Here is a 57,671-nt window from a genome sequence, read left to right as displayed (position 1 = left end):
AATTTCATAATGAACACCACGGAATAATTGTGTATCAACTGTTACAACTAATTTCCCTTTTTCAACAGCCGTAATTTCTAAATCCTCTGGGCGGATAACAACATCAATTTTTTCATTTTTTTGCATGCCTTGGTCTACACATTCAAATTCTTTACCTGCAAAGCTAACACGAAAATCTTCAAGCATGATGCCATCCACGATATTGGATTCTCCAATAAAATCAGCTACGAAGCGGTTGATTGGCTCATCATAAATATCAACAGGTGTCCCAGATTGCTGAATTTCTCCATTTGATAAAACGAAAATCTCATCGCTCATTGCTAGTGCTTCCTCTTGGTCATGCGTGACGAAAACAAAAGTTTTACCTAGGCGCTGCTGCAATTCGCGCAGCTCGTACTGCATTTCTGTACGTAGCTTTAAATCAAGCGCTGATAAAGGCTCATCTAATAAAATAATTTCTGGGTCATTGACAATAGCGCGTGCGATGGCTACACGCTGACGCTGACCACCAGACATTTCAGAAATTTCACGGCTATTATAGCCAGCTAAGTTCACGAATTTTAGTGCCTCTTGTACGCGCTCCTTGATTTCAGCTTCCTTCACTTTTTTAATGCGCAAACCAAACGCGACATTTTCAAAAACATTTAAGTGTGGGAACAGTGCGTAATCCTGAAACACAGTATTTACTTGACGTTCATTAGCAGGCACACTATTAATTTTTTTGTCATGGAAGAAAACAGAACCCCCTGTTGGCTCAGTAAAGCCTGCAATAATTCGTAGAATCGTTGTTTTCCCACAGCCTGACGGACCAAGCAATGTGTAAAATTTTCCTTTTTCTAGCTCAAAATTAATATTTTTTAATACGACTGTCCCATCATCATAGGATTTCGTCACATTTTCAAAGCGAATAATTGTATTGTTGTCCATAACAAGCCTCCTAAACTATAAATAAGATTCAGTTGCAACGAGCAACAATTCTGTTGTCCCGTCATGCACATTAAAAATTTGGTGGTTTGACACAGCATCGTAGTATACAGAATGTCCTTCTGTTGCGATATAAGCCTCTTCACCAATGACAACACGAATGCGACCCTTTAATACGTAAATAAAAGTTTCTGCAAGAGATGGCTCAAAAGCTTTAAAAGCTCCACCTTTATGGATTTTTAAGAAAACAGGCTCCATTTCTTTATCATTCGATGTAGGAATTAGCCATTCGATTTCATATTGTTTTTCACTATCTGTAAAGCTAGTACGGTCTTCCTGTGTAAAAACAATATGCTTGTTTTGCCACTTCTCGTCATCGAAAAATTGCTTCGGCGTTGTCCCCAGCACTTCCAAAATGGAAAATAGTGTTTCGATGGAAGGGGAGTTTAAATCACGTTCGAGCTGGGAAATATAGCCCTTTGTTAAATCTGTTCGTTCACCGAGCTCTTCCTGAGTGAGCCCTTTTTTTAAGCGAAGTTCTTTTATTTTCATACCGATTTGCATTTCTTTGCCTCCTTATAAGTTTAGTAATTTTAAACTATTAGTTATGAAAGTTTACTTTTACAAAACTTTAAGTTTACAAAAACAAAGATAATTATACCGCTTTCCTTCTAAATTACAAGTCATTTCAGAAGTTTTTATCACGATTCAGCAGAAAACTCCCACCTCCACAGGTGTCAAGATGAATGCTTATCTTGCTTTTTATTTAGTGGGTGTTCAAACACTCGCTGAATCATGATAAAGCCACTGGTGGATGTCACAGATTTTGAGCAAGCTCGAAAAATCTGGACGCAATTACGCCGAGGCGTAATTGATAAAGAATTTAAGGTAAATTTTTCGGGTATTTACATATTGTAAAGTAGGAGGAGATAATAATGAAATTGAAAGATGCACTACCAGAATTTCACGGAGCAACAGGATGGCTAAATCGTAAAATAAGAAAAAGTGATTTGAAAAATATTACAATCGTTCATTTTTGGTCAGTTAGCTGTGCTTTGTGCAAGGAACTCTTACCAAAGCTTTATGCAGTAGCAAAAAATTATGAGGTTGATTTAGTAGCGGTTCATATGCCGAGACAACCAGAAGATGAAGAACTTGCAACAGTAAGGGAAGCCGTGCGTCAATATGAGATGAAGGAAGCTATTTTTTTAGACCATAACAAGCATTTGGCAGATATTTATAATCCTCGTTTCATACCGACATACTATGTATTTGACGAGCAGCAACAATTACGCCATATTCAAACGGCAGGCAGCATGCGCTTAATCGAAAATAAAATACAGCATTTGATGCGCATGAAAAGGCAGTAAACACTAGAAAAAATAAAGCAATATACGTTACACTGATGACAGCAGAGTGGAGGAGACAATGATGAAAAAAGAATTTGTTGTAATTGGATTAGGACGCTTTGGCGGAAGTATTGTAAGGGAATTAGTTTCGCTCGGCGCAAATGTTATGGCGATTGATTCGACGAGTGAGCGTGTTGATGAGTATGCTCAAATTGCTACACAGGCAGTTGTTGCTAATACAACCGATGAATCTGTTATTAAATCGCTCGGTTTATGGAATTTTGAGCATGTTATTGTGGCAATCGGTGAGGACATCCAAGCGAGTATTTTAACGACACTAATTTTAAAGGAGCATGGCGTTCCACAAATTACCGTAAAAGCCCAAAATGATTATCATGAAAAAGTATTAAGAAAAATTGGCGCAGACTTTGTCGTACATCCAGAGCGAGATATGGGAATACGTATCGCCAATAATATGATGTCAACGAGCGTACTTGACTATTTAGAGCTATCAGATGAATACTCTATTATGGAAATTAAAGCAAGTGACAAAATTGCAGGTCACAGCTTGATTGATTTGGATATTCGTGCACAGTACGGCATTAACATTGTAGGTATTAAAAGGGATGAAACGATTATTGTTTCACCCATGCCACAGGACCCCATTTTATTAGGGGATATTTTATTAATAATTGGGGCAGATGTCGACATTAACCGCTTTGTAAAGAAAGCACTGTAAAGGGAATTTACGGGCGTAGAATAAAAAACAATGTCAGTGACGCGTCCCAAATACCAGCTAATTGCCAGTATTTGGGACGCCCATATTGCCTTTATTCATAGCGTTTTTCACTGGACGAAGTGTGCTTTGTATTGTGCTTATGTCTTTCATCCTTTACTTGCTCATTTAACTCTTCGACAGGTATAGCATCCACCGTCTTCATATCCTCATGCATATCAAAAATACTTTCTTTCTCAGTATCCAACACATCCGGATTGTGCAAATGTCTTGTTTTAAATTGTTTATTATTTTTCACGCTACTATCACCTCATTCATATTTTTCACCGAAATAAGAAATATTAAACATAAACAAGAGGAGGGCGTTTAAAATGCTGTGCAGTTGATGGCATTTTGGACGCTAGTGATAGTGTTTTGACGCCCGTTAAAATGCTTTTTTGAAAACGAGAGAAATACTGATTTTAAAGGTGTTTTTTCTAAGTAAAAGGGCGTCCCCATAGCCATCAAGTTAAGAAAATAGGTTTATAAATTTGCAAAAAGCGCCCAGCATGTCGGCAATTGCACGGCATGTTGGGCGCCTCTCTTACACTTCCATAATAATCGGTAAAATCATTGGACGACGCTTTGTTTTTTCATATAAATATGGACCTAAAGCATCAGTTATTTCATTTTTGAGCTCAGCCCATTGGATTGATTTTTCTTGAATCACTTTTGTTAAATGCTGATTTAGCATTTTTTGTGCTTCATTAATCATTAAGCCCGATTCACGCATATAGACGAAGCCACGTGAAATAATATCAGGACCAGAAACCATTTTATGCTTTTCCATATCGACGCTTACGACAACAATAACAAGACCTTCCTCAGATAAAATGCGACGGTCACGTAAAACGATATTGCCAATATCACCAATGCCGTTGCCATCGATATAAACATCACCTGAAGGAATTCGGCCTGCGACATGTGCCTCATTTGCACTTAATGCTAAAACATCCCCATTTTCCATCACGAATGAGTTTTCGATTGGTACATCGCAATCCTCAGCAAGCTGTGTATGCATTTTCAGCATGCGATATTCACCGTGGATTGGCATAAAGAATTTTGGCTTCATTAAACGAAGCATCAGCTTTTGTTCTTCCTGCGAGCCATGTCCTGAAGTGTGAATATTATTAAGCGAGCCATGAATTACCTCCGCGCCTGCGCGGTAGAGCAAGTTAATAATTTTATTAACACTAATTTGATTTCCTGGAATTGGTGATGAAGAGAACACCACTGTATCACCAGGTTGGATTTGAATTTGACGGTGTGTACCATTAGCAATTCGTGATAAAGCAGCCATAGGTTCACCTTGTGAGCCAGTACATAAAATCAACACTTCATTGGCTGGTAGGCGATTAATACTTCCGGCATCGACAAATGTTTCCTTTGGCGCTGAAATATAGCCTAGGTCTCGACCGATTGAAATTGCATTATCCATCGAGCGTCCAAATACAGCGATTTTGCGACCATGTGCTACTGCTGCATCTGTAACTTGTTGTAGACGATGGATGTTTGATGCGAATGTTGCAAAAATAACACGGCCTTCAACTTTGCGGAATACATCATCAATGCTCTCACCAACTTTACGTTCAGACATCGTAAAGTTAGGTACTTCAGCATTTGTACTATCTGATAATAAGCAAAGTACTCCGTCACGCCCAATTTCAGCCATTTTTGTTAAGTTTGCTGGCTCACCAACAGGTGTAAAGTCAAATTTGAAATCTCCTGTATGGACGATGTTGCCAGGTGGTGTTTTTACAACGATTCCGTATGCATCTGGAATACTATGTGTTGTACGGAAAAAGCTAACCGATGTTTTTCGGAATTTGATAATATCTTCTTCCTTAATTTCAATCATCTTTGTTGTGCGCAATAAACCATGCTCTTCTAATTTATTTCGCAATAAACCTAGCGCTAATTTACCGCCATAAACCGGGACATTTAATTGACGCAGTAAGTATGGAATACCGCCAATGTGGTCTTCATGTCCATGTGTAATAAATAGTCCCTTAATTTTGTCTACATTCCGCACTAAATATGTGTAGTCTGGAATAACGTAATCAATTCCTAATAAATCATCTTCAGGAAATTTAATGCCTGCATCGATTAAAATAATTTCGTCTTGGAATTGAACGCCATATGTGTTTTTGCCGATTTCGCCCAGTCCGCCGAGCGCGAAAACAGCCGCTTGATCATTTTTAACAAATTTCATAAAGCTTATGCGTTCTCCAGACGGTAGTTTGGACTTGCTTGCTCATACTCTAAGTAATTGCCTTCTAAAAGCTGAACAAGTTCAATATTGTAGTTTCGTTCTTTTAAGTAGGCGCGTACTTCACGCTCTGAAGAAGCTTCTACATAAAGTGTTTTAGTGTTTTCGCGAACTGGAGTTTCGTGCTTGTTTTCTTGATAATAAACTTTGTAAATCATATTGACTCTCCTTTGAATTACGTACATTATTGTTGCATTTTTATATTCACCATTTACCTCTTACTATGCATTATTGAATGTCTGAAAAATTTGCATCGTAGGAATAAATGAATGTGAAATCACTTATCGCTTAGGTCAGCTCAAGTACAAAATCAATTACGCCTCGGCTAACTTTAGACCAGATTTTCAAGCTTGCTTATGGAAATGAATCTAAAACCATCACGACACGTCCCGATGGTTAATTGACCGCCTCTCCTTCAAAAATCTATGACATCCGCTAGAGGCTTCATCTTAATTCAACATGTGTTAGCTCATCTTAATAGAGGCAACATCATACAATTGTGGAATGAAGATAAATACATTTCCTTTATATTATCATGCGTTTCCTTTAAAATAAAGAAAAGCCCTTCAAAAGAAGGGCTTAAGCAATTGATTTTTTTCCGAGGACGCCATTTAACCGTTTCAATAATTTCTTTTTGAGCCGTTTTAGCATGGCACATCACTCCTTGTGATGATTATACAGAATTTTCAGGTATTTGTAAAGGAGAATGAATAGATAATGAAGAAGATTTTATTTTTTGATGTGGATGGAACACTTTATAATAGTGAGAAAAATTTACCCAGCTCAGCAAAGGAAGCTTTGTTGCAGGCACGTGCGAATGGCTATGAATTAGCAATTGCAACAGGGCGCGCACCTTTTATGATTGAGGAGCTGCTTGAAGAGCTTGCCATTGATACATACGTCACATTAAATGGGCAATATGTTGTTCATAAAGGAGAAGTTATTTTCTCAGACGGTCTTAGCAATGAGCTTTTGGAGAAAATCATTCAATTTAGCTCAGTACAAGGGCATCCTGTTGTTTTCATTGATGATAAGCAAATGGTTGCTTCAATGCCAGGGCATGAAGGCGTTCGAGGAAGCTTGGCAACATTGCACTGCCCTTATCCGCAAGTGGAGCCTGATTTTTATAAAAATAATCCAGTTTATCAAACATTACTTTTTATGGAGGAGCATGAAGAAGCGGCGTATGCTAAGGCGTTTCCTAATGTGCAATTTGTACGCTGGCATTCAGAAGTATGTGATATTTTACCACAGGGAGGCTCAAAAGCTCGAGGAATTCAAAAATTAGTTGAAAAAATAGGCTATACAATGGAAAATACAATCGCATTTGGCGATGGATTAAATGATATAGAAATGCTACAGGCTGCGGGAATTGGTGTTGCAATGGGCAACAGTCACCCAGAGGTAAAAAAAGTAGCGGATGTGCAAGCGCCGCACGTGGATGAGGATGGCTTATACAAAGCAATGAAGGAATTAGGGGTTATATAAAGCGGATTGCGAATAGAAAAGCACAAGCATTTATCTCGCATTAACGGGCAGTAAGACGCCCACTACAAGACTTAAGTAAAAGTCGGCTTAAGGATAAGTGGGAGATCAACTGCCCGTAAAAGCCCGATTGATTCAACTAACAACCAGTGGGGATGAGGAGAACCTCCACTGATTGAAGTTTCACTTTATAGGGGAGAAGAATTGATGATGAGGGGGAGTGAAGACATAAGTGGCAGATGAAAAAATATTAATAGTTGAAGATGATGAAGATATTATGGAAGTATTAGCTTTATCTATGAAAAGTGCTAATTACATAGTATTGCAGGCAATGACGTTTCAAGAAGCTTGGGACATTGCTGCACAACATCGACCAGATTTAATATTACTAGATATAAATTTACCCGACGGTAATGGCTTTCAATTAGCTGAAAAAATTCGAGAACTATCAGATGCTGTTATTATTTTTGTTACTGTGAATCATTTAATTGAGGAAAAACTGCTAGGCTTTGAGGTTGGGGCAGATGACTATGTAACAAAGCCTTTTATTCCAAAGGAGCTGGTAGCACGTGTGCAAGCGCATTTAAAAAGAAGAGGTGCTACAGCTAGTCAGCAAATTATGAGGTTTGGTCAGTTGGAGGCTCATATAGATGACAAGATGGTGTATAAGGCGGGGCAATTAGTCAATTTATTTACGAAGGAGAGACAACTGCTATTTTATTTAATAAAAAATGCAAATAAAGTACTGAGCGCAGAGCAATTAATTGATTACGCTTGGGGATTTGACGGTACAGCAGATGCAAAAACCTTATCTGTCCATATGAGTACATTACGCCGAAAAATTGAAGAAAATCCTTCGCAGCCGAAATATATCCAAACAGTGCGAGGCTTTGGTTATATTTTTAGCAATAAAGATGAAAAACAATGAGAAAAAGTCATTGCACACTAAAAAATAGTGTACAATGACTTTTGTATTTTTGCAGTAATGCTGAAAAATGAAATACACCGATAAGTATGAAGAAAATTCCCTAATACATCTGATAAAAAGCAAATAAAGCATGAAAATCGCAATTATATCAATAAATCTCGTAAATAAAATCAAAAATCCAACAAAATAATAATCAGCCAAAGAAGTAACGGCTAGCTGAAAAGCGGTGTAGCATGTGGGACATATCGCTTTTCAGCTAACCTTCTAATTTTTAGTTTCTCAATAACGGCAGCTTAAAGGTGAATGTTGAGCCGTTGTGTTCGGAGCTTGTTACGCTTATTTCGCCATGATGCTGTGTAATAATTTGTTGGCAGATCGCAAGACCGATACCATGTGAGTTTTTAATATTGGAATTTGATGCCCTGTAATAGCTATCAAAGACGAATGGGATGTCGCTTGCGGGTATGCCTATACCGCTATCTTTAATAGAGCAAATAAGATGTTCGTTATTTGTATAAATGGACAATTCGATGCCGCCTTCTTTCGTATATTTCATGGCATTTGACATAATGTTTTCGAATACTTGCTGTATGCGCGCGGTATCTACTAGTAGTTGTGCATGCTGTGAGCCGTAAAAATTAGCGCTGTAATGCAAGTCGAGCTGTTCAATTTCGTGCTCATAGCGCAGCTCAAATTGTTGGAAAAGCTCTTGCGCACTTATTTTGCTAAATTGATATTCGGCTCTGCCTGATTCTAAATTTGCTAAGTCAAATAAATCCTGAATTAAAGTGTTTAAAGAAAGTAGTCGTTCTTTGCCGCGAGTTAAATATTTTATTTTTTCTGCCTCATCGGTAATAACATCATCCAAAATGAGTTCAATATAGCCTAAAGAAGAAGTGATAGGTGAGCGCAGTTCATGCGAAATACTATGCAATAATTTCTTGCGCTCAAGCTCATTTTTTGCGAGCTGTTCATTTACCTTTTTCAGATGCTGATTTGTTTCATCTACTTGCCTCGTTCTTGCCTGTACGCGCTGTTCAAGCTCCTCGTATATTTGAGCATTTTCAATCGAAATGGCGATTTGCGTAGAAAGCATTTTTAACAAATCAAGATGCGTTGCATTAAAGGCATTCGTTGTTAATGTGTTTTCTAAATAGAGAATTGCGATAATTTCACTTTTATAGTGAATTGGTAAGCATAAAATAGATTTAGCTGTTGGCAATGAACGCAATAATGCGTTAGGTGCATTTGTGTTTTGAATAATATAAGGCTCTTCACTTTGAATAACATAGCGCACAATTGACTGCATATTTTCATGGAATTGCTCAATATGCTGCTGCTCATATGTGGCAAATAGTGTATGGTCTGCCTCAGCCTTTGCTAATACGATGAGCTCATCGGCACGTCTATGAATAAAATAGCCAACCGTTGCGCTTGCATGCTTGAGCAATGAGAACAAAATATTTTGCAATAGCCCCTCCATTTGGATATCTTTTGCAAATGATTGTGTTGTTTCTAGCACCGTCATCAATTCGAAATTGCTTCCTAAATGGTTGTGCTGTACTGTCATTGGTAGTGCGTGAACATCGTATAAAGCTTCCCAATGCTCTGCAACTGTTTCCGCCCCCCATTGACGGGCTGCATTGATTGCTTGAGCACTGTAATATTGAGCCGTCGTATTATCTTGTCTTGCTTGATAATAATTTGCTGCACGCTCGCAAGCAATGGCGCTATCCTGTATGAAATAACGCATTTTTGCAAGCTGGATAGCACGGTCATAATAGAGCACTGCCTTGTTATGCTCATTGTGAATACGACAGTTTTCTGCAAGCAGCAATACGTATAAGTGCTCGTAATGTTGAGGGGCGAATTTCATCCATTTTTTAAACTTTTGAATGCTTTCTTTAATTTCTATGCGATAACCTTTCTGCTCCTGCTGGCTACCTTTTTCTTGATGAAGCCAATCGAATTGCCATAATGCTCGATAAAAGTAATACAGTGTTGTAATTGGTAAATCGAGAATTTCCTTATGGATAGGATTTAATAATGATAATACCTTTGCCCCTTGTTGCTCATTATTTAATAAAAATGACATTTGTAGTCGAACGGAATAATGCATCATTTTAATAGCCGGTTGATCCTGTATTTGAAATGGGTAGGACCATTCGATAAAGTGATGGGGGTCGCGAAGTACATTCATCCATAAAGCCATTTCACCTAAAAAATCAATTGTTAAAGATGTTGCATGTAATGAAAATTCATCCTGCTGTCGCTTGATTTCCTGCTGTAACTCAGAAATTGATGTACCGCGAATAAGCTGTGCGACAACGATGAAGCAAGAAGCGGTTGTTGTAATTACATGTAGTCCTATTTCGTGACAATACTGTTGCGCTTTATTCATATAATAGATGCTTGTTTCATATGAATTTGTCCAATGACTAATAAATAAGCCGTATACATAATAGACATGTCCCTTTATATAAATGCTATCTTGATTGTCTGCTACTTCAATAGCGAGCTGGCCAAAGCGAATAGATTCCTTAATATTGCCAAAGCCTGAGTTTAAGAGCATTGCGTAATTAGCGAAAATAATGCCGCCTTTTAAACCAAGTCCATATTTTAATTGCAGGCGAAAAGCGCGCATTAATGCAATGCCTGTTAAATTAGAATCAACACGTACAGTGCTTGCAGCCATATTAATTAATATTTGAGTAATGATTTCTATTTCTTTATTTTCATCATTTGCAGCTACTAACAGGTCTTTATCTGTTTTCGTGCGTAGGGTAAATTGTAGTTTAATTAGTTCGTTTAATACTTGGAGCTTGTTAGGGCGCTCCGGCAATTCCATTTTTGCTTCAGCTAAGCCTTTTAAACCAGTAATAATACTCGTATGAGGGTCCTCTGATTCTATATGGAGCAACGTTTTTAAATTGTAAATGGCTAGCTTTTCAAGCAATGTTTTAGAATGGAGCAACGCCTCTGATAAATGTTTATTAGAAGAGTCAAGATGACCTAATAAACACTCACATTCCCCTAGATGAATATAAATATCCATTGTTTCTTTGCGCATAACTTGCCAGCAGTTTGAGGGAAGTAAATCTCTGCTAGTCATTAAAAAGTACAGCGCATTTTCTAATAGTCCAATTTTTTTAGCGTTGACGCCAAGATAATAATTCCAAATGGCGAGCTGATATTTTTCTTTATCGCTCAATAAGGAGCGACAATAATTAAAATGCTTAACCGCTTCATGCAACTCATGGCTATCTTGGGAATTGTCAATAAATGTTGTGAAAAGCTGACCAATTGAATAATGAAGCTGCGATTTTTTCTCCTCAGATAGTTTTTTATAAGCAGCTTGTTGAAAGCGATTATGAACAAATTGAAAAGTCAAAGTATGTGTCAAAAGGACTTCCTCTAATTCAAGCTGGCTTGCCCATTTAAAATCGGTATTTAAAGGGATAATAAATCCGTTTGCTATAAGTGTATCCAACTGTGTTAACAGTGCTTGGTTGGTGAAATCGACCAGTTGTCGTAATATATGATAATCAAATTTAGTCCCCAAGCAGGCTGCAATTTGTAGAACATGCAAAGTGTCTTTTTGCAAATTAACAAGTTTGTTTTCAAGAAACAGTAGTAACTCTGAGTTCAGTGCAGCTTGATTAAATTTCTGTATATCAAAATGCCATTGCTTAGATTCGAAATCTAAATAAATTGTGTTGTCTTGTTGTAGAGAACGAAAAGCTTCTTTAATAAATAATGGATTACCATTTGTTAAATTATATAGATGCTTAACGATTTCGGCTGTAGTCGTCTGATGCATATGGATTGATTCATTAAGCCAAAGCATAACATCATCTTTTTCCAGTTCTTTTAGCTCGATATGTTTGTAAAAGGGAAGCGCATCTTTTAGCTGTTGTTCCTCAGGTTCATTTTTTTCATGACTACGCAATGTTGTAATCATCATTAAAAAGCCTTCACGATGTTGTTCATAAATATCGATTAATGCTTTTAATGTATTTTTATCTGCCCAGTGTAAATCGTCAATTAATAAAACAATAGGTCTTTTCTGTAGGGCAAAGCTTTGTAAAATCTTTTTAATATTGTTGAATAAATGAGCCTGTAATTGTTTGCTATCCTCGTAATAGATATCTTGAATACTGCCCTTCTCGTAAAACCAGCGAAGCTCTGGAAAAAGCACTGCAAGGTCTGTCGTTACATGCAATTGCTGCTTTTCAAAATGCTGACGCCAAATTTTAACGGATATCTCACCCTCCATATATACTTGCTTTAATAAGTCGCGCAATGGGTGGATAACGTAAGTAAAATCATTATCTAATTGCAATTGATTATATTTTGTTTCAATAAAATAGCCTTTCACTGTAGCTACCTTGTCTTTTAATCCATAAACAAGTTGAGATTTCCCTACACCTGCTTCACCAGAAATAAGCGCGAATTTTTTATCCCCCTTTATTACTTGCTGAAATAAGTTGGCAAGGGCTGCCGCGTGCTGCTCACGACCGTAAAGCTTATTCGTTAGCGTAGGTGATAATGTAATGTCTTCAGCACCTAAAACGAAATTGTCTAATGTTTCACCTGTCGAAAGTGCTTTTTGGACAGTAAGTAAATCTTCCCTTAAACCAACTGCACTTTGATAGCGAGCGCTCGGATTTTTTTCGAGTAGCTTTTCGATAATTCGCCAAATAACGAAAGTGTTTTTATGCTGTGTAGTGAATAATGGTGCAGGCTTTTTCGTTAAAATATTGTAAATAATATCGTGTGCATTCTCACCGATAAAAGGTGGAGCACCACTTAATAGTTGGTAAAAGATAGCGCCAAGTGCGTATAAATCTGCTCGATAATCAATAGCGATATTTAATCTACCTGTTTGTTCAGGTGCATAATAATGAAGCTGTTGCAAATGCGGCTGTGTGTTGTCCATTACAATTGTAGCGCGGAAATTATATTTTGTACTTGTTTCACTGCTCAGCAACTTAAGCTTCAAGGAATCAGGCTGAATTAAAAGATGATATGGACTAAGCGCTAAAAATAGAATTTGATTTTGATGCAGACTTATGCAAATATTACTAAGCTCAATTGCAATTTGTAAAAACTGAGATACAGTCATATTTTTGAAATTAATTAAAGGAATACCGTCGAAATCTTCATAAATAAGTCCGTAGCGTTGATCGATATAATCAACGGCAATTGGTTTCAAGAGCCATGGGTTTGTATCATTAGAAAATAGCGAGAATTCATAATTTAGACGAGCGCGATATTCAGCGGCATTTTGATGAATGCTTTTCACGAGCATTCTATTATGAAATTTATCTATATACATTCGCTGTAAGTGCCAACCTTGATTAGTTTGTAAAATAATATGATTTTTCAATGTCCAACACCTCAATTCATATGCTTTGTATTTATTATAAAAGATGGAGGTTAAAATTAGGTTAAACTAAAAAAAATACATGCAACCAAAGTGCAAATATACTTTGAGTGCATGTATTTCGATTAATTTCTTTCAACCCTATAGGTGGTAAATAAACGCATTAGGCCTATTGCAGCAAGTATTCAAGCATTTGCTGATAAAAAAGAAACTATAAGAACATCCTCTCCTGCAAGAACGACTACTGTGTTGGTCAGACTTGCGGCAGGTGTCACAAACTTTTTCGAGCAAGCACGAAAAAAGCTAGACTAAAGTTAGCAGAGGCACGATTGATGAATTATTCTCTAATAAATGGCGTAGCATCTGGTATTTCTGCGAATGGATTTTGCTCGTTAATGCGGTCAAAAAACATGATGCCATTTAGGTGGTCTAGCTCATGCTGGAATGCGATAGCAGGTAAACCTTTTAAGCGCATTTTTTGCTCCTTCCCATCAACAGTCATAAATTTTACGGTGATGCGCGCATAGCGTGGTACATAGCCCGGTACAACTCGGTCAACGGAAAGGCAACCTTCACCTGATTCAATATATGTTTGCTCAACCGAATGGCTGACGATTTTTGGATTAATAGCGACAAAGCTTAATTGTTCTCCTTTGTCGTCTTCTAAATGTAGCGCAAACATGCGCTTTAAGCTGTTGACTTGGTTTGCTGCTAGTCCGATACCAGGGCGTAAATTATATTTTTCAACCATTTCCTCGTCCTGACTATTTATTAAATATTGTAGCATTTCCTCAGCTAATTTGCGGTCTTCTTCTGTTAGAGGAAATGTTACTTCCTCAGTGCGGGTACGTAATACCGGATGACCTTCACGAATAATATGTTCCATTAAAATCATAAAAAAGCTCCCTTTCTATTTTACTCTCTTTATTAAGTATACAGTATGTCTGTTCAATGTGAAATGTTTGCTTCTCGTATTACTTTGTGAAAAAAAGTGCAATATAAAGTGAACCTTCGGGCTGCTTGAAAAAGAAATTATGCTGACTTTACTTTTAAGGAGTAACAATAACTTTTTTAGCGGATGTCACAGATTTTGAAAGGGAGTTTTCAAGGAAGCTTGAAAAATATTTTGTCGATTAAGGAGAATTTATTGCTAAAAAGCTTTAATGCTAATTGATATGGGGAAATGCTTGTTATTGTTGAATTTCACCTTTGTTATAATACAGAATGAACGCTAATGTATAACAGAGAGAGCGTTTTCATTTCGAGAGCAAAATATGAAAAAATGTGTCTAATAAAGAAAAACTAATAATTGACCGATGAAGTTTTATTATTTATACTCAAGGAGAAGAAGTTGTTGTACTAATGATTATTAATTATTTTTTAATACAGTTGAAAGGGAGTTGTACTACAAATGGGTGAAAATATGTTGAAAAAATTTGATCCAGCAGCAACATTACATGAAATTGAAGACAAATTTCAGATGTTCCAAATTTTAAATGAAGAAGGGCAAATTGTTAACGAGGAAGCGAATCCCGATTTATCGAATGAAGAGCTTGTGGAATTAATGACACGTATGGTTTACACGCGTATTTTAGATCAGCGCTCAATTTCTTTAAACCGTCAAGGGCGCTTAGGCTTCTATGCTCCTACAGCAGGTCAAGAAGCATCACAGCTTGCTTCTCATTTTGCACTTGAAAAAGAAGACTGGATTTTACCAGGCTACCGTGATGTACCTCAAATTGTATGGCATGGTCTACCATTATGGAAAGCATTTTTATTTAGCCGTGGGCATTTTATCGGAAACCAAGTGCCAGAGGGTGTAAATATTTTAGCGCCACAAATTATTATCGGTGCACAATATATTCAAACGGCTGGTGTAGCACTTGGCTTACAAAAGCGCGGTAAGAAATCAGTAGCTATTACGTATACAGGTGACGGTGGTTCATCACAAGGTGACTTCTATGAAGGTATCAACTTTGCAGGTGCGTTCAAATCACCAGCGATTTTCATTGTACAAAATAACCAATACGCAATTTCAACACCACGTGAATTGCAAACAGCAGCAAAAACAATTGCTCAAAAAGGGATTGCAGCAGGTATCCCAAGCGTGTTAGTAGATGGTATGGACCCATTAGCAGTATATGTAGCGACGCGTGATGCGCGTGATCGTGCTGTAAGAGGCGAAGGCCCAACATTAATTGAGACAATGTGTTATCGTTATGGTCCACATACAATGGCAGGGGATGACCCAACGCGTTACCGTACAGCAGATACGGATAATGAGTGGGCAGCAAAAGACCCAATCGTACGTTTCCGTAAATACTTAGAGGCTAAGGGCTTATGGTCTGAGGCGAAGGAAGAAGAAGTAATCGAGCGTGCGAAAGAAGAAATTAAAGAGGCGATTAAACAAGCTGACCAAGCACCAAAACAAAAAGTAACTGAACTAATTGAAAATATGCATGCAGGTGAAATGCCATATAACTTACAAGAGCAGTATGCTATTTACAAAGAGAAGGAGTCGAAATAAGCTATGGCACAAATGACGATGATTCAAGCAATTACGGATGCACTACGTTGCGAATTACGCGACGATGAAAATGTTTTAATTTTCGGAGAAGACGTTGGTGTAAACGGAGGAGTATTCCGTGCAACGGAAGGCTTACAAAAAGAATTCGGTGTGGACAGAGTATTTGATACACCACTTGCAGAATCAGGAATCGGGGGCTTGGCAATTGGGCTAGCTCTTGAAGGTTTCCGTCCAGTACCAGAAATCCAATTTTTCGGCTTCGTATATGAAGTAATGGACTCAATTAGCGGACAATTAGCGCGTTTACGCTACCGCTCAGGTGGTACTTACAGTGCACCAGTAACAATCCGTTCACCATTTGGTGGTGGTGTGCATACACCGGAAATGCACTCTGATAGCTTAGAAGGATTAATGGCACAACAACCGGGCTTAAAGGTTGTTATTCCATCAACACCTTATGACGCAAAAGGATTATTAATTTCATCCATTCGTGATAATGACCCAGTCATTTTCTTAGAGCATTTAAAGCTATACCGTTCGTTCCGTGAAGAAGTGCCGGAAGAATCTTACACAATTCCTCTTGGTAAAGCGGATGTAAAACGCGAAGGAAAAGACTTATCCATTTTCGCATATGGCTTAATGGTACATGAAAGCTTGAAAGCAGCTGAAGAATTAGAAAAAGAAGGCTATTCTGTTGAAGTTGTTGACTTACGTACAATTCAACCTTTAGATATCGAAACAATTATCGCTTCTGTTGAAAAAACAGGCCGTGCAATCGTTGTACAGGAAGCACAAAAACAAGCGGGTATTGCAGCAAATGTTGTAGCAGAAATTACAGACCGCGCAATTTTAAGCTTAGAGGCACCAGTTTTACGCGTAGCAGCACCAGATACAATTTATCCATTCCCACAAGCGGAAGGTGTATGGTTACCGACGTATAAAGATGTAATGGAAACGGCGAAAAAAGTTTTAACATTCTAATGAAGTGAGGGTGACAAATATGGCATTTAATTTCCGTTTACCAGACATTGGGGAAGGAATCCATGAAGGTGAGATCGTTAAGTGGTTCGTAAAAGCTGGCGATCAAGTAAAAGAAGACGATATTTTATGTGAAGTTCAAAACGATAAAGCAGTCGTTGAAATTCCATCTCCAGTAGAGGGCACAGTAGAGGAAGTACTAGTAGCAGAAGGCACAGTAGCGGTAGTGGGTGATATATTAATTCGTTTAGATGCACCGGGCTACGAGGATATGAAATTAAAAGGTGATGAGCACGCTGAAGCTAAAACTGAGGCACAAGTGCAAGCGACAGCAGAGGCTGGTCAAGATGTTGAGAAGGCACCTGTTGAAGAAACAGCAAAAGTAGAGGATAATAAACGTATTATCGCGATGCCATCTGTACGCAAATACGCACGTGATAACAATGTTGATATTCGCGCTGTAGTTGGTTCAGGAAAAAATGGCCGCGTGTTAAAAGAGGATGTCGACAATTTCTTAGCAGGTGGACAAGAGGTTGCTGAACAAGCACCAGTTGTTGAAGATGTGGCAGTAGAGACTACAGTAGAAGCACCAAAAGCTACACCAACTGTAGTTTTAGAAGGTGATTTCCCGGAAACACGTGAGAAATTATCAGGTATTCGCAAAGCGATTGCAAAAGCGATGGTACATTCGAAGCAAACAGCACCGCATGTTACATTAATGGATGAAGTAGATGTAACAGCGCTTGTAGCACATCGTAAAAAATTCAAAGATATTGCAGCGGAAAAAGGTGTGAAGTTAACGTACTTACCTTATGTAGTAAAAGCGTTAATTGCTACATTACGTGAATTCCCAGAATTCAACCGTTCGCTAGACGATGCAACGCAAGAAGTTATCCAAAAATATTATTACAACATCGGTATTGCTGCAGATACAGAAAGAGGCCTGCTTGTACCAGTAATTAAACATGCAGACCGCAAATCGCTATTTGCAATTTCAAATTCTATTAATGAGCTAGCAGAGAAGGCACGTGAGGGTAAATTAGCACCACAAGAAATGAAAGGTGCTTCGATGTCTATTACGAATATCGGCTCGGCTGGTGGACAATGGTTTACGCCAGTAATTAATCATCCAGAGGTTGCAATTCTAGGAATCGGGCGTATCGCAGAGAAACCTGTAATAAAAAATGGTGAAATTGTAGCTGCACCTGTGTTAGCATTATCATTGAGCTTTGACCATCGCATGATTGATGGGGCAACTGGGCAAAATGCATTAAATTACTTAAAGCGTTTGCTAAGTGAGCCAGACTTATTATTAATGGAGGCGTAAAAAATGGTAGTAGGAGATTTCCCAATCGAACTAGACACTCTAGTAGTAGGAGCAGGCCCTGGTGGATATGTGGCAGCGATTCGCGCAGCGCAAACAGGTCAAAAAGTGACAATCGTAGAAAAAGCTAACTTAGGTGGCGTATGCTTAAACGTTGGATGTATCCCATCAAAGGCATTAATTTCTGTAGGTCACCGTTATGAGCAAGCTAAGCATTCAGATGATATGGGTATCGTAGCGTCAGAAGTAAAGCTTGATTGGGCAAAAGCTCAAGCTTTTAAAGATGGCGTTGTAAAAAAATTAGTTGGCGGTGTTGAAGGTTTACTTAAAGGTAATAAAGTAGACATCGTAAAAGGCGAAGCATATTTTGTTGATGCGAATACTGTTCGTGTAATTAACGAAGACTCTGCTCAAACTTATACATTTAAAAATGCTATTTTAGCAACAGGTTCTCGTCCAATCGAGATTCCAACATTCAAATTTACGAAGCGCGTAATTAACTCTACAGGTGCACTTTCTTTACCAGAAGTGCCAGGCAAGTTAGTTGTAATCGGCGGCGGTTACATCGGTACAGAGTTAGGTTCTTCTTATGCAAACCTTGGCTCACAAGTAACGATTATCGAAGGCGGTAAAGATATTTTAGCTGGCTTTGAAAAGCAAATGACGCAAATCGTTAAAAAAGGCCTAAAGAAAAAAGGCGTTGAAGTAGTAGTTGGTGCATCAGCTAAAGGTGTTGAGGAAAGTGACACTGGCGTTGTTGTAACATATGAAGTAGGCGGAGAAGAAAAAACGGTTGAAGCTGATTATGTTTTAGTAACAGTAGGTCGTCGTCCAAATACGGATGAAATGGGTCTTGAAGAAATCGGTATTAAATTCGGTGAGCGAGGCTTAATCGAAGTTGATAAGCAATGCCGTACTTCATTGCCAAACATTTATGCAATTGGTGATATCGTTCCAGGCTTACAACTTGCACATAAAGCATCTTACGAAGGTAAAGTTGCTGCTGAAGCAATCGCTGGTGAGCACTCTGTAGTTGACTATTTAGCTATTCCAGCTGTATGTTTCACAGACCCAGAGCTTGCAACGGTTGGTTATTCAGAAGAGCAAGCTAAAGCAGAAGGTTTAGAAGTAAAAGCTGCTAAATTCCCATTCGCTGCTAACGGTCGCGCTTTAGCATTAAACGCAACAGACGGCTTTGTGAAGCTTGTTGCGCGTAAAGAAGACGGCTTATTAGTAGGTGCTCAAATCGTAGGTGCTGGCGCCTCTGATATGATTGCTGAAATGGGTCTTGCCATCGAAGCTGGCATGACAGCAGAAGATATCGCATTAACAATCCATGCTCACCCAACATTAGGTGAAATTACAATGGAAGCTGCTGAAGTATTACTTGGCAACCCAATCCATATCGTAACAAAATAATAATAATAGTAGCGCCCGACAAGCAGTGCAATTGCTTGTCGGGCGCTTTAGTATGTCTTTTATGAAGATAAATTGATAAATTAAGGCAAGCCGTGAATAAAACTCGGCAATGCACCATTAAAAGCCGAATCGCCAATAGACAGTGAAAAACCGCCAATAGAACCACCAACCCGACCAATAAACCCGGGTAAAACCATCAAAAAAGCGGTTGGTTCTTCCTTCACCTAGGCAAAACACTGCTAACCCTTTTGTTTTTATATTATATAAAAGTCGGCTATGCGCGGCTCTTTGGTCGGACTCGTGTACTAATGAGATAGCAAAATAGTGCAAAAATAACAATGCCGACGCCTGTGAAATACATTGTTTGATAACTTGAATGTAGGGCGAGGATACCTAGTACATAGGAGCCCACTGCAATTCCTAAGTCAAAAAATGTGAAGAAGGTTGCTGTTGCATAGCTGCTGCGATTGACATTTGTGGCTTGAACAGCGACGGTTTGCATGCTTGGTACAACAGCTCCGTAGCCAATTCCGATAAATGCTCCTGCAATTAAAAACATTAAATTTGTTTCCACAAGTGCTAATAAGGCAATGCCTATCGCGAAAAATATGAGCCCCGGGATAATAACGTATTTTGCCCCCTTTTCATCGAAAATCTTTCCTGTCCAAGGACGAGGGGCTAACATACCGATGGCTACAACGAAATAAAAGACACTAACAAAAGATAAGATGTTTTTCTCCTGTGCATAAAGGGTTAAATAAGATAAAATCCCTGCATAAGAAAAGGCTACCAAGCATGATAGCAAGGCTGTAGGCAATGCAGCTTTTTCGAATAAATCATTTAACGAGAAGGAAAAAGACGCTTCTCTTACTTCTGAGATTTTTTCACCTTTTGTAACTAGGGAAGCTAATGTACCACATAGCATTAATCCACTTAATAATAGAAATAATAAATCAAATGAAAAGTTTTGAATAATTGGTAATGCGACAAGTGGACCGATGACAACAGCTATATTTGTGGACATATTAAAATAACCTATACCAGCACCTCTACGCGATTTTGGAATAATATCTACTATAATGGAAATGGCGGCAGTTGTAATAATACTAAACCAAATCCCTTGGAAAAAACGTAAAGCTAATAATAATGTAAATGATTGAATGACATAATAAAGAATTGTACAAATAACATAAAAAGCAAGTCCAATCCAAAGCATTTTCTGTTTACCAAAGTAATTTAAAATTTTCCCTGTAAACGGTCGCACGATAATAGCTGATAGTAGAAATATACTTAGCAATAATCCCGCTTCATCGTCTGTGCGTTGGAGAACACCAATAGCATAGAGAGGCAATGCTGCTACAAGTGCGTAAAACACAATGAAAATAGAGATATTCGTAAAAAATAATGCGATAAAACCTTTTGTCCAAATAGGTTCTTTCATAATTGACCTCACAACCTTTAAATTGAATTTTGTTCCGATTGGAAATTCACTTTATTTAACAATTGCATTAACTGCTCACATTCTTCAGGCGTAAAGGCTTGTAAATACTCTTGCTCAAAGCGCTGTATTGTTGTTGCGATTTCTGGATAGCGCCCCAAGCCCTCGTCAGACAGTTTCACTATTTTCTCACGCTTATCCTCACTCGGTACGACTGTCAACCAACCTAATTCACATAGGCGATTCACTGTACGCGTAATTGTTGGTGCTTCTACGTTTAAATATTTCCATATCTCAGTTAATGACATTTCTCCATGCTTTTCCACGCAAAAAATGATGGTCCATTGGGAAGAAAATAAATGATAGCTTTTTAATACAGCATTCAATTCCTTATTTAAAAGACGAGTCTTTTGAAAAAATAAATGAAATAGTGGATGAAACAATTTATACACCTTCTTTTAATTAGTTACCTAGCTAAGTATAACATTATTATTTACTTAGGTAAATAATTTACGTAAAAGAATTGATTAGATTTTACTTTACTAATTAAAAGTAGTATTATAATTGAGAATTATTATCATTATCAATTAAGTGTAAAGGATTTGGTTACGATGAACGAGCGTTATCGAACATTTATTTTATTAGCACAATATAAATCATTTACTGAGACAGCGAAGCAGATGTTTTGTTCGCAACCAACAGTTTCTCAGCACATCCAACTATTAGAAAAAGAATTAGGCTGCCAGCTTATTTTACGTAAAAAAAGACAAATAGAATTAACAGCACAAGGAGAAATCGTACTGGCTTATGCAGAAAAAATGCAGCAACTTGAGCAACAATTACAGTTAGCAGTAAAGCAAGTACAACAAAAAAATATAAAATTATACATAAGCCACTACATTGCAGGCAGCTTTTTTGGGGAACTATTTAATAAAAATAATACAGCCTCTCAGCAATATCCCTATGAAATTAATAGCTTTTGCTATGAGGACTTAAAAAATAGTTTATTAGAAAATCGTGCGAAATTTGCGGTTATGCCGATTTATGATGCAGATACAGTCGTGCATCAATCGTTTGATATTGATATTTTATTTGAGGAAGAGCTTGTTTTGGTTATGGCAGAAGATCATCCATTAGCAAATCGTCAAACCATTTATGCAAGAGATTTGAAACATTTATCGATACTTTTGCCACAAAGTCACTATTTGAATCTTGATATTAAGCAAGCTTTAAATGACAAAGCGGTGTCTGTCTACTATGTACAAATGACAAATTTCGAAATTATTAAAAAGGCTGTACAGCAAGGGATTGGTGTGTCCTTTTTGCCATATAAATCAATTGAAGATAGCTTGAATAAATTAACATATAAATATGTTAAAGGTTTAAGCATTAAAAGAAAGAATGGGATTGTATTTAATCGAAATCAAATTTTAAATGAGCAGGAACAAGCTTTTTGTGAGCATATAAAGAAAAATCTAAAGACGGCATTTATTAGGTAAATAAATTGTATATGGGCAGCACTCGTCAGTGTCCTATAGGAAAACATAATAATACAATAAAAAAATTTTATAATTTGATAAAAGCATATATGTATTCAAAGAAAATTGAAATCTTGCATCTAGATGACATTGATAATCGTTATCAATGTCGGTATAGTTCGAAATGGAAGATAATTATTATGTATTCAAGAAGGTGTATGAATGTGTTAAAAGATTATATTGTCCTTCATCCAAGCAATATATTTTCTCAAGGAGAGATGGACGAGCGTTTTGAAGTTATAGATATGTATGATTTGTCGAATGTCGAGTTAGCTTCTTATAAATGCATGGTTATTTTAGGATTTGTTGACCAAGATTTTTTGCTAGAGCAAAAGCAAATTATTGCTGATTTTTTAGTGGAGAAAAAAATCGTCTGCTTCTTTGGTAACTTAGTAACAAACTGGCTTCCAGGGCAGCAGCCCTTTATTGCAAAAGAAATTCGCAATCATTGGGATTATGATATATCGATTGCCAAGCAGCATCCAATTTTTGAGGGAGTAACGGAAGAGGATATGACGATAAATAGAGGTGTAAAAGGATTTTTTGCTCGTGGACACCATCCAGCTCCAGTGGATGCAGAAGTTTTATTAACATTGCCTGATGGTGAGCCTGTTACATTTATCGATCGAAGCTCTACAAACGGTACTATTTTTGTGCATGCTGGCAATAATCTTTTTGCTAGTGGTAGCATGGCTTCTCAAACCCCAAAAACAACGAGCCGTATTCCTGTACAACTTATGCAATGGGTGCAAGAGGAATATAACCGCTTACAGGAGGAGGAGTCAAGCAATGCGTAAAATAGCCGTGATGTATAGTGGAAGCTCACAGCATTCACGTACATACAAAACATCTGAATTTGCACAATATATAGACTTGCTTATTCCAGCGCGCCAATTACAGGAGACAAATTTAGAGGCCTTTGATGTATTAATTATCCCTTCTCAGACACATACGGGATTATTAGAACGAAATATAAAAAAAATCTATGATTTTGCAAATTTAGGAAAAATAGTTGTAACATTCGGACCACAGCATCGAGAATGGCTACCAAAGCATCAATGGGAATTCCGCCCAACTAACTTCTGGTGGTGGCTAGAACCGAATGCCGATAGTGGTTTACGTTTAACAGGTGTAGCAAATGATTTATTCGAGAATCATATTACATTGGAGGATGCGACATGGCACCAGCATGGCGTGTACTGGCCGAGTGAGAACTGTGAAGTATTAGTATCCACAAACGACGGTGGGGCGGTTTTATATATTGATCGTGTCAATACGAATGGTATATGGGTGAATACAACGCTGGATCCTGATTTTCATTTCGGCTCCTATTTTATGCCAGCAACTGAGTGCTTTTTACGTGGTTTTTTTCCATGGCTGAAGACAGGGGAAATATAACTTCTTCTAGCGGGTGCCCAAATACCCGCTGACAAAAAGGAATCCACTCGTTGTCACGATTTTAGGTTAACTTCTACCAATTAGTTTGAAAAAATCTGGACTATAGTTAGCCGAAGTGTAATTGATGAAGATTGGCTTGATTAGATAATAGAAAGTAGGAGAGATAAGTGAAGCCTATTGCTTATGTTGGAATCGATATTCAATTTGCCCGATTAACGGCTGAGGATTATCGCCGTGGTTTAGTATTTTTATATTTATATGATTTGCCATATGCTGATTTAACTGCTTATGCAGGTTTGATTATAACAAATCATGTAGAAGAGCAGTTTTTACTAGAGCATAAGCAGATTTTAGATGACTATTTGTTGCAAGGTGGTGTCGTTTTTTCACTCACAGAAACCTCTTTGCCTTGGCTAACCAATGTTTCGAATTGGAAGCGTTCACCAATTCCACTGAAAGAGCGCGAAATTATCATTAAACATTCGGAATGTCCTTTGTTTAACGGAATAGAGCCATATGATATTAATTATCGAAAAGGTGTGCGCGGCTTCTTTTCTCGCGGTTATTTTGAGAACATTCCAGTGCATGCCGAGGTGCTAATTACAGACCAACTCGGTGCGCCAATCATTTATGTCGACCGACACTCCACAAAAGGCACTATTTTTGCTGGGGCAGGTACAGATATTTATCGAGTGTTTATTGATGAAGAAAATACAGCGAAAAAGCTTAGCCTCCAAATGCTAGATTGCATCCATGCAGAAGCTATTCGCAATCAAGTTCGTGGAGGTGAGGGCAAGTGATTGCTATTGTAACGAATGATTTACCATTTCAAAAGCGTTTTTTTGCTGAGCAAGAATTTCATTACTTATATGATGATGTGCTACATATTCGCCATTTCCATCTATATGATTTGGCAAAATACGATACGCTTATTTTATCATGTCGTTTAGATATTCGCTTATTGGAGCGCTATCAGTCGAAATTACTAAAATTTATTAACTCCGGTAAGAGGCTCATTATTTTTGGTGAAATATTGGATTGTTGGTTTCCGACAATTGATTGGGAGGATTCAGAGGTAAATTTTAGTTGGTGGGTACGAGATGGTGGTGATTTACCAATGGAGACGCATAATGAGGTACATCCACTTTTTAATTATATAACGTTACGTGATATGAAATGGCATTATCACGGTTCCTTTTTACCGCCGCAAGGAGCACAATCCCTATTAGATATCCCGAATGGGCGTTCACTATTTTATATAGATAATGTTAGCTTTAGCGGGGAGTTAATCGTGACAACATTAGATCCAATGTTTCATATCGGATTAGGTTTCATAGATCAATCAAAACCGTTCTTACACGGTATCGCAAAATGGTTAAGAGAGGAAGAAAAACAGTGAAGAAATACAGCTTTTTAACTACATTAGCACTAACGATAATGTTAGTAGCTTGCAATAATGAAAATGAAGCAGCAGAAGATACGAATGAACAGCAAGTAGAGGTAGAAATGACGCAGGAGCAGAAGCTTGTAGTCGACCAATTAGGGCGTGAAGTAACAGTGCCTAATTCAATCGAACGCGTTGTAATGGGAGGGATTTTACCTTACTTCTCTACTTGGTATGTAGCGACAAACTCTACAAAGGAAATTGTTGGCATGCATCCGAACTCATATAATGCAGCAAAGCATTCGATTCTAGCGAAAATGTCTCCTGATGTTTTACAGGCGGAAACTTCCTTTATTCAAAATGGCGAAGTAAATGTTGAGGAATTACTAAAAGTAGACCCTCAGCTCTATGTAGAAATTGCCACAGATGAGAAGTCAATAAATAAAATAACGGAGGCGGGTATTCCTGTTGTGGCGTTAAAAGCAATTGATGCAGCAGCGGCAGAGCCGTTAGCTACATTTAATAGCTGGCTTGAACTCACGAGTCAAATTACAGGTACGGCAGAACGCGCGGAGCGTTTCCTAGATGAAGGAAAAAAAGTACAAGCTCAATTAGATGAAAAGTTAAACAAGTTAGAAGAAAAGGACAAGCCACGTGCTTTGATGTTATTTAGACATGATGAAAAGTCGATTACAGTCGGCGGGAAAAATTTCTTCGGCAATCAATGGTTAAATGCGACTGGCGCAATTGACGTAGCAGAAAATGATGTACAAGGGCAAAAAGAAGTGAATATGGAACAAATTTATTCATGGAATCCAGATATTATTTTCATTACGAATTTTACAGAAACACAGCCTACAGATTTACTCGAAAATAAAATAGATGGGCAGGACTGGAGTACAGTGAAGGCTGTGCAAGAAGGTAAGGTTTATAAAATCCCATTAGGAATTTATCGTTGGTTCCCACCTAGTGGAGATGCGCCATTAATGTTAAAATGGTTGGCACAAAAAAATCATCCTACATTGTTTGATTACAAAATAGAAGAAGAGATTCAATCATATTACAAAGATTTTTATGGATTTGATGTGACAGATGAAGATATTTATACGATTTTAAACCCATCATCTGATGCAGCGAAGTATTAAGGAATGATTCGGAATGCAAAACTCGAAAAAGATTATTTTATGGTTGCTACCTGTTATGGTAGCAATCTTCTCACTTGGTGTAGGGCGTTTTGATGTCGAAGTAGTGCACGTATTAAAAATTATAGCCTCTCAAATTATTCCGATTGAGCCGACATGGACGGAGATGGAGGAAACGGTGGTAATGAATATACGTTTACCACGTATACTTCTAGCACTGCTAATTGGCGGCGGTTTAGCCATTGCAGGTGCTAGTTTCCAAGGGATGTTTGGTAATCCATTAGTATCACCAGATATTTTAGGGGTTTCAGCAGGTGCTGGCTTCGGGGCATCTCTTGGTATTTTACTATTCGGGCAAAACTTTGTCACACAAGTAATGGCACTGTTATTTGGCTTGGGGGCAATTGGCTTTACATTTTTAATCGCAGGTGCTCGCAAAAGTGCACCTATTTTTATGTTTGTTTTGGCTGGGGTTATCACCTCAGCACTGTTTAATGCCTTAATTTCGTTAACTAAATTTGTAGCAGACCCAGAAGAGAAGCTACCTGCCATTACCTATTGGCTAATGGGGAGTTTAGGAACGGTGACATATAAAGATTTATATATTGGCGGACCGCTAATCATTCTCGGTATTGCTGTGTTGTACTTATTAAGATGGCGATTGAATATTTTAACCCTTCCAGAGGATGAGGCTAAATCAATGGGAATATCTGTTGTCCCATTAAAATGGATGATTATTTTAGGCGCAACATTAATTACTGCTGCCTCTGTTGCAATTGCTGGTATTGTTGGCTGGGTGGGGTTAATTATTCCACATGTTGCCCGCATGCTTGTTGGTAATAATAATCAACATGTGCTACCAGTGTCTGTAGCGATTGGCAGTGTGTATTTATTAATTATTGATAATTTAGCACGCTCTATTACAGCGACCGAAATTCCTTTATCAATTTTAACTGCAATTATCGGCGCACCATTCTTTGCTTATTTACTACGCAGGTCAGGAGGAGGATGGGCATGAGAATTGAAGTGGAAAATGGGAATTTCTATTATGAAAAACGTCGAAAGAAACTTCAAAACCTCTATGTTGATGATATCAATTTTACCCTAGAGAAGGGACAGATTATGGCGATACTTGGACCCAATGGAGCAGGAAAGACAACGATGTTGAAATGTATCACAGGCTTGTTTGAATGGAAGCAAGGTGAAACCTATATTGATGGCAAGCCGTTGACTACTATAAAGCGCAAAGAGCTTTGGCGGCGCATCGGTTATGTACCGCAAGCGCATAAAATGGTTTTTGGTTTTACGATAGAAGAACTGGTTGTGATGGGACGAGCTCCTTATATTAGTACTTTAGCCCAGCCATCTAAGCAAGATTTGGAGGCGGCTCACCTAGCACTTGCTACAATTGGCATCCTTCATTTAGCCAAAAAATCATGTAACGAGGTGAGCGGGGGCGAATTACAGCTAGCGCTAATTGCTCGTACACTTGTTTCCAATCCTGAAATTCTTATTTTAGATGAGCCAGAATCGCACTTAGATATTCAAAAACAAATCGTTATTTTACAAGCGATTAAGCAATTAGCTAAAGAGCGTGGCATCTCTTGCATTATTAATACACATTACCCTAATCATGCTTTCTATTTAGCCGACCGAGTGCTAATGACGGCGAAGGATAAAGGAGTTGTTTATGGAACGGTACATGAAATAATGACTGAGGAGCGGATGCAGGATTTCTTTGGTATCGAGCTAAAGAAAATCCGCTATGAAGAGGATGATTATTTAGTAGAAACCATGGTGCCACGCGCATTAGGTGTAGAAAAATAAATTTAGATTGGGGCGTCTGAAAAGCGTATGATACGCTGTTTTTCAGACGCTTCAGTTGTGTTTTATTAACCTGAACGCAAGAAAGGCAATTAAATCAGAGGAAGTGCTGAACCCCCCTGTTCAAAAAGAGGAACTTAGTCAAAGAGCATCGTCTGTAGGGAGAATGTCTGATAGACCAACATAGTGTCGCGGTGAATGTCACAAGATATGACAGTTTTAGGTTAGTCCGCTCGAAAAAATCTGAACTAAAGTTAGCGAAGCGTAATTGATAATGAATCTTCGTATATAAAGTAGAGACTCATTTTCAACAGATTACAAACACCGAATCTAACAGCACTCTTTTGAATTGAAAATAAAAGAAATAAAAAGCAATTTTTCATTGCATTGTAGAGGAGTTAAACACATTTCAAATCCCTTTTTTCACTATTTACGATAAATTAAGTGTATGGAAGTGAATTATTGATAGAATTTTCATATAATTAGTTTAGTAAGATGAAAATAGTGTTTTAGGGGGGCTTTTGGGAATGGAATTAGGTTTACAAGGAAAAGTAGCTATCATTACAGGGGCAAGCAAAGGAATTGGCTATTATACAGCGCTTCAACTTGCGCAGGAAGGGGCATCAGTTGTGCTTTGTGCGCGTGGAGAAAAGCAGTTAGAGGTTGCTGCTGCTGCAATTAAAGAAAAAACAGGAGCAGATGTATTAATCGTACCTGCTGATATGACGAAGGAAAAGCACTGTCAAGAGGTAGTGGAAAAAACAGTCGAGCATTTTGGACGACTTGATATATTAGTCAATAATGCAGGGACTTCTTCTGCCAATCCTTTTGAGCAGGTAGGGAGCGAGCTTTGGCAAAGTGATTTAGATTTAAAACTATTTGGTGCAGTGCATTGTTCAAAAGCAGCATTACCGCATTTCAAAGCAGTCGGCGGTGGCTCAATTATTAATGTGACAGCCGTATTAGCAAAAACACCACCTGCTTCATCCTTACCGACAACTGTTAGCCGTGCAGCAGGGCTTGCTTTAACGAAAGCAATGAGCAAGGATTTAGGTAAATATAATGTTCGTGTAAATGCGGTATGTATTGGACTTATTCGCAGTGACCAAATTGAAAAACGCTGGAAAAATGATGCACCAAATTTATCATGGGAGGAATACTCACAAAAAGTGGGAGAAGGAATTCCTTTAGGGCGCATCGGAAATACAGAGGAGGCCGCCAATGTTATTACATTTTTAGCTTCAGATGCATCTTCTTATGTAACAGGTACTTCAATAAATATTGATGGTGGTTCAGGTGGGGCATTATAGCGCCACCTTTTCTTTTCATCCTAGTTATACGCTTAGTCGATAAAAATTATCAGTGGAGGTAAAGCAATCCCACTGTCTAGACAGAGTATTTCGAAAGGCGTACAATATGGGGGAAGAAAAGAGGTTCTAGCTATGCAAATTATTCGAACAATTGCCCAAATCGGCATATTAACAATCTATTATTACTTAGGTGTCCTAATAGTTAATGTGACAAATATTTTTATTCCTGCAAGTATTATCGGATTAATTTTATTATGGCTATCATTATATTTTAAGCTAATAAAAGTACAGTTCATTCAAGACGGCGCAACATTTTTCTTAGCGTTTTTAACATTGTTTTTTATTCCATCAACAGTTGGAGTAGTCAATCACCCAGAGCTGCTAACGAAGGCAGGCTTTTATTTAATTTTAGCGGTTATTATTAGCACGCTCATTACGATAGCAGTGACAGGTAAGTGGAGTGGCTGGGTTGAGAAAAAGGAAGCGGCAGGTGAGCAAAATGCTAGGGAGCATGCAAGCACTACTCGCCATCGTTAGTACGATTGGCTTATTTTTACTATATCAAAGACTTTATATGAAATGGAGCAAGCCTTATTTGCTTCCTATATTAACAACAGCTATTACGCTCATCATATTGCTCATCGTATTTAAAATTCCATATGCTACATATATGCAAGGAGGACAATGGATTCATAAGATGCTTGGACCTGCTGTTGTAGCGCTAGCTTATCCGCTATACAACCAGCGCAAGCTTGTTTTCCAATATAAATACTCCATCATTTCGAGCTTAATTGTTGCCATGTTCTCAGGATTAATCAGTGTCTTTTTACTGTTGAAAGGTTTTAAAGCATCACAGGCATTTATACTGACAGCATTGCCGAAATCCTTGACGACACCTATTGCGATGCAGGTGAGTGAAACAATTGATGGCATTGTGCCATTATCTGCATTACTTGTTATGATTGCAGGATTTACAGGTGCACTTTTAGGACCGGTTGTTTATAAGCTAGTTAAAATTGATACGGCAATTAGCCGCGGTGTTTCATTAGGCAGTGCTTCACATGGTGTGGGCGTATCAAAGTTGACCGAGTACGGTGAAAAGGATGTATCGATTGGTTCGCTAGCAATGGGCTTGAGTGCTGTACTTGGCGCATTTATTTGTCCATTATTTGCAATGGTGTTTTTATAATATTTCCGAGGAAATAAAGGGGGATTTTTTGTGAAGTGGGAGACACGTGTAACGAGGCTTTTAAATATTGATTATCCAATTATTCAAGGAGGGCTTGCCTATTTAGCTTATGCTGATTTAGCGGCGGCCGTATCGAATGCGGGTGGACTCGGACAAATTACTGCTATGAGTTTAGCAACAGCCGATGATTTACGCCGGGAAATTGAAAAGGTACGCACATTGACAGATAAGCCATTCGGTGTTAATTATGCAATTGGTCAGCATGGTAAAGGCTATGAAGAAATGGTTAAGGTCGCAGCAGAAATGGAAGTGCCTGTTGTAACAATTACAGGGGGCAACCCCGCGCCAATTTTTGACTTGCTACAAGGTGCACCCTGTAAAAAGCTTGTTCTTGTGGCGGCACGCCGCCAAGCACAAAAGGCAGAGGAACTTGGTGCCGATGCAGTAATGGTCGTGGGACAAGAAGGTGGTGGTCATTTAGGTCGTGACGATGTAGGTACAATGGTGCTAGTACCGCAAGTAGTGGACCATGTTTCCATTCCAGTTATCGCTTCGGGAGGCATTGGTGATGGGCGTGGTTGGATGGCTGCACATGCATTAGGCGCAGATGGAATCGAAATGGGTACACGCTTTATTGCTACGAAGGAATGTACCTATGCATCAGAAGCGTATAAAGAGGCACTTATTCGTAGTGCAGAATATGATACAACAGTGATTAAACGCTCCATCGGTGCACCGGCACGCGCATTACGCAATGAATTTACAGAGCATATTTTACAAGTGGAGCGTGAAACACCAACGTATGAAGCGTTAAAGGAGCTCATTAGCGGAAGGGCTAATCGACGTTTCATTTATGACGGAAAGGATACAGAAGGCTTCGGTTGGGCTGGTCAAGTTGCAGGCTTAATTCAGGATGTGCCAACAGTTGCTGAGTTAATCGAGCGAATGGTTGCAGAGGCAGCCTCTATTCGTGTAAAATGGGGCGAATAATGAAAAGGTAGGTTAGTGAAATGGAATATTCTTATCCACTATCAACAGACTGGTCAACGCAAGAAATGGTTGATGTTGTGCATTTTTTCGAAGTCGTCGAGGCAGCTTATGAAAAAGGCATTAAGCGTGAGGAAATTATAGCAAAATATCACCGCTTCAAGGAAATTGTTCCTTCACAAGCAGAGGAAAAAACCATTTTCCGCGATTTTGAAAGGGCAAGTGGCTATGTCAGCTATAAAGTTGTCAAGGAGGCGAAAGAATCAGCGGATGGTGTGATGATTCGCATTAAATAAGCACATACTAATAACGATTTCACTTTTGAACAGAGGAGGCGGAAGGAATGAGTAAGAAGGATGAACTAGACCCGAAATCTCAAAAAATCCACCAGAACTGGACGAGAAACAAGCAGCAAAAATCTCAAGTAAATGGTGAAACAGAGGTAACACTCCACAACCAAATGCTGAGAACCGCTGCCAAATCCAAACAGCTCTAGCTTCTAACTAAAGTGAATGGCAGCCTTCATAAGCGAGAAATCGTTTATGAAGGCTTTTGATTTTAAGGGGGAATATATAATGATTCAGTTTAAAGAAATAGATAGAAAAAACTTTTGGGATATTATTGATTTAAAGGTAGCAGAGGAGCAAAAAGATTTTGTTGCATCGAATCTATTTTCACTTGCACAGGCAAAAGCCTATCCAGAATGTATTTGTCTAGCAATTTATGCAGATGAAGTGCTTGTAGGCTTTGTCATGTATTGTTTAGATGAGGACGACCATGAATATTGGATTTATCGTTTAATGATTGATGAGAAATTCCAAGGGAAAGGCTATGGCAAAGAGGCAATGAAGAAGTTGATTGCACACATTCAGGAAGATACAAGGCACAATGTTATTTATTTAAGCTTTGAGCCAGAGAATAATTTAGCGAAAGGTTTATATGAAAAATTAGGCTTTAAACCAGATGGCCGTGTAATCGATGGGGAGATTGTTTATTGCTTGAATTATTAGGGAAAGAGTATTGAAATTCATTTAGGTTAAAAGACCTAATTCGCTCATAAGAGATGTGAAATCGCTCATAAGAGGTGGAAATTCGCTCATAAAAAGAAGAAATCGCTCATAAAACGACCAAAATCGCTCATAAAGAAAAGCAACGTGGCGCTACAAGTTTTTTGCTGGTAGGCTGCGCTGCTTTTTGTCGAATTTTTTTATTTGCTCGACATTAACGATATAGCTACAATGACTGAAGTGATTATCTAGTTTTTTCGATATGTGGTAGCTTGTTAAAGATTGAAAATTCATTTACATAAAATATTGGTAGTTCAACTAGGTGCATAGCACGTTGTTAAAATTATCTCTATAAAATTCGAAAATCAGCAATACTTGATAAGTCATTTGCAATTACTTTGATTGGTTTTTGGCAGTCGTTTTTAATCCATTCAATCATGTAGCCCATTGTTCCATAGGCAGTGAAGGTAGTGAATGCCTCGTGTTTTAAATGAATAGCAAGCGCTTCATACAAATAATGAAATAAGCGATTTTTAAAATGCTCCTCATTTACGAGCTTTTTATAAAATAGGCGATTGTTAAAAATATGCTCGCAAATTTTTGTCGTTGTTTGGAGGGGGCTTGTATTGTGATTTGTATTTCCATAATAATGGGAAGCTAGTTCCTTCAATTTTTCTTCTGTTATAGTGTATAAAACTTCGTATTTATCTTGAAAATGCAAATAAAAGGTCGAACGATTAATGCCTGCTTGTGTTGCAATTTGCTTCACTGATATTTTTTCAGGGGAATATAGCTTTAATAGTTCCTTGTAAGAAGTAAGAATATATTGTCTAATTGTTGGTTTTTCGATAATCTGTCGCTCATTCATATGTTCAGCTCCTTATATAGACACTTTACTATACAATGTCGTTTGAAGGGGAAGAAAAAGCTAGTTAAAATGAAAGTAATTTAACTATTGGGGGTAAACAAATGACAAAAGTATATGTAATTACCGGCGGTACAGGTGGTATGGGAAAAGCGATAGCAATGCGCTTAGCAAAAGGGAATTCATTTTTATTAGCAGATATGAATGAAGAGCGTTTGGCACAAACCACAGAACAATTAAAAGCGATAGGTGCAACGACTGTTGAGTATATGGTTGCAGATGTTTCGAAGCGAGAATCAGTGAAAGCGCTTGCGGACAAAACGGCTTCAATGGGAGAGCTAGCTAGTCTTGTTCATACGGCAGGGGTTTCCCCAACGATGGCTGATTGGCAAAAGATTATGGAAATTAATGCATTAGGAACAGCCTATATTTTAGATGAGTTTATTAAAATTGCAGGGCCAAATACTTCAGCGGTAATGATTTCGTCAATGAGTGCACATATGGTTCCGGCAACACCAGAAATGCGTGTGGTATTAAAAAATCCATTAGCGGAAAACTTTATGCCGACAATGGAGCAAATGACACAAGGCACTACACAAGCCTCTTATCCATTGTCAAAGCTATCTGTTATTGAAATGGTAAAGGATTTAGCGTGGGCTTGGGGAGAAAAGGGAGCGCGTTTAAATTCTATTTCGCCAGGCACAATTGATACGGCGATGGGGCGTCAAGAAAAACAGCAAAGTGAACAAATGGCTGTCTTATTAGCGCATACGCCATTGCGTCGTGAAGGAGATGCAGATGAAATTGCAAAAGCAGTAGAATTCCTTTTAAGTGATGCAGCCTCGTATATTACAGGCACTGACCTTTTAGTCGATGGTGGAACAATCGCTAATATGGAGCGTATGCGTCAAGCAATGCAATAAATCGCTAATACAGCATGAGATGCGCTTTTTCCCTTTTCATTTAAGAGAGTAGCGAAGGATAAAAAGGAAATGCACGATATATGTTATTAAGAGAATAAACAAAAGGGGAAGTTGCATGATGCAACTTCTCTTTTTTGTGGACAGATAATTCTTAAAGAAAGTTTGCTAATCAATTTGTTTTTTGGGTAAAGAGAGAATAGCGTAATTAATTAAAATTCATGAGAAACGAATAATTGGTTATTATTAATATATCAGGTAAACGGTTTTTATTTAGTCAATGGTTTATTTTGTATTTTTAAAATTTATAGTAGGGGAAGTGGTTGACGATGGCGGATGAAATAACAAAAAAACGTAATTTGAAGTCTCTTTGGATTGTGTTAGCATTTGTTTCTTTATTTGTGATTGTGCTTTTACCAGAGACAGAGGCACTACCCATTGCGGGACAACGTGCATTAGCTATTTTAGCGTTTGCCGTTATATTATGGGTGACTGAGGCAGTGCCATACCCCGTGAGTTCGGCGATGATTTTAGCGTTAATTGCTGTTTTATTAGGACTGGCACCGAGCATGGAGGACGCTACCGTATCGATGGGGACTAACAATGCCTTGAAGCTAGCATTAGTTGGCTTCAGTAGCTCCTCTGTTGCGTTAGTGGGGGCAGCCTTATTTTTAGCTACAGCTATGCAGATTACGAATTTACACAAACGTATTGCTTTATGGGTTTTGTCAATGGTTGGGACAAAAACAAAGGCGCTTGTATTTGGGGCAATTTTAGTATCGATTGTTCTAGCTTTTGTTGTACCGAGTGCGACAGCGCGCGCTGGGGCTGTTGTACCAATCTTATTAGGGGTTGTTGCCGCATTCGGATTAGCGAAGGAAAGTAAGCTAGCCGCATTGCTAATTATTACAGCGACACAAGCGGTTTCGATATGGAATATCGGAATTAAAACAGCAGCTGCACAAAACCTTGTTGCTTTAGGCTTTATCAATTCAGAATTCGATGTCAATATTTCATGGGGAGAATGGTTCCTATATGCTGCTCCATTTTCTATTATTATGTCCTTTGTTTTATTTTTTGTCATGATTAAATTGATTAAACCAGAAACAGATAATATTACAGGTGGTAGAGATGTGATTAGAGAGCAATTGGAGGAGCTTGGAACCTTAAAACGCAAGGAAATTACCTTAATTATTGTTTCTCTTTTATTGTTATTTTTCTGGGCTACAGAAGGAAAGTTCCACCCGTTTGATACAACGACGATTACCATTTTAGCGATTGCTTTCTTACTTCTTCCAAAAATAGGCGTGTTTACATGGAAGGAAGCTTCCGCTCGTATTGATTGGGGTACGCTTATTGTATTTGCTGTAGGGATTTCGCTAGGTACAACGTTGTTAAATACGAAAGGGGCAGCATGGCTGTCTGATACTATTTTTGGCACGCTTGGCTTACAATCAATGCCGATTATCGCGACAATCGCATTAGTTACTGTATTTAATATCGTTATCCACTTAGGTTTTGCATCTGCGACAAGTTTAGCATCGGCTTTAATCCCAGTATTTATTGCCCTTGCTTTGAGCTTGCCGATGCCTGTTGAAAATCAAATTGGTTTTGTACTTATTCAGCAGTTCGTTATTTGCTTTGGCTTTTTGCTACCTGTCAGTGCGCCACAAAATATGCTTGCTTATGGCACAGGTACATTTACAACTAAGGATTTCTTAAAATCAGGTATTCCGTTGACGCTCGTAGGTTTCATTTTAATTTTATTATTCAGTGCTACTTATTGGAAATGGCTAGGACTATTACCTTAATGGCGTAGTATTTTCTATGCCGAGTAACTTTTTAGTAAATATTTATGATGAAAGATACACCTACTCAAAAAAATTGTTGTGTTTTTTGGATAGCCCTATCATAACAGCAACAAATTTTTTCTATCAGAAGTGTATAAGTAATTTTAAAGGCATAGGTATATAGACGTTGTAAGAGCTGGTTCAAAGCTTTTGCAACGTTTTTTATTGAGAAAAATAAATTTTTTTATTTAACCTAATTTTAACCTTGAAAATGTATAATTATTGTAGATTTAATATTAGTAATATTCCGATAATCATAGGGAGGTGTTGATAAAACAAGCAAAATCAACATTTGGGAAGAAGTACATGCTTGAGTATGACAAAGGAGAGGAGAATAAAGAATGGTGGAATGTTATGTAGGAGAAATTCGGATGTTTAGCGGTCAGTTTGCACCGGATGGATGGATGTTTTGTAATGGACAACTATTACAAATAGTGGAGAATGAACTTTTATTTGCACTGCTCGGCACAACTTATGGAGGAAATGGTCAGACGACCTTTGCCTTACCAGATTTGAGAGGGCGTTTACCCCTTCATAAAAATACTGTTTATCCACTTGGCAGTATGGGAGGCACAGAAGCTGTTACATTAGTGCAAAATCAGCTACCTAGCCATACACATAGTGTGAATGCAAATAGCACAGCTTCTGCAGCAACGGAAAGTGCACCTAGCAATAATGTATGGGGCGTATCTAGTGTGACGAATTATCAAGTAGATGCCTCTAGCAATCTCGTAGCAATGAACACAAATATAATAGCGGCAGCAGGTGGCAATCAAGCACATAATAATATGATGCCATCACTTGCAATCAATTTTATTATTGCAACTCAAGGGATTTTCCCTACAGAAAATTGACAGGAGGCTGAACAAAATGACGGAAGCATTTTTAGGAGAAATACGTCTTTTTGCATTTAATCAAATACCAAATGGTTGGTTACCGTGCAATGGTCAGCTATTGAAAACTACTGCCAACCAAGCACTGTATTCATTACTAGGAACAACTTACGGTGGAAATGGTCAAACAACCTTTGCACTACCCAATTTACAAGGCAGGGTACCTTTGCATAAAGGTCAATCTATCAGCTTTGGTGAAGCAGGAGGTGAAGAAGCACATACATTAACAGTAGCTGAAATGCCTGCACATACACATGCAGTATATGCTGATGCGGCAACTACTACAGAAGCGTCCCCTCAAAATCATACATGGGGCACAGTGAGCGGCGAAACGATTTATGCACAGAACAGCAATGTCACAATGAATATAGCCGCTTTATCGAGCGCTGGGCAGAGTGCTGCACATAATAATATGCAGCCCTATTTGGCACTATCATTTTGCATTGCTGTAGTCGGCATCTATCCATCAAGAAACTAAGGAGGGAAAATGTATGGCAGAAGCATATATTGGAGAAATACGAATTTTTGCGGGGAATTTTGCCCCAAGGGGATGGGCTTTTTGTGATGGGAGTTTACTTCCTATTTCACAAAATACGGCATTATACAGCATTATTGGCACAATTTACGGAGGGGATGGAAAAATAACCTTTCAGTTACCGGACTTAAGGGGGCGGGCACCGATGCATTTTGGAGAGGGGTCTGGATTAACGATAAGAAATATTGGGCAACAAATAGGCAATGAGAAAGAGACGCTTACTACAGTGCATATGCCACATCATACGCATATTGCCCAAGGCTCTTCGACTGTTGCGGGAGGTATCGATAATCCTACAAATGCGCTATGGGGAAGTGAGCCAGCTATCGCAAAAAAGAAACCTTATGTAGCCTTCACTAATGCCAGTGCGATGAATCCAGTGGCACTTCAACCAAATGGAGGAAACCAGCCACATAATAATAGGCAGCCATATTTAGCGATGAATTTTATTATTTGTCTAAATGATGGAGAGTATCCTCCTAGAGGATAAAAAAAACAGAGGGAGGAAATTATAATGAGGTATAGAACCTCTTTTCAGCAAATGATGGCGCAGCGAATAGGCATAATGCTCGTAATTTTCATATTAATATTTGCTAATTTAGGCATTCAACCTGCCACGGCGGACTCTCCAATAATTTTAATGCCGAGTGAGCAGTTAGGGAAGGATAGTGGAAGGATTGATGATACATCATATCCTTCTTTCGAATTAAACACTATGGATCAGGCGGAAGTCGCATTGCAATTTAGCGGTATCGATACAACAAAAACAATTCTTTCGGCTCAGCTTAAGTTGTATATAGCAAGTTGGAGCGGACGAGAAACCACTTTAACAATAGGAGTTGGTGGGAATAACTGGACATCAGCTACTACAGAAATTAACGAATTTCCGATCGTCAAAAATGGCTTATTGCAAGATTATCCCATTGGAACAGCGGTTAGTTTTGAGGAATTCTTTCAAGTGTCAAATGATGTGACAGCATTATTAAATAATCCGACAGCATTAGATAATCAAAAAGTAACATTTTTAATTTCTAGTAATGTACATGATATCAATTTGTTGAAGTATGGCCATGATGGAAGTATTGCACTAATTAGTCAATTTCCCACTCTAGAAATCACCTACGCTACGAATAATGCACCAACGGATATTGCATTAAGCAATACAAATATAGCTGAAAATGAACCTATAGGAACGACAATTGGCACATTATTAGCAACGGATCCCGATATAGGCGATACATTTACCTTTACATTAACGGATGCCCCGGATAATCAGTATTTTCAGATTAATGGTAACACGCTTTCTAGCAAGGCATCTTTTGATTATGAAATGAAAAGTAGTTACAGCTTACAAGTCAGAGTTACAGATAGTGCGGGCTCAACATTTACAAAAAACTTTACGATTACAGTAACGAATATCAATGAAGCACCGACCGATATCGCGTTAAGCAATTCAACTATCGCTGAAAATTCACCTGTGAATACGGTCGTTGGCACATTCTCAGCAGTGGATCCTGATGGAGATAGTCCATTAACATATAGTCTGACAGGTGGTGCAGATCAGGCGAGTTTTACAATTAGCGGCAATCAGCTACAAGCAACGCACTCCTTTGATTATGAAACAAAAAATAGCTATGACATCCGAGTAGCGGTAGCAGATCCGGGAGGCTTAACATTTGAAAAAAACTTTACGATTACAGTGACGAATGTCAATGAAGCACCGACCGATATTAATTTATCTTCTACTATAATTGATGAAAATCAGCCGATTGGTACAGCAGTTGGTTCATTGACGACAGCAGACCCTGATGGAGGAGATTCATTCACCTATACATTCGTGTCTGGTTTAGGAGATACTGATAATAGTAATTTCACAATTAGCGGAAATGAACTTCGAACGGCGAGCGTATTTGATTATGAAACAAAAAATAGCTATAGCATACGAGTAAGGTCGACAGATAGCGGTGGTGCCTTCTTTGAAAAAGCGTTTTTGATTACAATTAACGATGTTTTTGAGGACCCTGTTCCGACAATTACTGCGACAACGCCTATCAATCATGCGATAAATATTGCAATTAATCCAACGCTGACACTAACATTTAGTGAAAATATTCAAGCTGTGAGCGGAAAGTATATCCACATTTACAATCAAAATGACCAAAAGATGGAGACAATAGAGGCAACCTCACAAAATGTCGCAGTAAACGCTGATGCTGTAACGATTTCGTTATCGAACAATCTATTAAAAGCGATGACTTACTATGTGCTTATAGATGGTGGGGCATTTATTGATTCCGCAAATCAAGGAATTGCAGGGATAGCGGATTCGGCTGCGTGGCGCTTTACAACATTGCCACCAAGTACAGATGCAAATTTAAGTGCACTTACGCTATCTTCTGGTAGTTTGAGCCCAAGCTTTGACCCGAATACGTTGAATTATGCGGTTGATGTGGCACATCATGTGTCTAATATAAATGTCACAGCGAGCTTAGCAGGTAGTGCTAGTAAGCTAATGATGAATGGAACAGCAGTAACTAGCGGTCAAGCTTTTAATCTACCACTAATGATTGGGAGTAACACCCTACAAATTATTGTAACAGCTGAGGATGACAGCACGATAAAAGAATATGTAATAACGGTTACAAGAGCAATCCCTCCAATTGAACAAGTACAAAATGTCCAGTTAAGCTCTTTAGGTATTGCCACATGGACAGATGTGGAAAATGAAACCTCTTATGATGTGCAACTTTATAAAGATAATAGTGCGGTTGGGCATAGTATGAGTGTAGCAGCGAATATAGCAACATATGATTTCCTTCAGATGATGCAAACAGAAGAGGAAGGAGCCTACACTGTCACAGTGCTTGCTAAAGGAGATGGTATATCCTATTTGGATGCACTAATTTCACAGCCTTCTAACATACAAAATATAATCAAGCTAGCGACAACGACTAGCAGTATTTGGGATGGGAAAATAGCGAAGTGGCAGGCTGTACCGTATGCAATTAGCTATGATGTCCAGCTGTATAAAGAAGGAGTGGCTGTAGGTTCAATTGTGAATGTAGCAGCAAATAATGAGCAAAGTGATTTTACGACAGCGATGCAATCTATCGGTAATTACACATTTACAGTACAGGCAAAGGGAGATACTGTTCTTGTTTTAGATGGCGAAATAGGGAATGCATCGCCAGTGTATACAGTACTGCCACCAACTTATACAGTAACGTATGACGGAAACGGACATACATCTGGTACAGTACCTGTAGATAGTAGCGCTTATTTGCAAAATACGCCAGTGAACGTAGCGGAAAATAGCGGTAGCTTAAGCAAGGCTGGACACACTTTTACAGGATGGAATACAGCGGCAAATGGCTTGGGCACGACTTATTTGCCAAATGCTGAATTTCAAATGGGCGTGGAAAATGTCAAACTTTATGCGCAGTGGTTGATTAATCAATACAAAGTGACGTTTGAGGCAAACGGTGGTACTGCCGTTGCTGCTCAAAATATTGAATATAATAAAGGGCTTACACTACCACAACCAACTAGACAAGGTTATACATTTGCGGGCTGGTATAAAGAGGCAAACTTCTTGCGCTTATGGAATAGTGCAACAGATGTTGTCACAGAGGATATAACACTTTACGCAAGATGGCTTGTAAATAATAGTGGAACAAATCCAATTATACCAGTGCCGCCGAGCACGAACCCTGTACCTACTCTACCTGTGCAGACGGAGCGAATAGTAGTAAAAATGGAATCGGTAAATGGGAAAAACTTGGTGGAAATCACTGTTAATCGTAGAATAATAGACGGTATTTTGACAGATGAAGTCTTTGTATCGGAGGAAAGCACTGCAGAAGCAATAGCGAAGCTAAACGAATCAGGTGAGGATACTCTGAGACTAGTCGTCTTAATTGACGGTGAGCAGGCGAATCAAATGAATACTTCAATAGCAGCCAAGGCACTTAACAGGCTAAAGCAACAGGGCGTGAATTTAGAAATTGTAGCAAATGGTGCGACGGTTTATGCAGCAACTGAAGTACTTGCTACATTTGAAGATGATTTACAATTCAGCTTTACACCAATCCAAGCGACAGCCGAGCAACGAACAAAATTGCAGCAAATTATAGGTAATCAGCTTATCGAGCTTTTAGGGCAGCCGATAAAAATTGAAACAAATCTGCAAAATCATCCTGTTTTAGTAACGATACCGATGTTTGTAGGATTGACAAGCGAACAGCTTGCACAGCTAGCCGTATTTATCGAGCATAGTGATGGGACGAATGAAATTGTCCGTGGTGAAATTGAAAGCTCCTTAGATGAGCGTTTAGCTTATCAATTTGAAGTGAATAAGTTTTCAACTTTCTCACTTATTTCTTTGCCACCTGTAGAGGAGCCTGTAACGGCACCTTATATTAAAGGTTACCCGGATGGCACTTTCCGTTTAAATGCAGCTGTGACAAGAGCTCAAATTGCGACGATGTTTGCACGTCATTTGACAAATGACACCGTTCCAAAAGCGTCTGCTACATTTTCGGATACTGTGACACACGGAGCAAGTGATGCAATTGAATATGTTCGGGCAAATAGACTATTTGAGGGAACGACTGCAACGACCTTTGGACCAAATCAATCTATTACTCGTGCACAAATGGCAGCGGTTGCGCTACGCTGGATTGAACAGCAATGTGCAGTGAATAACGAAGCTTCCTTCTGTCTGCAAAAAGAAAGTGCGCTGACATTCAAAGATGTGCAGCCAAATCATTGGGCAGCAGAGGCGATTGCAAAAATAAGCGCACTTGGTATTATGACAGGGGTTAGCGAAGAGCAATTTAATCCGAATAGTGTATTAACGCGAGCGCAGGCGGTAAAAGTATTGAATCGCTTGTTTGAACGACCTATTCCAACAGAGGTAGCCATACCGTTTTTCATTGATGTACCAGCAGAGCATTGGGCATTTTTCGAAATTTACGGCGCGGCAAAATAATGGCATGAGGCTGTTTAGAAGTCAGAAAACCTTTCTTCCAAACAGCCTCATTTTTTTTGCATTTCGCGCATATTAAATAATAGCGCTATTTTCCAATTATCGTCTTGTAAATAGGTAATAGTGCCTCGAATGTTTCCTCAGCGAATATTAAAAATTCATCCGCCGTCATAGCAGTTGATTGCTCAATTGTTAAATGGCGTCCGATTAAAAATTCCCCTTTTTTCACATCGCGCAGGCGTTGCAGCAGTTTCTGTAATTTTTCTTGCTCCAAGCTTTCAACATCTGGTGACATATGGTCGCCTGAAATGACGAAATCCTTTTTTAGCTTGTCAAATTGTTTTGTGTTTGCAAGCAGACGCTCCGCCATTTCCGCTTTTTGGGGAGCTTCATAAATAACGGCCACAACGATAAAAAGATGTGTTCCCCATAGGCCGATTTGGAAATGTGGCAGCGCTTTATAGCCGCGTTTATACGGGGCAAAGGCAACCCAAGAATCCTTTGGAGGATTGATTGTGCGGCGCGCATGCTTTGCAACATGCGGGAAAAATTCATCGCCAGTTTTAGCGCTAAAATATGTAGCGAAATGCTCGCCTAAGAGGTGAAATTTTGGTCGAATAATTGTTGTTAATGCTTGCATTCTTTCGTCTAGGCCTTCAATTGAAAATACTTGAAAATCTTCATTAGTCCATTGCACTTTTTCCATTTTATTTGAACTCCTTTTAAAATTGAGGTTTATTTTATTTATTTTTTGGGAAAATAGTAATAACACTAAAAATCAAACTAGGAGGAGCGTGACAAGTATGAAACAGATGATTAAGATTATACGCAAGGTTGATGTTGAAAAGCAATATGAATACATTTTAAGATTAGAGCTTGATTACGAGCTAGCTTCCTTGTTTGAGGCAATGCAAGTTAAAAATGAAAAAGAAATGGATCAATCGAAAAAGCGCCTAAAAGAAATTCAAGAAGAGCTGGAAAGTTTACATGCCTATGAATAAGCATAAATCGAATCTAAAATAAAAAATCACTTGCTAAAAATATTTGATAGCAAGTGATTTTTGTTATACTTAATATATAGTGGGATAGTTGGAAATGGGAAGGGTGGTACATAGTGATGGATTTACAGCAATTAGATTTATTTGCGAAAACGATTATTAAACAGGCAGGGCAGCGAATTCGCAATGCATTTTCCTATGATTTAAAAATTGAAACAAAATCAAACGCAAATGATTTAGTGACAAATATTGACCGAGAAACAGAATTATTTTTCATTGAAAAAATTAAGGCATTTGATGCTTCACATAAAATTTTAGGCGAAGAAGGTATGGGGGAAAAGGTGGAATCATTAGATGGGGTTGTATGGATTATTGACCCAATCGATGGCACAATGAACTTCGTCAAGCAGCATCGCCATTTTATGATTACGATTGGTATATTCGTTGATGGTGTTGGAAAATTGGGCTACATATTTGATGTGATGCGCGAGGATTTATTTTGTGCTACTGTAGGACAAGGTGCTTGGTATAATGATACGCCATTACGCAAGCTAAAGCCTGTGAAATTAGAGGAATCTGTTATTGGAATCAATACAATATGGGTGACGCCTAATAAAAAGGTTAATCATGAAAAGTTAATTGAACTTGTGCGAATGGTACGCGGGACAAGGTCATACGGTGCGGCGGCAATGGAAATCGCCTTTGTTGTTAGTGGCAAGTTGGATGCCTATTTGTCTATGCGTCTTTCCCCTTGGGATGTTGCAGGTGGCATTATTATCGCGCAGGAGGTTGGCGCATTGGCAAGCAATTTAAAGGGACAGCCATTTAATTTATTAACTACAGATACCTTTATGATTGCTAACCCATCAATTCATGGAGAGATTTTAGCGCAGTATGTGGAGTTGAAGTAAAAAGAGGGATTTCCCTCGCAAGCTTGAAAAAGTTTGGACTAGAGTTAGACGAGGCGTCATTGATAAATAGTATCGCCTATATAATGAAAAATAGCGCGAGAAATCAATTTTTTCTCGCGCTGTTTTTTATAATAACCCTTGCTCTTTAAATTTACGCTTTGTTTTGAAAGCCATGATAAAGATGGCGCACACAGCGATGACACAGGCGATAACGCCGATAATGCCTGCTTTATCATATTCAGTGCCTGTTACGCCGATTAGCGATACAGAAAAGCCGATGCCAACCATTGACAAAATGGCAGCTAATGCATAAATGAACATGACAAATTTTGCTTTATTCACGATTTTTACCTCCAAACTATCCTCTATATGAAACCAGTTCAATCAATTGACAAAGACAATTAACTATTCTTATGCTATAATATCACAGTTAAACATTCGAAAAAAGAATATGGAGTGGAATAATGACAAACTTACGTCAAGATTTACGTAATATCGCGATTATCGCACACGTTGACCATGGAAAAACAACTTTAGTAGACCAATTATTAAAACAATCGGGGACATTCCGTTCAAATGAGCAAGTGGAAGAGCGCGCAATGGACTCAGGTGATATTGAACGCGAGCGCGGCATTACAATCCTTGCTAAAAATACAGCAGTAAATTATGAAGGCAAACGCATTAACATTTTAGATACACCGGGGCATGCTGACTTTGGTGGTGAGGTTGAACGTATTTTAAAAATGGTAGATGGCGTTATTTTAGTAGTGGACGCTTATGAAGGCTGTATGCCTCAAACACGCTTTGTATTAAAAAAAGCATTGGAACAAAATTTAACACCAATCGTTGTTGTCAACAAAGTGGATAAAGATTCAGCTCGTCCGACAGAAGTAGTGGACGAGGTGCTTGAATTATTAATCGAGCTCGATGCAAACGACGACCAGCTGGACTTCCCAGTTGTTTATGCATCGGGTGTAAATGGTACAGCAAGCCTTGATTCAAATCCTGCAAAGCAAGAGGAAAATATGAAATGCTTGTTTGAGCAAATTATTGAGCACATTCCAGCACCGATTGATAACTCAGATGAGCCATTACAATTCCAAGTAGCTCTTTTAGATTATAATGATTTCGTAGGCCGTATCGGTATCGGACGTGTTGCGCGCGGAACAATTTCCGTTGGTCAGCAAGTATCATTGATGAAGCTTGATGGTACGGTGAAAAACTTCCGTGTAACAAAAATTTTCGGTTTCTTTGGCTTAAAGCGAGAAGAAATCCAAACAGCTAAAGCAGGCGATTTAATTGCTGTATCTGGTATGGAAGCAATTAATGTAGGGGAAACTGTATGCCCTGTGGAGCACCCAGAGGCATTGCCACCATTACGCATCGATGAGCCAACATTGCAAATGACGTTTTTAGTGAATAACTCACCTTTTGCAGGACGTGAAGGAAAATGGATTACTTCTTCAAAAATTGAGGAGCGTTTGCGTGCACAATTGCAGACGGACGTGTCGCTACGTGTAGAAGATACAGATTCGCCTGATGCATGGACAGTATCTGGACGCGGAGAGTTGCATTTATCGATTTTAATCGAAAACATGCGCCGCGAAGGCTTTGAGCTACAAGTATCGAAGCCACAAGTAATTATCCGTGAAGTGGATGGCGTCAAATGTGAGCCAATCGAGCGTGTACAAATTGATGTACCTGAAGATTGTGTAGGCTCAGTAATCGAGTCACTTGGTACACGTAAAGGTGAAATGCTTGATATGGTGAACAACGGTAACGGACAAGTGCGCCTTATTTTCAACGTGCCAGCACGTGGATTAATTGGCTATACGACAGAATTTATGTCCATTACAAAAGGCTATGGCATCATCAACCATACATTTGATTCATACAAGCCAGTTGTACAAGGTAAAGTAGGCGGACGACACCAAGGCGTGCTTGTTTCAATGGAAAATGGTAAATCGACAACTTATGGTATGATGCAGGTAGAGGATCGTGGTACATTATTCGTTGAGCCGGGCACAGAAGTGTATGAAGGCATGATTGTTGGCGAAAATACGCGTGAAAACGATATTACCGTGAACATTACAAAAATGAAGCAAAAAACGAATATTCGCTCTGCTACGAAAGACCAAACAAATATCATTAAAAAGCCTCGCATTATGACATTAGAGGAAGCGCTAGAATATTTAAGCGATGATGAGTATTTAGAAGTAACACCAGAGTCAATTCGTTTACGTAAACAAATTTTAGATAAAAACGAACGTGAACGTATTGCGAAAAAGAAAAAATACGCGGAAATGGAGCAATAATTTCGCGTGAACATGTGAAAGGATGAGTAATGTTGTTGAATTTAGCACCATACTTGATTCAAGCATCTACATCTGTTGCAACGATTAATGACACTAAAGTATATGAAAGTATGTCAGGGATTACGCGGTTTATTTATGAATATTTTGCAAGCATCGATGCGAATGGCGTAGTAGATTATACAGTTCCCGGATATATTACGCTATTAGTAATTTTTGCTTTATCGGCACTAGTATTTAAACTAGGCTTTGCACGAGAGTTACCGCTAATGAAAAATATAATTATTTATACATTTCTGTTTGTCGGCTGTATTTTATTAACATTCTTTGCTTTCTTCCTACCGATGATTGAAGGTTTAGTCATCGCCGCGTTAATTTTAATTATTTATAAAACACGCTTATGGCGAGAAAAGCGCGAGCAGGCTACTGGAGAATAATGAGTAAAGATAATCTACAAGAGAGGGCGATTTTACTACTTTATTAAACGAAGTAGAAAAATTATTCTCTTAATAAAGCAGATGGGGCGTCCCAAAAGCGTGCTAAGCACTGTTTTGGGACGTTTTTTGTGTTTCATGAAAGGAAAGTTGGATGTCCTCAGAAATGTAGTAAACACTGAATTTAGCCATTTTACAGCGAGGTAAATAATGAAACAAGTTAAAGGTAAATTTTCGTTGCATTGAAAGAGGGTGCCGCTTTTTGCACAGCACCCCTGTTTTTTCATTTTTTAATGGCTTTTTATTTCTTTGGATAATTTAAGTGTAATGGTGGAGGCACAAGCCAGCCCTTTGTTTTATTTAAGCGTAATAATTTCGCACCAAGTAAAGCTTTTGCAGTGTGAAATTGACCATACATTAATGCAACATCCTCCCTAGTTGAAGTACCCATAGCTTGGCTACATGCAACTAATCCAGCGGCAATATCGAGACTAAGTGCCGCACTTATCTCGGGGTCATTAAACTTTGCCCCTGGAGGAATATCTTCTAATCTTGCTACAGGTCGCTCAGGAGGAGCTGGTGGTAAACCAATGCCATTTACTTTTAGTATTTTTTCTAACTGCTTTATTTCTTCTTTACAAACATCAATAATGTCTTCTACTACTTTTTTTAAATCTTCGTCGCCAGCGTGATTATAAAATGTTTGATAACCAGCAATCATGCCGTAGTCTGCCGCTAAACTTGACCAAATACTAAATATTTCCCCATAATGTAATGGCTCATCTTTTGGATTTCCAGTAAGTATTCCCATACTACACTTCCTTTTCTTATTTTTTTCAAACAAGGATAGTATGGTTGGAATACAAAAAATAATTCATTAGAGCTAAATTTGAAATATCATTCTAATTTTAATTAATCTACACGTTTTCGAATAATGCTTAAATCAATTACGCTTCGGCTAATTTTCATCTAGATTTTTTGAACTTATTCGAAATAATACCTTTATCTCACCGTCTATAGGTGGCGTGATGAACACAAGCCTTAGACCGATTCCAAACATCTGCTAATAAAGAGGAATTCAGTCTAAAGCCACCGCATCTTGCGGGAACGACAGAATGATAAACAATGTGTTGGTCCAAACTCCAGTGGATGTCACAGGGCGTGACAGTTTTAGGCTAATCTTCATCAATTAGCTTGAAAAAATCTGAACACGGGGCTATCCAAAAAGCTGTGCATAGTCGACATTTTGGATAGTAGCGATGATGTTTCACAAAATGGTGATTCATATACACAGAAAACGCCTCTTTTAAAAATGGGATAAACATTGGCTTTAGCAGCGTTACCCTTCAGTAAAAGGGAAGCGATGAAAACATTTATTTTAATGCGATGTCAAAACAAAATGGATTTTTCAGACAACTCCGACTTGATAGTAGTTTTGCTAGGTTATTTCATGTGAGCGCACACTTTTTTCCTCCAGTGCATACGCTACTCTAGATATAACAGTCGCATGTGGGGAGGTTTGACAATGCTTAGACGTAGGACGGTAAGTTTTCTTGTGATGCTATCGTGCTTATTACTCCTAACAATGGGTGCTTGTAAGGAGGAGGAGCTAAAGGAAGTTCGGGTTGGGGAGGTGACACGCTCTATTTTTTATGCACCACTTTATGTAGCTATTGAGGAAGGTTTTTTTGAGGACGAAGGCTTGAAAATTGATTTAAGGACGATTGCAGGCGGCGATAAGACGATGACAGCATTATTATCAGATGGTATTGATGTAGCACTTGTAGGCTCGGAAACTTCAATTTATGTGAATGCACAAGAAGCAAATGATGCCATTATTAATTTTGCTCAATTGACACAAACGGATGGCACATTTTTAGTAGCGAGAGAGAAGATTGACGATTTTTCGTGGGAAATGTTGAAAGGCTCTGTTTTTCTTGGGCAACGTAAAGGTGGAATGCCTCAAATGGCTGGGGAATATGTGCTCAGAAAGCATGACATTGACCCACATAATGATTTAGAGCTCATTCAAAACATTGATTTTGCGAATGTTGCAACAGCCTTCGCTTCAGGCACAGGCGATTTTGTGCAATTGTTTGAGCCAACTGCTAGCTTATTTGAGCTGGAAGGTGTTGGGTATATCGTCGCTTCTTTTGGTGCACAATCAGGGCATTTGCCATACACTACTTTCATGTCAAAGAAAAGTTATCTAGAGAAGCAAGCAGCCACTGCGGAAAGCTTTACACGCGCCATTCAAAAAGCGCAAAATTGGGTGTATGCGAACAGCGCAGAAGATGTTGCCAAATCCATTGCCCCTTATTTTGAAAATACTGAGATCACATTAATTGCTACAGTTGTAGAACGTTATCGTGCACAGGAATCATATGCTAAAAACCCTATTTTAGATGAGGCAGAATGGAAGCTGCTGCAAGATGTTATGGAGCAGGCAGGCGAGCTACCACGAAGGATGGATTACAATGAGTTGGTCGATAATTCATTTGCTGAGAAAGCAATGAATTAATATGGCGATACTAACAGTTAATCATATACATCATACGTATTTTTCCAAAGAGGTAGCAACGGAGGCATTGCATAATGTTCATTTCTCTGTTGCGCCGGGTGAATTTGTTTCCATTTTAGGTGCTAGCGGCTGCGGAAAATCTACGTTACTTTCAATTATTGCAGGCTTGCTTGAACCAACGGCAGGCGATGTTACATTTGCGGTCGATGACCAAAATACATCCATTGGCTATATGCTACAGCAAGACTATTTATTTCCATGGAAAACAATCGAGGAAAATGTCGTGCTTGGTTTGAAATTATTAAAGTGTGATGAAATGCAGGCTAAAAATATGGCGCATCAATTATTGCAGGCTGTAGGTTTGCCAAATATCGAAAAGAAATTTCCAAGACAGCTATCGGGAGGCATGCGGCAACGGGTCGCTTTAGCACGAACATTAGCAGTAGACCCTAAAATATTATTGCTGGATGAACCTTTTTCAGCGCTCGATTATAAATCGAAATTAAAGCTGGAGGATTTAGTTTGTGCGATGTTAAAAAGCTATGAAAAGACAGCTATTTTAGTGACACATGATATTGGCGAAGCCATCGCCATGAGTGACCGAATCATTTTAATGAGTGCCAAGCCGGGGACGATTCATAAGATTTTCGATGTGCCACTAGAATTAGCAGCTTTAACACCATTTGAGGCTCGTACACATTCGAGCTATGGCGGGTTTTTTCAAAGCATTTGGAAGGAGCTTGAAAGCCTTGAACATTCAACTTCTTCATGAGCAGTATAGAGCATTGTTAAGAAAAGAAAAGCGACTCGTTCGGTGCTTTCAATTATTAATTATCATTGGCTTTATTGGACTATGGGAGATGGCCTCACAAATGCGCTGGATTGACCCGCTTATTTTTAGCGCTCCTTCAAAAGTGTGGCATCTGTTTATTGAGAAGTGGTCTGATGGAACGCTAATGTCCCATGTTAATATTACATTATTTGAAACGGTACTTGGCTTTATTATTGGTACATTGCTCGGTACAATCATCGCAGCTATTTTATGGTGGTCTCCGTTTTTCTCAAAAGTAGCAGACCCTTATCTTGTCGTGCTAAATGCCATGCCGAAAGTGGCGCTAGGCCCTATTTTAATTGTAGCGATGGGGCCAGGCATGCCCTCTATTATTACAATGGGTGCGATTATTTCCGTTATTATTTCCACGATTGTCATTTATACAGCTTTTACTGAAGTGGATGCTAATTATGTGAAGGTGCTACAAACATTTAACGCAAATCGAGCGCAAATTTTTAAAGAGGCAATATTGCCAGCATCATTTCCTACCATTATTTCGACATTGAAAGTGAATGTTGGATTATCATGGGTTGGCGTAATTGTTGGGGAGTTTCTCGTATCAGCCAAAGGGTTAGGCTATTTGATTATTTACGGCTTCCAAGTATTTAATTTTAATCTTGTTTTTTTAGCCCTAATGATTATTGCCGTATTTGCAACGATTATGTATCAGCTTGTTGAGTTGGTGGAAAGAAAGCTTGTGAAAAAGGGGGAGACGGGGTAGCTATCAGGTCATTTGACGATTATTCCCTATATAGAGTGAGGCTGTCTAGCAAGTATATTTGTGAGACAGCCTCGTTTTTTGATTTTAATTAAAATTCCTCATCAAATTTTGAAGATGTGCGGAAAAATTGAAACTTTCCTGTAGCGAGCCTTTTTTCTGTATTGTTGGCAATGCGTGTATAGCAAGGATCGCACATATACGTATGGATTGGTCGATTGCGCAGCTTTTTAGCGAGGGGTAAATCGTCCTCAAGCTGCTGTACTGTATCACAAATGACACATTTAACACGCATAACTAATTTTCCTCCTATTGAACACGAATAGCATCTACATGTGTAATTGGGTTATCAACGTTTGAGCCATCAGCGAATAAAATGTGGACTGGTCCGTCTTCTGTTAACGGTTTGCCATCTTGACTGTATTTAAAAATGAGTGTTTTTGCTTCCTCGATTGAAAAGGTGTGTTCTTCCCCATTGCGGCATTCAAAAACAACTTCTGTCGCCTCTTCTTTTATGCCAGCGTTGTTTAAAAAAGGTTTAATCTCGATGCCGAATGTCCCCGTTATCATGCCTTTACGGTCGAATTTTCTTTCCGTTTTTAACGTAGGAGGGAATACAGCTCCTTCCATAATTTCACGCGACCAATGTGCACCAACCTCACGTAAATATTTTTCTTCATCTTCCACTGCAGGCTTTTCATCAAAGTATGTTTTTAAATCAAGCTTGCGGTCATCAAAAATCCAAACAGTTGGATCTAGCGTTAAGTTATATGTAACAGCACCTTTAATCGGAATTATTTCTTGCATCTTCATGAAATCCTCCTTCTTACTTACATCAAACTATAGTATACCGTTTTTCTAGCTTAATAATCAATTCGTGATGAGAAGAAAATAGAAAATCAGAAAATAATTATTTTCCACAATTTTTGCTAGTTTAATAGACCTTTTTCATAACAATGTATGACAAAAGAGTAGATTGCTTATATAGATACTTGCATTTTTACTCACTAAAAGATAAAATTTATTAATATACAATCCAAGAAATATCAGATAATGGGGGCGTCCTCATGGATACTAAAGCACAATCTTCTTTTCAGGAAAAGGCATTAACATTATTACAGGCGGATGCAGAGAAAATTGCACGCTTAATTAAAGTGCAGATGGACCACTTAACAATGCCACAGTGTCCTTTATATGAAGAAGTATTAGATACACAAATGTTTGGCTTATCACGTGAAATTGATTTCGCTGTGAAACTCGGCTTAATTGAGCGTGATAGAGGAAAAGAAATTCTTGATTCATTAGAAAAAGAATTATCTCTTCTACATGATGCGTATACAGAAAAATAAAAAAACTCAAACGCTTTACGCGCTTTGAGTTTTTTTTCTAAACGAGGTTTTTTGAAATGAAAAAATATTTAGTTACTTATTTTCGCAATTTTGACTATCCATTGTTTTTTACATATCTATTCTTGTGCTTATTCGGGCTTGTTATGATTTACAGTTCGAGCATGATGGTAGCTATTACGGAAGAGAGACCTCCAGATTATTATTATTTGAAGCAGCTAACCAATTTAAAAATCGCAGCGCTAGCATTTTTAGCTGGGGCACTTTTTCCTTACAAGCATTACAGTAATAAAAGCATTCTTTTTATACTGATGAGTGTGATGGCGATTTTGCTCCTTTGGGTTAATGTTAAGGGAATTGAAGCAGGTGGCTCTAAAAGTTGGATTTCTTTATTTGGCGCCATGAACTTCCAACCTTCTGAATATGCAAAGCTATTCGTTATATTATACTTTGCAGGCTCACTTTATAAAAAAGGACTGCGGGAAAACTCCATTCAAAATGTGCAACCGAATGATATCATTTACCCAATTTCTATTTGGTTAATCATTTTATTTAGTGTCGGTATGGAAACCGATTTAGGGGCGATTATGATTATTGGGGTAATTGCCATGTCTGTCCTTATGTTTAGCGGTATAAAGGGGAAAACATTAGGAAAGTTTGCGACTGTTTTAGGGGTTTTTGGCACGGTTATTATAGGGGCTGTTTTTTTAATTAAAGATGATATTATTAACGAAAGTCGTATGGGGCGACTTTTAGTTTTAAAAAACCCATTTGAATATGCTAATGGTTCTGGCTATCAAATTGTTAATGGCTATTTGGCAATCGGTGGGGGGGGGCTTGAAGGTCGAGGGCTTGGGCAATCGATTCAAAAGCTCGGTTATTTGCCACACCCAGAAACGGATTTTATTATGGCTATTATAGCTGAGGAGCTCGGTGTGCTCGGTGTAGGAATTGTTATTGTTGGACTTGCCTTTATTGTATTACGAGGCTTATATATTGCTATGACGACAAAAGACCCGTTAGCGCGAATGATTGCTGGTGGGATTGCTGTATGGATTGGCTTCCAAGCGTTTTTAAATTTGTCAGGTTTATCAGGGATTTTCCCTTTAACCGGTGTTACGTTGCCATTTATTAGTTATGGTGGTACGTCAATACTGTTACTATCGTTAGCGATGGGAATATTAATTAATATTTCTATGTACTATAAATTTGATAAGCGTAAGCAATCATAGGAGGGATTTTGAGGAATGAAGAAAATTAGCAAGATATTAGTAGCAAACAGAGGGGAAATCGCTATTCGAATTTTCAGGGCGTGTAATGAGCTAGGTATTAAAACCGTTGCGATTTATTCACGCGAGGATAGCGGCGCTTATCATCGCTACAAAGCAGATGAAGCTTATTTAGTAGGGGCTGGCAAAAAGCCAATTGATGCCTATTTAGACATAGAAAGTATACTCTCAATTGCAAAAGATGCACAAGTGGATGCGATTCACCCCGGCTACGGTTTTTTATCAGAAAATGTTGATTTTGCTAGACGCTGTGAGGAAGAGGGGATTCAATTTATTGGACCAACTTCTGCACATTTAGATATGTTTGGCGATAAAGTAAAAGCGCGTGAGCAAGCCATTCAAGCAGATATTCCTGTTATCCCAGGGACAGATGGACCTGTAGCTGATTTAGGCGAGGTAGAAGCATTTGCTGAAAAATATGGCTACCCAATTATGATTAAAGCAGCTTTAGGCGGTGGAGGACGCGGGATGCGCATGGTGCAAACAAAGGATGAGCTTGCATCGGCATATGAACGAGCCAAGTCAGAGGCGAAAGCAGCCTTTGGGTCGGATGAAGTATATGTTGAAAAATGCATTGTTAAGCCGAAGCATATTGAAGTGCAAATTTTAGGGGATATGACAGGCGAAATTGTCCATCTATATGAGCGGGATTGCTCAATCCAACGCCGTCACCAAAAAGTTGTGGAAATTGCGCCGTCAAATTCCATTTCGGCAGATTTACGTCAACGTATTTGTGATGCAGCAGTGAAATTAATGCGCAATGTTAACTATATTAATGCTGGTACGGTGGAATTTTTAGTAGCAGGCGATGATTTTTATTTCATCGAAGTGAATCCACGTATTCAAGTAGAACATACAATTACTGAGATGATTACAGGAATTGATATTGTTCATGCGCAAATTAAAGTCGCTGAAGGGCATGCACTACACTCTGAATTAATTGGTATCCCAGCGCAGGATAAAATTCCATTATTCGGTTATGCGATTCAATCACGCGTAACGACGGAAGACCCAACAAATGATTTCATGCCAGATACAGGAAAGCTAATGGTTTATCGCTCAAGCGGCGGCTTTGGTGTACGCTTAGATGCAGGGAACGGCTTCCAAGGGGCTGTTGTTACACCTTACTATGATTCATTGCTTGTTAAAATTTCAACATGGGGTATGACATTTGCTCAGGCAGCAGCTAAAATGGATCGAAACTTACGTGAATTCCGTATTCGTGGAGTAAAAACAAATATTCCATTTTTAGAAAATGTTGTTGTGCATGAGAAATTTTTAAATGGACAATTTGATACAAGCTTCATTGACACAACACCAGAGTTATTCGAATTCCCAGAAAGAAAAGACCGAGGGACAAAGCTTTTGAACTACATTGGAAACGTAACATTGAATGGTTTTCCAGGGGTGGAAAAGCGAACAAAGCCTATTTTTGTTCAGCCAAATAAGCCGAAAATTGATTTATTAACACCGCCGCCTGCTGGCACAAAGCAAATTTTAGATGAGCGTGGTGCAGATGGCTTAGTTGAATGGATTAAAGCGCAAAATGATGTACTTTTGACGGATACAACGTTTAGAGATGCGCACCAATCGCTTTTAGCGACACGCATGCGTTCACAGGATATGTTCCAAATCGCAGACCATACGGCGCGTATGATGCATAACTTCTTCTCGCTTGAAATGTGGGGGGGAGCAACATTTGACGTTGCTTATCGCTTCTTAAAGGAAGACCCTTGGGCACGTTTAGAAAAGCTGCGCCAGCAAATGCCAAATGTGCTGTTCCAGATGTTACTGCGCGGAGCAAATGCTGTTGGCTATACGAACTATCCAGATAATTTAATTCGCGAGTTTATCCAAGAATCGGCTGCATCTGGTATCGATGTGTTCCGTATTTTCGATAGCTTGAACTGGATTAAAGGTATGGAGGTTGCGATTGATGAAGTGCGGAATAGCGGGAAAATCGCAGAGGCAGCTATTTGCTATACAGGCGATATTTTAGATGATACTCGTGCAAAATATACGGTACAGTATTATAAAGATATGGCACGTGAACTAGAGGCAGCAGGTGCACATATTTTGGCGATTAAAGATATGGCAGGCTTATTGAAACCTGAAGCAGCATATCGCCTAATTGCAGAGCTAAAGGATGCAACAAGCTTACCAATTCACTTGCATTCCCATGATACGAGCGGTAATGGCATTTACTTGTATGCAAAGGCGATTGAAGCAGGTGTAGATATTGTCGATACGGCTTTAGGTTCAATGGCTGGTTTAACATCACAACCAAGCGCTAACTCGCTGTACTATGCGACGAAGGGTGCTAGTCGCGAAATCCGCGCTGACATCGAGTCATTAGAGCAATTAAACTATTACTGGGAAGATGTACGCAAATATTACAAAGATTTTGAGAGTGGTATGAACAGCCCACATTCAGAAATTTATGTACATGAAATGCCAGGTGGACAATATAGTAATTTACAGCAGCAAGCAAAGGCGGTTGGACTAGGAGACCGCTGGGATGAAGTGAAAAAAATGTACTCTCAAGTAAACTTTATGTTTGGTGATATTGTTAAAGTAACGCCATCGTCAAAAGTTGTTGGGGATATGGCATTATTCATGGTACAAAATGATTTAACTGAAGATAATATTTTGGAGCGAGGTCAAGGTATTGATTTCCCAGATTCTGTTATCGAGTTTTTCCAAGGCTATTTAGGTCAACCGCATGGTGGCTTCCCGCAGGACTTACAGCGTGTTGTGTTAAAGGAGCGAGAGGCGATTACTGTGCGTCCTGGTGAGCTATTGGCACCAGTTGATTTTGAACAGCTAACAGCAGAATTGACAGAGAAAATCGGACGCGCTGTCACGAAAAAAGACGTGCTAGCATATGCGTTATATCCAAAAGTATTTGAAGAATACGCGAATATTTATGCACAATTTGGTGACACATCCGTGTTAGATACGCCAACCTTCTTATACGGCTTAAAGCTAGGAGAAGAAATTGAAGTTGAAATCGAAAAAGGTAAAACATTAATCGTTAAGCTTGTGTCGATAGGAGAGCCACAGCATGACGGTACGCGCATCATTTACTTTGAGTTAAACGGTCAATCACGTGAGCTTGTCATTCAAGATTTAACAGTCGAAGTAGATGGCAGTGTGGCATTGAAGGCAGACCCATCCAATCCTAATCAAATCGCGGCAACGATGCCAGGCACAGTGCTGAAAGTAGTTGTGTCGAAAGGAAGCGCGGTTAAACGAGGCGACCACTTGTTAATTACAGAGGCGATGAAAATGGAGACGACGGTGCAAGCGCCGAAAGATGGTGTTGTCAAAGAAATTTACGCTGCATCAGGTGATGCGATTTCAACAGGTGATTTATTAATTGAATTAGAATAAATAAAGACGTCCCGAAAGCCGTACAGTTGCCGGCTTTTGGGACGCTTTTGATGTTTGGGTAAAATGGAGTTGATTTCCTTTGAAAGTGTTATGAACACTGGCTTTAACGGTGTTTACCAAAACTCTTTCTTAATCATGTTGCTGAACCAGAGTGGTTTTTTTGAGCAAGGGGGTAGAAAGGACTAATTCGCTCGTAAGATGGCTAAATTCGCTCATAAAGCGGTTGGAATCGCTCGTAAACCACTCGAATTCGCTCATAAATTTGAAAAAAGAGCTGTCGCTAAAC

At 38.7% G+C, this 57,671-nt stretch carries 55 protein-coding genes (1 of these 55 running past the window's edge); 39 read left to right on the top strand and 16 right to left on the bottom strand.

Features of this window, described 5'->3' with window-relative positions; genetic code table 11:
* Both MHB51_RS07725 and MHB51_RS07720 read right to left on the bottom strand, forming a co-directional pair.
* Window positions 1-927, bottom strand: partial view of an ABC transporter ATP-binding protein gene (locus MHB51_RS07725; RefSeq protein WP_066169566.1) — the 5' portion only. The gene continues 180 nt to the left of window position 1, outside the view; 927 of the gene's 1,107 nt are visible here — the first part of the coding sequence; the start codon lies at window positions 925-927; its stop codon lies beyond the left edge, outside the window.
* A 15-nt stretch (window positions 928-942) separates the two neighbouring features.
* Complete coding sequence (locus MHB51_RS07720) at window positions 943-1,488, bottom strand: XRE family transcriptional regulator (RefSeq protein ID WP_066169569.1); 546 nt, start codon at window positions 1,486-1,488, stop codon at window positions 943-945.
* Window positions 1,489-1,859: 371 nt separating this feature from the next.
* Here MHB51_RS07720 and MHB51_RS07715 point away from each other — a divergent pair, with 371 nt between their 5' ends.
* Entirely contained in the window at window positions 1,860-2,294 is a 435-nt protein-coding gene (locus MHB51_RS07715; RefSeq protein ID WP_342559325.1) for a redoxin domain-containing protein, read from the top strand.
* A 61-nt stretch (window positions 2,295-2,355) separates the two neighbouring features.
* On the top strand, window positions 2,356-3,012 hold the full coding sequence (locus MHB51_RS07710) for a TrkA family potassium uptake protein (RefSeq protein WP_066169575.1): 657 nt from the start codon (window positions 2,356-2,358) through the stop codon (window positions 3,010-3,012).
* 91 nt (window positions 3,013-3,103) lie between these two features.
* On the opposite strand, the gene MHB51_RS07705 is transcribed toward MHB51_RS07710, so the two are convergent.
* The 3 genes from MHB51_RS07705 to MHB51_RS07695 form a co-directional block, all read right to left on the bottom strand.
* Window positions 3,104-3,307 carry a hypothetical protein gene (locus MHB51_RS07705; RefSeq protein WP_066169576.1) on the bottom strand — a complete coding sequence of 68 codons (204 nt, stop codon included), beginning with the start codon at window positions 3,305-3,307 and terminating at the stop codon, window positions 3,104-3,106.
* Window positions 3,308-3,592: 285 nt separating this feature from the next.
* Window positions 3,593-5,260, bottom strand: coding sequence for a ribonuclease J1 (rnjA, locus tag MHB51_RS07700; RefSeq protein ID WP_066169578.1), 1,668 nt, complete (start codon window positions 5,258-5,260; stop codon window positions 3,593-3,595).
* Between the two features lie 5 nt (window positions 5,261-5,265).
* Window positions 5,266-5,475: a DNA-directed RNA polymerase subunit epsilon gene (locus tag MHB51_RS07695; RefSeq protein ID WP_066169580.1), complete on the bottom strand. Its 210-nt coding sequence runs from the start codon at window positions 5,473-5,475 to the stop codon at window positions 5,266-5,268.
* 559 nt (window positions 5,476-6,034) lie between these two features.
* On the opposite strand from MHB51_RS07695, the gene MHB51_RS07690 reads away from it, so the two are divergent.
* Both MHB51_RS07690 and MHB51_RS07685 read left to right on the top strand, forming a co-directional pair.
* A complete protein-coding gene (locus MHB51_RS07690) occupies window positions 6,035-6,805 on the top strand; it encodes a Cof-type HAD-IIB family hydrolase (protein WP_066169581.1) in 771 nt (256 codons plus the stop codon).
* A gap of 229 nt (window positions 6,806-7,034) precedes the next feature.
* Window positions 7,035-7,730 carry a response regulator transcription factor gene (locus MHB51_RS07685; RefSeq protein WP_342559324.1) on the top strand — a complete coding sequence of 232 codons (696 nt, stop codon included), beginning with the start codon at window positions 7,035-7,037 and terminating at the stop codon, window positions 7,728-7,730.
* Between the two features lie 271 nt (window positions 7,731-8,001).
* On the opposite strand, the gene MHB51_RS07680 is transcribed toward MHB51_RS07685, so the two are convergent.
* Entirely contained in the window at window positions 8,002-13,119 is a 5,118-nt protein-coding gene (locus MHB51_RS07680; RefSeq protein WP_342559323.1) for an ATP-binding protein, read from the bottom strand.
* A 334-nt stretch (window positions 13,120-13,453) separates the two neighbouring features.
* Window positions 13,454-14,011, bottom strand: a complete 558-nt coding sequence (gene def / locus MHB51_RS07675) for a peptide deformylase (protein ID WP_066169586.1) — start codon at window positions 14,009-14,011, stop codon at window positions 13,454-13,456.
* Between the two features lie 516 nt (window positions 14,012-14,527).
* On the opposite strand from def, the gene pdhA reads away from it, so the two are divergent.
* The 4 genes from pdhA to lpdA are packed head-to-tail and all read left to right on the top strand — an operon-like array spanning window position 14,528 to window position 19,364.
* Window positions 14,528-15,643: a pyruvate dehydrogenase (acetyl-transferring) E1 component subunit alpha gene (gene pdhA, locus MHB51_RS07670; RefSeq protein ID WP_066169588.1), complete on the top strand. Its 1,116-nt coding sequence runs from the start codon at window positions 14,528-14,530 to the stop codon at window positions 15,641-15,643.
* A 3-nt stretch (window positions 15,644-15,646) separates the two neighbouring features.
* Complete coding sequence (locus MHB51_RS07665) at window positions 15,647-16,624, top strand: alpha-ketoacid dehydrogenase subunit beta (RefSeq protein WP_066169589.1); 978 nt, start codon at window positions 15,647-15,649, stop codon at window positions 16,622-16,624.
* A 19-nt stretch (window positions 16,625-16,643) separates the two neighbouring features.
* Window positions 16,644-17,948, top strand: a complete 1,305-nt coding sequence (locus MHB51_RS07660; protein ID WP_342559322.1) for a dihydrolipoamide acetyltransferase family protein — start codon at window positions 16,644-16,646, stop codon at window positions 17,946-17,948.
* Between the two features lie 3 nt (window positions 17,949-17,951).
* Window positions 17,952-19,364 carry a dihydrolipoyl dehydrogenase gene (gene lpdA / locus MHB51_RS07655; RefSeq protein ID WP_066169592.1) on the top strand — a complete coding sequence of 471 codons (1,413 nt, stop codon included), beginning with the start codon at window positions 17,952-17,954 and terminating at the stop codon, window positions 19,362-19,364.
* An 80-nt stretch (window positions 19,365-19,444) separates the two neighbouring features.
* On the opposite strand, the gene MHB51_RS07650 is transcribed toward lpdA, so the two are convergent.
* Genes MHB51_RS07650 through MHB51_RS07640 form a run of 3 tightly spaced genes read right to left on the bottom strand, consistent with a single transcriptional unit; the run spans window position 19,445 to window position 21,254 of the window.
* Window positions 19,445-19,588: a hypothetical protein gene (locus MHB51_RS07650; protein ID WP_342559321.1), complete on the bottom strand. Its 144-nt coding sequence runs from the start codon at window positions 19,586-19,588 to the stop codon at window positions 19,445-19,447.
* Between the two features lie 50 nt (window positions 19,589-19,638).
* Entirely contained in the window at window positions 19,639-20,805 is a 1,167-nt protein-coding gene (locus tag MHB51_RS07645) for an MFS transporter (protein ID WP_342559320.1), read from the bottom strand.
* Between the two features lie 17 nt (window positions 20,806-20,822).
* A complete protein-coding gene (locus MHB51_RS07640; RefSeq protein WP_342559319.1) occupies window positions 20,823-21,254 on the bottom strand; it encodes a MarR family transcriptional regulator in 432 nt (143 codons plus the stop codon).
* A 159-nt stretch (window positions 21,255-21,413) separates the two neighbouring features.
* On the opposite strand from MHB51_RS07640, the gene MHB51_RS07635 reads away from it, so the two are divergent.
* From MHB51_RS07635 to MHB51_RS07565, 15 genes are all read left to right on the top strand, one after another.
* Window positions 21,414-22,301, top strand: a complete 888-nt coding sequence (locus MHB51_RS07635) for a LysR family transcriptional regulator (protein WP_342559318.1) — start codon at window positions 21,414-21,416, stop codon at window positions 22,299-22,301.
* A 203-nt stretch (window positions 22,302-22,504) separates the two neighbouring features.
* On the top strand, window positions 22,505-23,137 hold the full coding sequence (locus MHB51_RS07630; RefSeq protein ID WP_342559317.1) for a phosphate starvation-inducible protein PhoH: 633 nt from the start codon (window positions 22,505-22,507) through the stop codon (window positions 23,135-23,137).
* Window positions 23,130-23,738: a hypothetical protein gene (locus tag MHB51_RS07625; protein WP_342559316.1), complete on the top strand. Its 609-nt coding sequence runs from the start codon at window positions 23,130-23,132 to the stop codon at window positions 23,736-23,738. Before MHB51_RS07630 ends, MHB51_RS07625 begins: the two co-directional genes overlap by 8 nt.
* 167 nt (window positions 23,739-23,905) lie before the next feature.
* Window positions 23,906-24,538 carry a hypothetical protein gene (locus tag MHB51_RS07620; RefSeq protein WP_342559315.1) on the top strand — a complete coding sequence of 211 codons (633 nt, stop codon included), beginning with the start codon at window positions 23,906-23,908 and terminating at the stop codon, window positions 24,536-24,538.
* On the top strand, window positions 24,535-25,137 hold the full coding sequence (locus tag MHB51_RS07615; protein ID WP_342559314.1) for a hypothetical protein: 603 nt from the start codon (window positions 24,535-24,537) through the stop codon (window positions 25,135-25,137). Before MHB51_RS07620 ends, MHB51_RS07615 begins: the two co-directional genes overlap by 4 nt.
* On the top strand, window positions 25,134-26,267 hold the full coding sequence (locus tag MHB51_RS07610) for an ABC transporter substrate-binding protein (protein ID WP_342559313.1): 1,134 nt from the start codon (window positions 25,134-25,136) through the stop codon (window positions 26,265-26,267). The genes MHB51_RS07615 and MHB51_RS07610 overlap by 4 nt, the downstream gene beginning before the upstream one ends.
* Window positions 26,268-26,280: 13 nt before the next feature.
* Entirely contained in the window at window positions 26,281-27,282 is a 1,002-nt protein-coding gene (locus MHB51_RS07605; RefSeq protein WP_342559312.1) for an iron ABC transporter permease, read from the top strand.
* Window positions 27,279-28,091: an ABC transporter ATP-binding protein gene (locus tag MHB51_RS07600; RefSeq protein ID WP_342559311.1), complete on the top strand. Its 813-nt coding sequence runs from the start codon at window positions 27,279-27,281 to the stop codon at window positions 28,089-28,091. Before MHB51_RS07605 ends, MHB51_RS07600 begins: the two co-directional genes overlap by 4 nt.
* Window positions 28,092-28,615: 524 nt before the next feature.
* Entirely contained in the window at window positions 28,616-29,398 is a 783-nt protein-coding gene (locus MHB51_RS07595) for an SDR family oxidoreductase (protein ID WP_066169597.1), read from the top strand.
* A gap of 132 nt (window positions 29,399-29,530) precedes the next feature.
* Complete coding sequence (locus tag MHB51_RS07590; RefSeq protein WP_107942209.1) at window positions 29,531-29,935, top strand: CidA/LrgA family protein; 405 nt, start codon at window positions 29,531-29,533, stop codon at window positions 29,933-29,935.
* Window positions 29,898-30,587 carry an LrgB family protein gene (locus MHB51_RS07585; protein ID WP_342559477.1) on the top strand — a complete coding sequence of 230 codons (690 nt, stop codon included), beginning with the start codon at window positions 29,898-29,900 and terminating at the stop codon, window positions 30,585-30,587. Before MHB51_RS07590 ends, MHB51_RS07585 begins: the two co-directional genes overlap by 38 nt.
* Window positions 30,588-30,617: 30 nt before the next feature.
* Entirely contained in the window at window positions 30,618-31,577 is a 960-nt protein-coding gene (locus MHB51_RS07580; RefSeq protein ID WP_066169601.1) for a nitronate monooxygenase family protein, read from the top strand.
* A 20-nt stretch (window positions 31,578-31,597) separates the two neighbouring features.
* Complete coding sequence (locus tag MHB51_RS07575) at window positions 31,598-31,870, top strand: UPF0223 family protein (protein ID WP_066169604.1); 273 nt, start codon at window positions 31,598-31,600, stop codon at window positions 31,868-31,870.
* A 47-nt stretch (window positions 31,871-31,917) separates the two neighbouring features.
* On the top strand, window positions 31,918-32,070 hold the full coding sequence (locus MHB51_RS07570; RefSeq protein ID WP_066169608.1) for a YpzG family protein: 153 nt from the start codon (window positions 31,918-31,920) through the stop codon (window positions 32,068-32,070).
* Window positions 32,071-32,149: 79 nt separating this feature from the next.
* On the top strand, window positions 32,150-32,584 hold the full coding sequence (locus MHB51_RS07565; RefSeq protein WP_342472924.1) for a GNAT family N-acetyltransferase: 435 nt from the start codon (window positions 32,150-32,152) through the stop codon (window positions 32,582-32,584).
* Window positions 32,585-32,930: 346 nt separating this feature from the next.
* On the opposite strand, the gene MHB51_RS07560 is transcribed toward MHB51_RS07565, so the two are convergent.
* Window positions 32,931-33,449, bottom strand: a complete 519-nt coding sequence (locus tag MHB51_RS07560) for a TetR/AcrR family transcriptional regulator C-terminal domain-containing protein (RefSeq protein ID WP_342559310.1) — start codon at window positions 33,447-33,449, stop codon at window positions 32,931-32,933.
* Window positions 33,450-33,550: 101 nt separating this feature from the next.
* Between MHB51_RS07560 and MHB51_RS07555 the strand changes: the two genes are divergently transcribed.
* The 6 genes from MHB51_RS07555 to MHB51_RS07530 all read left to right on the top strand — a co-directional run bounded on the left by MHB51_RS07555 (window position 33,551) and on the right by MHB51_RS07530 (window position 42,634).
* Window positions 33,551-34,369 (top strand): SDR family oxidoreductase, encoded by an 819-nt coding sequence (locus MHB51_RS07555; protein ID WP_107942213.1) that lies wholly within the window; start codon window positions 33,551-33,553, stop codon window positions 34,367-34,369.
* Window positions 34,370-34,695: 326 nt separating this feature from the next.
* Entirely contained in the window at window positions 34,696-36,177 is a 1,482-nt protein-coding gene (locus tag MHB51_RS07550; RefSeq protein ID WP_066169618.1) for a DASS family sodium-coupled anion symporter, read from the top strand.
* 380 nt (window positions 36,178-36,557) lie between these two features.
* Window positions 36,558-37,070, top strand: a complete 513-nt coding sequence (locus tag MHB51_RS07545; protein ID WP_342559309.1) for a tail fiber protein — start codon at window positions 36,558-36,560, stop codon at window positions 37,068-37,070.
* A gap of 16 nt (window positions 37,071-37,086) precedes the next feature.
* Complete coding sequence (locus MHB51_RS07540; protein ID WP_342559308.1) at window positions 37,087-37,587, top strand: tail fiber protein; 501 nt, start codon at window positions 37,087-37,089, stop codon at window positions 37,585-37,587.
* Window positions 37,588-37,600: 13 nt separating this feature from the next.
* Window positions 37,601-38,134 (top strand): tail fiber protein, encoded by a 534-nt coding sequence (locus tag MHB51_RS07535; RefSeq protein ID WP_342559307.1) that lies wholly within the window; start codon window positions 37,601-37,603, stop codon window positions 38,132-38,134.
* Between the two features lie 24 nt (window positions 38,135-38,158).
* Complete coding sequence (locus MHB51_RS07530) at window positions 38,159-42,634, top strand: cadherin domain-containing protein (RefSeq protein WP_342559306.1); 4,476 nt, start codon at window positions 38,159-38,161, stop codon at window positions 42,632-42,634.
* An 85-nt stretch (window positions 42,635-42,719) separates the two neighbouring features.
* Here the strand turns inward: MHB51_RS07530 and MHB51_RS07525 are convergent, their stop codons facing one another.
* Window positions 42,720-43,337 (bottom strand): DUF1054 domain-containing protein, encoded by a 618-nt coding sequence (locus MHB51_RS07525; RefSeq protein WP_342559305.1) that lies wholly within the window; start codon window positions 43,335-43,337, stop codon window positions 42,720-42,722.
* A 97-nt stretch (window positions 43,338-43,434) separates the two neighbouring features.
* Between MHB51_RS07525 and MHB51_RS07520 the strand changes: the two genes are divergently transcribed.
* Window positions 43,435-43,632: a hypothetical protein gene (locus MHB51_RS07520; protein ID WP_342559304.1), complete on the top strand. Its 198-nt coding sequence runs from the start codon at window positions 43,435-43,437 to the stop codon at window positions 43,630-43,632.
* A gap of 116 nt (window positions 43,633-43,748) precedes the next feature.
* Window positions 43,749-44,540: an inositol monophosphatase family protein gene (locus MHB51_RS07515; RefSeq protein ID WP_342472919.1), complete on the top strand. Its 792-nt coding sequence runs from the start codon at window positions 43,749-43,751 to the stop codon at window positions 44,538-44,540.
* Between the two features lie 126 nt (window positions 44,541-44,666).
* Here MHB51_RS07515 and MHB51_RS07510 read toward each other — a convergent pair whose 3' ends face one another.
* Complete coding sequence (locus MHB51_RS07510) at window positions 44,667-44,882, bottom strand: DUF5325 family protein (protein WP_066169629.1); 216 nt, start codon at window positions 44,880-44,882, stop codon at window positions 44,667-44,669.
* A 122-nt stretch (window positions 44,883-45,004) separates the two neighbouring features.
* On the opposite strand from MHB51_RS07510, the gene typA reads away from it, so the two are divergent.
* Both typA and MHB51_RS07500 read left to right on the top strand, forming a co-directional pair.
* Entirely contained in the window at window positions 45,005-46,855 is a 1,851-nt protein-coding gene (typA, locus tag MHB51_RS07505) for a translational GTPase TypA (protein ID WP_342559303.1), read from the top strand.
* Between the two features lie 110 nt (window positions 46,856-46,965).
* A complete protein-coding gene (locus MHB51_RS07500; protein WP_107943069.1) occupies window positions 46,966-47,289 on the top strand; it encodes a YlaH-like family protein in 324 nt (107 codons plus the stop codon).
* A gap of 298 nt (window positions 47,290-47,587) precedes the next feature.
* Here MHB51_RS07500 and MHB51_RS07495 read toward each other — a convergent pair whose 3' ends face one another.
* Window positions 47,588-48,097 carry a DUF3231 family protein gene (locus MHB51_RS07495; RefSeq protein WP_342559302.1) on the bottom strand — a complete coding sequence of 170 codons (510 nt, stop codon included), beginning with the start codon at window positions 48,095-48,097 and terminating at the stop codon, window positions 47,588-47,590.
* 714 nt (window positions 48,098-48,811) lie between these two features.
* On the opposite strand from MHB51_RS07495, the gene MHB51_RS07490 reads away from it, so the two are divergent.
* Genes MHB51_RS07490 through MHB51_RS07480 form a run of 3 tightly spaced genes read left to right on the top strand, consistent with a single transcriptional unit; the run spans window position 48,812 to window position 51,360 of the window.
* On the top strand, window positions 48,812-49,807 hold the full coding sequence (locus MHB51_RS07490; protein WP_066169637.1) for an ABC transporter substrate-binding protein: 996 nt from the start codon (window positions 48,812-48,814) through the stop codon (window positions 49,805-49,807).
* Window position 49,808: 1 nt separating this feature from the next.
* Complete coding sequence (locus MHB51_RS07485) at window positions 49,809-50,579, top strand: ABC transporter ATP-binding protein (RefSeq protein ID WP_342559301.1); 771 nt, start codon at window positions 49,809-49,811, stop codon at window positions 50,577-50,579.
* A complete protein-coding gene (locus tag MHB51_RS07480; protein ID WP_342559300.1) occupies window positions 50,515-51,360 on the top strand; it encodes an ABC transporter permease in 846 nt (281 codons plus the stop codon). The genes MHB51_RS07485 and MHB51_RS07480 overlap by 65 nt, the downstream gene beginning before the upstream one ends.
* Window positions 51,361-51,448: 88 nt before the next feature.
* Here MHB51_RS07480 and MHB51_RS07475 read toward each other — a convergent pair whose 3' ends face one another.
* Both MHB51_RS07475 and MHB51_RS07470 read right to left on the bottom strand, forming a co-directional pair.
* Entirely contained in the window at window positions 51,449-51,652 is a 204-nt protein-coding gene (locus MHB51_RS07475; RefSeq protein WP_066169644.1) for a YlaI family protein, read from the bottom strand.
* Between the two features lie 14 nt (window positions 51,653-51,666).
* A complete protein-coding gene (locus MHB51_RS07470) occupies window positions 51,667-52,164 on the bottom strand; it encodes a hypothetical protein (protein ID WP_066169647.1) in 498 nt (165 codons plus the stop codon).
* Window positions 52,165-52,424: 260 nt separating this feature from the next.
* Here MHB51_RS07470 and MHB51_RS07465 point away from each other — a divergent pair, with 260 nt between their 5' ends.
* The 3 genes from MHB51_RS07465 to pyc are packed head-to-tail and all read left to right on the top strand — an operon-like array spanning window position 52,425 to window position 57,385.
* Window positions 52,425-52,706 carry a YlaN family protein gene (locus tag MHB51_RS07465; protein WP_066169650.1) on the top strand — a complete coding sequence of 94 codons (282 nt, stop codon included), beginning with the start codon at window positions 52,425-52,427 and terminating at the stop codon, window positions 52,704-52,706.
* A 56-nt stretch (window positions 52,707-52,762) separates the two neighbouring features.
* Window positions 52,763-53,935, top strand: coding sequence for an FtsW/RodA/SpoVE family cell cycle protein (locus tag MHB51_RS07460; protein WP_066169651.1), 1,173 nt, complete (start codon window positions 52,763-52,765; stop codon window positions 53,933-53,935).
* Window positions 53,936-53,950: 15 nt separating this feature from the next.
* On the top strand, window positions 53,951-57,385 hold the full coding sequence (pyc, locus tag MHB51_RS07455; protein WP_342472914.1) for a pyruvate carboxylase: 3,435 nt from the start codon (window positions 53,951-53,953) through the stop codon (window positions 57,383-57,385).
* Window positions 57,386-57,671: the final 286 nt, after the last annotated feature.

It is taken from the genome of Metasolibacillus sp. FSL K6-0083, from assembly GCF_038630865.1.
In the GTDB taxonomy this organism is placed as follows: domain Bacteria; phylum Bacillota; class Bacilli; order Bacillales_A; family Planococcaceae; genus Metasolibacillus; species Metasolibacillus fluoroglycofenilyticus.
This window is presented reverse-complemented; position numbering and strand designations above follow the sequence as displayed.

What these genes read in the sequence shown, in the direction of transcription:
- MHB51_RS07460 (WP_066169651.1), top strand. Translation starts at nt 52,763, where the DNA reads ATGAAAAAATATTTAGTTACTTATTTTCGCAATTTTGACTATCCATTG.
- MHB51_RS07635 (WP_342559318.1), top strand. Translation starts at nt 21,414, where the DNA reads ATGAACGAGCGTTATCGAACATTTATTTTATTAGCACAATATAAATCA.
- MHB51_RS07660 (WP_342559322.1), top strand. Translation starts at nt 16,644, where the DNA reads ATGGCATTTAATTTCCGTTTACCAGACATTGGGGAAGGAATCCATGAA.
- MHB51_RS07480 (WP_342559300.1), top strand. Translation starts at nt 50,515, where the DNA reads ATGGCGGGTTTTTTCAAAGCATTTGGAAGGAGCTTGAAAGCCTTGAAC.
- MHB51_RS07715 (WP_342559325.1), top strand. Translation starts at nt 1,860, where the DNA reads ATGAAATTGAAAGATGCACTACCAGAATTTCACGGAGCAACAGGATGG.
- MHB51_RS07470 (WP_066169647.1), bottom strand. Translation starts at nt 52,164, where the DNA reads ATGCAAGAAATAATTCCGATTAAAGGTGCTGTTACATATAACTTAACG.
- MHB51_RS07625 (WP_342559316.1), top strand. Translation starts at nt 23,130, where the DNA reads ATGCGTAAAATAGCCGTGATGTATAGTGGAAGCTCACAGCATTCACGT.
- MHB51_RS07545 (WP_342559309.1), top strand. Translation starts at nt 36,558, where the DNA reads ATGGTGGAATGTTATGTAGGAGAAATTCGGATGTTTAGCGGTCAGTTT.
- pyc (WP_342472914.1), top strand. Translation starts at nt 53,951, where the DNA reads ATGAAGAAAATTAGCAAGATATTAGTAGCAAACAGAGGGGAAATCGCT.
- MHB51_RS07710 (WP_066169575.1), top strand. Translation starts at nt 2,356, where the DNA reads ATGAAAAAAGAATTTGTTGTAATTGGATTAGGACGCTTTGGCGGAAGT.
- MHB51_RS07595 (WP_066169597.1), top strand. Translation starts at nt 28,616, where the DNA reads ATGGAATTAGGTTTACAAGGAAAAGTAGCTATCATTACAGGGGCAAGC.
- MHB51_RS07530 (WP_342559306.1), top strand. Translation starts at nt 38,159, where the DNA reads ATGAGGTATAGAACCTCTTTTCAGCAAATGATGGCGCAGCGAATAGGC.
- MHB51_RS07665 (WP_066169589.1), top strand. Translation starts at nt 15,647, where the DNA reads ATGGCACAAATGACGATGATTCAAGCAATTACGGATGCACTACGTTGC.
- MHB51_RS07690 (WP_066169581.1), top strand. Translation starts at nt 6,035, where the DNA reads ATGAAGAAGATTTTATTTTTTGATGTGGATGGAACACTTTATAATAGT.
- MHB51_RS07645 (WP_342559320.1), bottom strand. Translation starts at nt 20,805, where the DNA reads ATGAAAGAACCTATTTGGACAAAAGGTTTTATCGCATTATTTTTTACG.
- MHB51_RS07475 (WP_066169644.1), bottom strand. Translation starts at nt 51,652, where the DNA reads ATGCGTGTTAAATGTGTCATTTGTGATACAGTACAGCAGCTTGAGGAC.
- MHB51_RS07570 (WP_066169608.1), top strand. Translation starts at nt 31,918, where the DNA reads ATGAGTAAGAAGGATGAACTAGACCCGAAATCTCAAAAAATCCACCAG.
- MHB51_RS07720 (WP_066169569.1), bottom strand. Translation starts at nt 1,488, where the DNA reads ATGCAAATCGGTATGAAAATAAAAGAACTTCGCTTAAAAAAAGGGCTC.
- MHB51_RS07600 (WP_342559311.1), top strand. Translation starts at nt 27,279, where the DNA reads ATGAGAATTGAAGTGGAAAATGGGAATTTCTATTATGAAAAACGTCGA.
- MHB51_RS07515 (WP_342472919.1), top strand. Translation starts at nt 43,749, where the DNA reads ATGGATTTACAGCAATTAGATTTATTTGCGAAAACGATTATTAAACAG.
- MHB51_RS07550 (WP_066169618.1), top strand. Translation starts at nt 34,696, where the DNA reads ATGGCGGATGAAATAACAAAAAAACGTAATTTGAAGTCTCTTTGGATT.
- MHB51_RS07605 (WP_342559312.1), top strand. Translation starts at nt 26,281, where the DNA reads ATGCAAAACTCGAAAAAGATTATTTTATGGTTGCTACCTGTTATGGTA.
- pdhA (WP_066169588.1), top strand. Translation starts at nt 14,528, where the DNA reads ATGGGTGAAAATATGTTGAAAAAATTTGATCCAGCAGCAACATTACAT.
- MHB51_RS07540 (WP_342559308.1), top strand. Translation starts at nt 37,087, where the DNA reads ATGACGGAAGCATTTTTAGGAGAAATACGTCTTTTTGCATTTAATCAA.
- MHB51_RS07555 (WP_107942213.1), top strand. Translation starts at nt 33,551, where the DNA reads ATGACAAAAGTATATGTAATTACCGGCGGTACAGGTGGTATGGGAAAA.
- MHB51_RS07565 (WP_342472924.1), top strand. Translation starts at nt 32,150, where the DNA reads ATGATTCAGTTTAAAGAAATAGATAGAAAAAACTTTTGGGATATTATT.
- MHB51_RS07575 (WP_066169604.1), top strand. Translation starts at nt 31,598, where the DNA reads ATGGAATATTCTTATCCACTATCAACAGACTGGTCAACGCAAGAAATG.
- MHB51_RS07520 (WP_342559304.1), top strand. Translation starts at nt 43,435, where the DNA reads ATGAAACAGATGATTAAGATTATACGCAAGGTTGATGTTGAAAAGCAA.
- lpdA (WP_066169592.1), top strand. Translation starts at nt 17,952, where the DNA reads ATGGTAGTAGGAGATTTCCCAATCGAACTAGACACTCTAGTAGTAGGA.
- MHB51_RS07495 (WP_342559302.1), bottom strand. Translation starts at nt 48,097, where the DNA reads ATGGGAATACTTACTGGAAATCCAAAAGATGAGCCATTACATTATGGG.
- MHB51_RS07560 (WP_342559310.1), bottom strand. Translation starts at nt 33,449, where the DNA reads ATGAATGAGCGACAGATTATCGAAAAACCAACAATTAGACAATATATT.
- MHB51_RS07535 (WP_342559307.1), top strand. Translation starts at nt 37,601, where the DNA reads ATGGCAGAAGCATATATTGGAGAAATACGAATTTTTGCGGGGAATTTT.
- MHB51_RS07590 (WP_107942209.1), top strand. Translation starts at nt 29,531, where the DNA reads ATGCAAATTATTCGAACAATTGCCCAAATCGGCATATTAACAATCTAT.
- MHB51_RS07500 (WP_107943069.1), top strand. Translation starts at nt 46,966, where the DNA reads ATGTCAGGGATTACGCGGTTTATTTATGAATATTTTGCAAGCATCGAT.
- MHB51_RS07490 (WP_066169637.1), top strand. Translation starts at nt 48,812, where the DNA reads ATGCTTAGACGTAGGACGGTAAGTTTTCTTGTGATGCTATCGTGCTTA.
- MHB51_RS07485 (WP_342559301.1), top strand. Translation starts at nt 49,809, where the DNA reads ATGGCGATACTAACAGTTAATCATATACATCATACGTATTTTTCCAAA.
- typA (WP_342559303.1), top strand. Translation starts at nt 45,005, where the DNA reads ATGACAAACTTACGTCAAGATTTACGTAATATCGCGATTATCGCACAC.
- MHB51_RS07695 (WP_066169580.1), bottom strand. Translation starts at nt 5,475, where the DNA reads ATGATTTACAAAGTTTATTATCAAGAAAACAAGCACGAAACTCCAGTT.
- MHB51_RS07465 (WP_066169650.1), top strand. Translation starts at nt 52,425, where the DNA reads ATGGATACTAAAGCACAATCTTCTTTTCAGGAAAAGGCATTAACATTA.
- MHB51_RS07585 (WP_342559477.1), top strand. Translation starts at nt 29,898, where the DNA reads ATGCTAGGGAGCATGCAAGCACTACTCGCCATCGTTAGTACGATTGGC.
- def (WP_066169586.1), bottom strand. Translation starts at nt 14,011, where the DNA reads ATGATTTTAATGGAACATATTATTCGTGAAGGTCATCCGGTATTACGT.
- MHB51_RS07525 (WP_342559305.1), bottom strand. Translation starts at nt 43,337, where the DNA reads ATGGAAAAAGTGCAATGGACTAATGAAGATTTTCAAGTATTTTCAATT.
- rnjA (WP_066169578.1), bottom strand. Translation starts at nt 5,260, where the DNA reads ATGAAATTTGTTAAAAATGATCAAGCGGCTGTTTTCGCGCTCGGCGGA.